General features: G+C 57.7%; 58 protein-coding genes, 1 pseudogene and 1 riboswitch (2 of these 60 only partly in view). Of the genes and pseudogenes, 18 read left to right on the top strand and 41 right to left on the bottom strand.

Features of this window, described 5'->3' with window-relative positions; all coding sequences use genetic code 11:
• Positions 1–199, top strand: partial view of a cyclodeaminase/cyclohydrolase family protein gene (locus OS242_RS07455; RefSeq protein WP_267151051.1) — the 3' portion only. The gene continues 431 nt to the left of window position 1, outside the view; 199 of the gene's 630 nt are visible here — the last part of the coding sequence; the start codon falls outside the window, past its left edge; the stop codon is at positions 197–199.
• A 43-nt stretch (positions 200–242) separates the two neighbouring features.
• Here OS242_RS07455 and OS242_RS07460 read toward each other — a convergent pair whose 3' ends face one another.
• From OS242_RS07460 to OS242_RS07470, 3 genes are all read right to left on the bottom strand, one after another.
• On the bottom strand, positions 243–1064 hold the full coding sequence (locus tag OS242_RS07460; protein WP_267151052.1) for a hypothetical protein: 822 nt from the start codon (positions 1062–1064) through the stop codon (positions 243–245).
• A 127-nt stretch (positions 1065–1191) separates the two neighbouring features.
• On the bottom strand, positions 1192–1407 hold the full coding sequence (locus tag OS242_RS07465) for a hypothetical protein (RefSeq protein WP_267151053.1): 216 nt from the start codon (positions 1405–1407) through the stop codon (positions 1192–1194).
• Between the two features lie 59 nt (positions 1408–1466).
• Positions 1467–1790, bottom strand: coding sequence for a DUF4870 domain-containing protein (locus OS242_RS07470; protein ID WP_267151054.1), 324 nt, complete (start codon positions 1788–1790; stop codon positions 1467–1469).
• A gap of 136 nt (positions 1791–1926) precedes the next feature.
• Between OS242_RS07470 and OS242_RS07475 the strand changes: the two genes are divergently transcribed.
• From OS242_RS07475 to OS242_RS07485, 3 genes are read left to right on the top strand one after another with little or no spacing between them, the layout of a single operon-like run.
• Positions 1927–2601: an oxidoreductase gene (locus OS242_RS07475; RefSeq protein WP_267151055.1), complete on the top strand. Its 675-nt coding sequence runs from the start codon at positions 1927–1929 to the stop codon at positions 2599–2601.
• Between the two features lie 42 nt (positions 2602–2643).
• A complete protein-coding gene (locus OS242_RS07480; RefSeq protein WP_267151056.1) occupies positions 2644–2922 on the top strand; it encodes a hypothetical protein in 279 nt (92 codons plus the stop codon).
• On the top strand, positions 2919–3734 hold the full coding sequence (locus tag OS242_RS07485) for an HAD hydrolase family protein (protein WP_267151057.1): 816 nt from the start codon (positions 2919–2921) through the stop codon (positions 3732–3734). Before OS242_RS07480 ends, OS242_RS07485 begins: the two co-directional genes overlap by 4 nt.
• Here OS242_RS07485 and OS242_RS07490 read toward each other — a convergent pair.
• The 6 genes from OS242_RS07490 to OS242_RS07515 all read right to left on the bottom strand — a co-directional run bounded on the left by OS242_RS07490 (position 3731) and on the right by OS242_RS07515 (position 8780).
• The gene (locus OS242_RS07490) at positions 3731–5566 is read right to left on the bottom strand and encodes an ATP-binding protein (RefSeq protein ID WP_267151058.1); all 1836 of its coding nucleotides are present in this window, start codon (positions 5564–5566) and stop codon (positions 3731–3733) included. The genes OS242_RS07485 and OS242_RS07490 overlap by 4 nt on opposite strands.
• Before the next feature lie 111 nt (positions 5567–5677).
• Positions 5678–6865, bottom strand: a complete 1188-nt coding sequence (locus OS242_RS07495) for a 5'-3' exonuclease (RefSeq protein ID WP_267151059.1) — start codon at positions 6863–6865, stop codon at positions 5678–5680.
• A gap of 21 nt (positions 6866–6886) precedes the next feature.
• Entirely contained in the window at positions 6887–7198 is a 312-nt protein-coding gene (locus OS242_RS07500; protein ID WP_267151060.1) for a hypothetical protein, read from the bottom strand.
• 139 nt (positions 7199–7337) lie between these two features.
• Complete coding sequence (locus OS242_RS07505) at positions 7338–7721, bottom strand: hypothetical protein (RefSeq protein ID WP_267151061.1); 384 nt, start codon at positions 7719–7721, stop codon at positions 7338–7340.
• 20 nt (positions 7722–7741) lie between these two features.
• Complete coding sequence (locus OS242_RS07510) at positions 7742–8056, bottom strand: hypothetical protein (protein WP_267151062.1); 315 nt, start codon at positions 8054–8056, stop codon at positions 7742–7744.
• Between the two features lie 190 nt (positions 8057–8246).
• A complete protein-coding gene (locus tag OS242_RS07515; RefSeq protein WP_407702099.1) occupies positions 8247–8780 on the bottom strand; it encodes an acyl-CoA thioesterase in 534 nt (177 codons plus the stop codon).
• A gap of 194 nt (positions 8781–8974) precedes the next feature.
• Here OS242_RS07515 and OS242_RS07520 point away from each other — a divergent pair, with 194 nt between their 5' ends.
• Positions 8975–10528, top strand: a complete 1554-nt coding sequence (locus OS242_RS07520; protein ID WP_267151063.1) for an N-acetylmuramoyl-L-alanine amidase — start codon at positions 8975–8977, stop codon at positions 10526–10528.
• Positions 10529–10629: 101 nt separating this feature from the next.
• A complete protein-coding gene (locus OS242_RS07525; RefSeq protein ID WP_267151064.1) occupies positions 10630–12180 on the top strand; it encodes an N-acetylmuramoyl-L-alanine amidase in 1551 nt (516 codons plus the stop codon).
• Between the two features lie 44 nt (positions 12181–12224).
• Here OS242_RS07525 and OS242_RS07530 read toward each other — a convergent pair whose 3' ends face one another.
• The gene (locus OS242_RS07530) at positions 12225–12617 is read right to left on the bottom strand and encodes a VOC family protein (protein ID WP_267151065.1); all 393 of its coding nucleotides are present in this window, start codon (positions 12615–12617) and stop codon (positions 12225–12227) included.
• 95 nt (positions 12618–12712) lie between these two features.
• On the opposite strand from OS242_RS07530, the gene OS242_RS07535 reads away from it, so the two are divergent.
• Positions 12713–13585 (top strand): metal-dependent hydrolase, encoded by an 873-nt coding sequence (locus OS242_RS07535; RefSeq protein WP_267151066.1) that lies wholly within the window; start codon positions 12713–12715, stop codon positions 13583–13585.
• Positions 13586–13662: 77 nt separating this feature from the next.
• Here the strand turns inward: OS242_RS07535 and OS242_RS07540 are convergent, their stop codons facing one another.
• The 4 genes from OS242_RS07540 to OS242_RS07560 form a co-directional block, all read right to left on the bottom strand.
• Positions 13663–14421 carry a DUF3050 domain-containing protein gene (locus tag OS242_RS07540; RefSeq protein ID WP_267151067.1) on the bottom strand — a complete coding sequence of 253 codons (759 nt, stop codon included), beginning with the start codon at positions 14419–14421 and terminating at the stop codon, positions 13663–13665.
• A gap of 149 nt (positions 14422–14570) precedes the next feature.
• Positions 14571–18323, bottom strand: a complete 3753-nt coding sequence (locus OS242_RS07545) for a FlgD immunoglobulin-like domain containing protein (protein ID WP_323372919.1) — start codon at positions 18321–18323, stop codon at positions 14571–14573.
• Positions 18316–19224, bottom strand: coding sequence for a copper amine oxidase N-terminal domain-containing protein (locus OS242_RS07555; RefSeq protein WP_267151068.1), 909 nt, complete (start codon positions 19222–19224; stop codon positions 18316–18318). Before OS242_RS07555 ends, OS242_RS07545 begins: the two co-directional genes overlap by 8 nt.
• 118 nt (positions 19225–19342) lie before the next feature.
• The gene (locus tag OS242_RS07560; protein WP_267151406.1) at positions 19343–20188 is read right to left on the bottom strand and encodes an alpha/beta fold hydrolase; all 846 of its coding nucleotides are present in this window, start codon (positions 20186–20188) and stop codon (positions 19343–19345) included.
• 150 nt (positions 20189–20338) lie between these two features.
• Between OS242_RS07560 and OS242_RS07565 the strand changes: the two genes are divergently transcribed.
• Both OS242_RS07565 and OS242_RS07570 read left to right on the top strand, forming a co-directional pair.
• Positions 20339–21310, top strand: coding sequence for a L,D-transpeptidase (locus tag OS242_RS07565; RefSeq protein WP_267151069.1), 972 nt, complete (start codon positions 20339–20341; stop codon positions 21308–21310).
• A gap of 106 nt (positions 21311–21416) precedes the next feature.
• A complete protein-coding gene (locus tag OS242_RS07570) occupies positions 21417–22637 on the top strand; it encodes an MFS transporter (protein ID WP_267151070.1) in 1221 nt (406 codons plus the stop codon).
• A 35-nt stretch (positions 22638–22672) separates the two neighbouring features.
• Here the strand turns inward: OS242_RS07570 and OS242_RS07575 are convergent, their stop codons facing one another.
• The 3 genes from OS242_RS07575 to OS242_RS07585 form a co-directional block, all read right to left on the bottom strand.
• A complete protein-coding gene (locus OS242_RS07575) occupies positions 22673–23053 on the bottom strand; it encodes a DUF2500 domain-containing protein (protein ID WP_267151071.1) in 381 nt (126 codons plus the stop codon).
• A 62-nt stretch (positions 23054–23115) separates the two neighbouring features.
• Positions 23116–23793: a GNAT family N-acetyltransferase gene (locus OS242_RS07580; protein WP_267151072.1), complete on the bottom strand. Its 678-nt coding sequence runs from the start codon at positions 23791–23793 to the stop codon at positions 23116–23118.
• Between the two features lie 2 nt (positions 23794–23795).
• Complete coding sequence (locus OS242_RS07585; RefSeq protein ID WP_267151073.1) at positions 23796–24509, bottom strand: polysaccharide deacetylase family protein; 714 nt, start codon at positions 24507–24509, stop codon at positions 23796–23798.
• Positions 24510–24689: 180 nt separating this feature from the next.
• On the opposite strand from OS242_RS07585, the gene nagB reads away from it, so the two are divergent.
• Together nagB and OS242_RS07595 are read left to right on the top strand one after the other, a co-directional pair.
• Complete coding sequence (gene nagB, locus OS242_RS07590) at positions 24690–25418, top strand: glucosamine-6-phosphate deaminase (protein ID WP_267151074.1); 729 nt, start codon at positions 24690–24692, stop codon at positions 25416–25418.
• Positions 25419–25447: 29 nt separating this feature from the next.
• Positions 25448–26475, top strand: a pseudogene (locus tag OS242_RS07595) (zinc-binding alcohol dehydrogenase family protein).
• Positions 26476–26634: 159 nt separating this feature from the next.
• On the opposite strand, the gene OS242_RS07600 reads toward OS242_RS07595, so the two are convergent.
• The 4 genes from OS242_RS07600 to OS242_RS07615 form a co-directional block, all read right to left on the bottom strand.
• Positions 26635–27534 carry an effector binding domain-containing protein gene (locus tag OS242_RS07600; protein WP_267151075.1) on the bottom strand — a complete coding sequence of 300 codons (900 nt, stop codon included), beginning with the start codon at positions 27532–27534 and terminating at the stop codon, positions 26635–26637.
• Positions 27535–27764: 230 nt separating this feature from the next.
• Complete coding sequence (locus OS242_RS07605; RefSeq protein WP_267151076.1) at positions 27765–28244, bottom strand: hypothetical protein; 480 nt, start codon at positions 28242–28244, stop codon at positions 27765–27767.
• A 127-nt stretch (positions 28245–28371) separates the two neighbouring features.
• Positions 28372–28719: a hypothetical protein gene (locus OS242_RS07610; protein ID WP_267151077.1), complete on the bottom strand. Its 348-nt coding sequence runs from the start codon at positions 28717–28719 to the stop codon at positions 28372–28374.
• A gap of 116 nt (positions 28720–28835) precedes the next feature.
• Positions 28836–29897, bottom strand: a complete 1062-nt coding sequence (locus OS242_RS07615) for a sulfite oxidase (protein WP_267151078.1) — start codon at positions 29895–29897, stop codon at positions 28836–28838.
• A 208-nt stretch (positions 29898–30105) separates the two neighbouring features.
• On the opposite strand from OS242_RS07615, the gene OS242_RS07620 reads away from it, so the two are divergent.
• A complete protein-coding gene (locus OS242_RS07620) occupies positions 30106–30798 on the top strand; it encodes an aspartate/glutamate racemase family protein (RefSeq protein WP_267151079.1) in 693 nt (230 codons plus the stop codon).
• A gap of 39 nt (positions 30799–30837) precedes the next feature.
• Here the strand turns inward: OS242_RS07620 and OS242_RS07625 are convergent, their stop codons facing one another.
• Complete coding sequence (locus OS242_RS07625; RefSeq protein ID WP_267151080.1) at positions 30838–32247, bottom strand: aminotransferase-like domain-containing protein; 1410 nt, start codon at positions 32245–32247, stop codon at positions 30838–30840.
• A gap of 91 nt (positions 32248–32338) precedes the next feature.
• Positions 32339–32815 carry a DUF2975 domain-containing protein gene (locus OS242_RS07630; RefSeq protein ID WP_267151081.1) on the bottom strand — a complete coding sequence of 159 codons (477 nt, stop codon included), beginning with the start codon at positions 32813–32815 and terminating at the stop codon, positions 32339–32341.
• Between the two features lie 131 nt (positions 32816–32946).
• Between OS242_RS07630 and OS242_RS07635 the strand changes: the two genes are divergently transcribed.
• Both OS242_RS07635 and OS242_RS07640 read left to right on the top strand, forming a co-directional pair.
• Entirely contained in the window at positions 32947–33234 is a 288-nt protein-coding gene (locus OS242_RS07635) for a hypothetical protein (RefSeq protein WP_267151082.1), read from the top strand.
• Positions 33235–33254: 20 nt separating this feature from the next.
• Positions 33255–33575 carry a hypothetical protein gene (locus OS242_RS07640; RefSeq protein WP_267151083.1) on the top strand — a complete coding sequence of 107 codons (321 nt, stop codon included), beginning with the start codon at positions 33255–33257 and terminating at the stop codon, positions 33573–33575.
• Positions 33576–33770: 195 nt separating this feature from the next.
• On the opposite strand, the gene OS242_RS07645 is transcribed toward OS242_RS07640, so the two are convergent.
• Positions 33771–34697, bottom strand: coding sequence for a DMT family transporter (locus OS242_RS07645; RefSeq protein WP_267151084.1), 927 nt, complete (start codon positions 34695–34697; stop codon positions 33771–33773).
• A 106-nt stretch (positions 34698–34803) separates the two neighbouring features.
• Between OS242_RS07645 and OS242_RS07650 the strand changes: the two genes are divergently transcribed.
• Complete coding sequence (locus OS242_RS07650; protein ID WP_267151085.1) at positions 34804–36294, top strand: aminotransferase-like domain-containing protein; 1491 nt, start codon at positions 34804–34806, stop codon at positions 36292–36294.
• 72 nt (positions 36295–36366) lie between these two features.
• Here the strand turns inward: OS242_RS07650 and OS242_RS07655 are convergent, their stop codons facing one another.
• From OS242_RS07655 to OS242_RS07690, 8 genes are all read right to left on the bottom strand, one after another.
• Positions 36367–36909 carry a 1,2-dihydroxy-3-keto-5-methylthiopentene dioxygenase gene (locus tag OS242_RS07655; RefSeq protein ID WP_267151086.1) on the bottom strand — a complete coding sequence of 181 codons (543 nt, stop codon included), beginning with the start codon at positions 36907–36909 and terminating at the stop codon, positions 36367–36369.
• Positions 36910–36923: 14 nt separating this feature from the next.
• Positions 36924–37610 carry a methylthioribulose 1-phosphate dehydratase gene (mtnB, locus tag OS242_RS07660; protein WP_267151087.1) on the bottom strand — a complete coding sequence of 229 codons (687 nt, stop codon included), beginning with the start codon at positions 37608–37610 and terminating at the stop codon, positions 36924–36926.
• The gene (locus OS242_RS07665) at positions 37607–38293 is read right to left on the bottom strand and encodes a 2-hydroxy-3-keto-5-methylthiopentenyl-1-phosphate phosphatase (protein WP_267151088.1); all 687 of its coding nucleotides are present in this window, start codon (positions 38291–38293) and stop codon (positions 37607–37609) included. The genes mtnB and OS242_RS07665 overlap by 4 nt, the downstream gene beginning before the upstream one ends.
• A gap of 36 nt (positions 38294–38329) precedes the next feature.
• The gene (locus tag OS242_RS07670; RefSeq protein WP_267151089.1) at positions 38330–39559 is read right to left on the bottom strand and encodes a 2,3-diketo-5-methylthiopentyl-1-phosphate enolase; all 1230 of its coding nucleotides are present in this window, start codon (positions 39557–39559) and stop codon (positions 38330–38332) included.
• 121 nt (positions 39560–39680) lie between these two features.
• Positions 39681–39812: riboswitch (SAM riboswitch) on the bottom strand.
• Between the two features lie 94 nt (positions 39813–39906).
• Entirely contained in the window at positions 39907–41067 is a 1161-nt protein-coding gene (locus OS242_RS07675) for a pyridoxal phosphate-dependent aminotransferase (protein ID WP_267151090.1), read from the bottom strand.
• Between the two features lie 88 nt (positions 41068–41155).
• On the bottom strand, positions 41156–41707 hold the full coding sequence (locus OS242_RS07680; RefSeq protein ID WP_267151091.1) for a PCYCGC motif-containing (lipo)protein: 552 nt from the start codon (positions 41705–41707) through the stop codon (positions 41156–41158).
• A 41-nt stretch (positions 41708–41748) separates the two neighbouring features.
• Positions 41749–44166 (bottom strand): heavy metal translocating P-type ATPase, encoded by a 2418-nt coding sequence (locus OS242_RS07685; protein WP_267151092.1) that lies wholly within the window; start codon positions 44164–44166, stop codon positions 41749–41751.
• Positions 44167–44199: 33 nt separating this feature from the next.
• Positions 44200–44547, bottom strand: a complete 348-nt coding sequence (locus OS242_RS07690; protein WP_267151093.1) for an ArsR/SmtB family transcription factor — start codon at positions 44545–44547, stop codon at positions 44200–44202.
• Positions 44548–44703: 156 nt separating this feature from the next.
• Here OS242_RS07690 and OS242_RS07695 point away from each other — a divergent pair, with 156 nt between their 5' ends.
• A complete protein-coding gene (locus tag OS242_RS07695) occupies positions 44704–44925 on the top strand; it encodes a hypothetical protein (protein ID WP_267151094.1) in 222 nt (73 codons plus the stop codon).
• A 119-nt stretch (positions 44926–45044) separates the two neighbouring features.
• On the top strand, positions 45045–45365 hold the full coding sequence (locus tag OS242_RS07700) for a hypothetical protein (RefSeq protein WP_267151095.1): 321 nt from the start codon (positions 45045–45047) through the stop codon (positions 45363–45365).
• A 52-nt stretch (positions 45366–45417) separates the two neighbouring features.
• Here the strand turns inward: OS242_RS07700 and chrA are convergent, their stop codons facing one another.
• The 6 genes from chrA to OS242_RS07730 form a co-directional block, all read right to left on the bottom strand.
• Positions 45418–46608: a chromate efflux transporter gene (chrA, locus tag OS242_RS07705; protein ID WP_267151096.1), complete on the bottom strand. Its 1191-nt coding sequence runs from the start codon at positions 46606–46608 to the stop codon at positions 45418–45420.
• Positions 46609–46730: 122 nt separating this feature from the next.
• Positions 46731–48314, bottom strand: a complete 1584-nt coding sequence (locus tag OS242_RS07710) for a multicopper oxidase family protein (RefSeq protein WP_267151097.1) — start codon at positions 48312–48314, stop codon at positions 46731–46733.
• Positions 48315–48387: 73 nt separating this feature from the next.
• Positions 48388–49767, bottom strand: a complete 1380-nt coding sequence (locus OS242_RS07715) for a sensor histidine kinase (protein ID WP_267151098.1) — start codon at positions 49765–49767, stop codon at positions 48388–48390.
• Complete coding sequence (locus tag OS242_RS07720; RefSeq protein ID WP_267151099.1) at positions 49764–50438, bottom strand: response regulator transcription factor; 675 nt, start codon at positions 50436–50438, stop codon at positions 49764–49766. The genes OS242_RS07715 and OS242_RS07720 overlap by 4 nt, the downstream gene beginning before the upstream one ends.
• On the bottom strand, positions 50435–51016 hold the full coding sequence (locus tag OS242_RS07725) for a TlpA family protein disulfide reductase (RefSeq protein ID WP_267151100.1): 582 nt from the start codon (positions 51014–51016) through the stop codon (positions 50435–50437). Before OS242_RS07725 ends, OS242_RS07720 begins: the two co-directional genes overlap by 4 nt.
• 15 nt (positions 51017–51031) lie before the next feature.
• On the bottom strand, positions 51032–51754 hold the full coding sequence (locus OS242_RS07730; protein WP_267151101.1) for a cytochrome c biogenesis CcdA family protein: 723 nt from the start codon (positions 51752–51754) through the stop codon (positions 51032–51034).
• A gap of 152 nt (positions 51755–51906) precedes the next feature.
• Here OS242_RS07730 and OS242_RS07735 point away from each other — a divergent pair, with 152 nt between their 5' ends.
• On the top strand, positions 51907–53181 hold the full coding sequence (locus OS242_RS07735) for an MDR family MFS transporter (protein WP_267151102.1): 1275 nt from the start codon (positions 51907–51909) through the stop codon (positions 53179–53181).
• 26 nt (positions 53182–53207) lie between these two features.
• On the opposite strand, the gene OS242_RS07740 is transcribed toward OS242_RS07735, so the two are convergent.
• From OS242_RS07740 to OS242_RS07750, 3 genes are all read right to left on the bottom strand, one after another.
• Positions 53208–54446, bottom strand: coding sequence for an ATP-grasp domain-containing protein (locus OS242_RS07740; RefSeq protein ID WP_267151103.1), 1239 nt, complete (start codon positions 54444–54446; stop codon positions 53208–53210).
• A 16-nt stretch (positions 54447–54462) separates the two neighbouring features.
• Entirely contained in the window at positions 54463–55692 is a 1230-nt protein-coding gene (locus OS242_RS07745; RefSeq protein ID WP_267151104.1) for an ATP-grasp domain-containing protein, read from the bottom strand.
• A gap of 79 nt (positions 55693–55771) precedes the next feature.
• Positions 55772–56101, bottom strand: the final stretch of a protein-coding gene (locus OS242_RS07750; RefSeq protein ID WP_267151105.1) for an iron-containing redox enzyme family protein. Its footprint extends 375 nt past the window's final position; the window shows 330 of its 705 coding nt (coding positions 376–705); the start codon falls outside the window, past its right edge; the stop codon is at positions 55772–55774.

Raw genomic sequence — 56101 nt, forward strand, 5'->3', positions numbered from 1 at the left:
CTCCGACCTCGGCATCGCCGCACTGCTAGCCGAAGCGGCCGGGCAATCAGCGATCCTGACGATGGACATCAACCTACCGTATCTGAAGGACGAAGCGGCACGAGAGACATTTACCCGCGACCGCAACGCCTTTTTGGAAGAAAACGCCCGCCTCAAAGATGAGATCGTCGCGATCACCCGTCGTCGGCTGGGCTACTAAAAAAACCACCTCTCGCGAGGTGGTTTTTTTTCTGTCTCTGCTCTTACACATTCAGGTACGAGAGGGCCGCACTCGCCATCTCCGGGTCGAATGAGTCGACCGAAGTGCCGATCGCCATCATCAGGAAGAGGAACGCCACGTACGCCGCGATCAGGACGAAGAACATCAGCGCATAGATGATGAACGGACCAAAGAACGCCTGTGCCACCGACACGTTGTCGTAGATCTTGCGGATCGCGATCACGCGCACGATCACTTGGTAGATGTACATGCCAAACGACACAAGGTTTGACACGCCGCTCCACACGAGCATCCCGATCATCGCCGGCAACATCTCGTCGGGCATTTCGTCTGTGCCTTCCATCTCGCTCATCATCGCCGCTTCGAAAAATGCTCCCATGTCAAAGAACAGCGGCACAAGCAGCGACAAGAGCAGCGTCGGGAACATCATGATCCACAGCGTATACGGCTGTACCAGTCGGAGCAAGCGGGCTTTTTCCCCGCGATTTTCTGTCTCGCGCATCTGGCGGGACGCGACGATCCACAGCCCCACCTGCACGAACCATGAGAAGAAAAACCGGCTGAGCAGGATAAAGACGGCCGTCGCCAAGATCGCCACCACAAAGACCCCGATCATCACCCAGGACATGATCTCCGCATCGGTCGATCCAAAGCCCCCCGGCATCAGTTCAAACGCGTCGGTGAGCGAGCGGGAGAAGAAGATGCCAAACAGGAACAAAAGCAGCGCATGCAAACCGATCAGCAGGAACGTAGCCCCCCAGGACTGACCGTTATTGCGCTCTGCAAGCAACCGGTCGAGTGTCCGCTGCGGACGGAAAAAGATCGAAAACACGTGTTTCAACATAAGCAGGCCCCAACCTTCCACCATTTGGATAAATTCAGTTCAAGTATAGCATGTAAACAAGCTGTTGAAGCAACAAAAAATCACGTAAAAAGGAGGCCCGTTTTGCGGCCTCCTTCCTTGTGCTGACCTACGCGCTTTGCAGCATCGGCACGACCGAGCGCAGCGTGTCATCGTCAAGCCTCGTGGCGAGGCCGAGAAACAGCTTTTTCGCCTCTGTGTCGCCGAGTTTGGCATACATCGATTTGGAGAGCCCCATCTGAGCGAGCAGCCCATTGAGTTTCATGCGCGGCGTCGTCTCCAGTTCGCTCCAGACTTCATCGAGGATCGATTGACGAGTCTCCATGGGAACACCCCTTTCGCACAAGGTACCTATAGAGTGCCCTCGACCGGCGAATTCTTTCCTCAGTCGACCCAACCGCCGGACACCGGATAGCGGTAAAACTCATTGTCCAGCGTGCGAATCACGGCGATGATCGTAAAGATGATGCCAAACAGACCCACAGCCGGAGCCAGCAAGAACCCGATCAGCACCACCATTAAGATCGTAGCGACAAACCCGGCCCCGATCAGGAACAGATGGAACACCAACGCCTGTTTGGCATGATGCTTCACAAACGGGTCGTCACTTTTCACAGCCAGCAGGATAATCGGAATGATCAACGGCAGGAAAAACGCCGACACATGAGCCAGCACCGCCATCCAACGATTTTCAGTCGAAAAACTCATCTCGTCTCCCCCTTTTCTTTGCTTATCATTACGTACAGAGGGCGCGAACGTTTCATCCTATTTTTAGAAACGGAAAGAAAGAACGTGTACAATGCAAGTAGATAGCTATCCTGCCGAGGAGCGTGAACATCTTCCCATGTCTACCACCCACAAGAAAACCGCCCTGCTCGCCGGAGCGACCGGCTTGGTCGGGAGCGAAGCGTTGCGGCTGTTGCTGGCATCCGGCGACTACGCGAAGGTCGTCGCCTTCGTCCGCCGCCCCATTCAACAACTCTCGCATCCGAAACTGGAGCAGGTCATCGTCGACTTTGACGACCTTGCCCCGCATGCGCATCATTTCCAAAATGCCGACGTCTACTGCTGCCTCGGCACCACGATCAAGATCGCCAAGACTCGCGAGGCGTTTCGGAAAGTAGACTTCGACTACCCGCTCCGCCTTGCCGAACTGGCCAAACAAAACGGAGCCCGCCAGTATCTGATCATCACCGCGCTCGGCTCCGATGCCAACTCATCCGTGTTCTACAACCGCGTCAAAGGCGAGGTCGAGCTTGCCCTCCGCGCGCTCGACCTGCCCGCTCTGCGCATCTTCCGGCCGTCTCTCCTGCTCGGCGAGCGCACTGAGTTCCGCTTGGGCGAAAAGGTCGCGTCCTGGTTCTCCTTCGCCATCGTCGGCCCGCTGAAAAAATACCGCCCGATCCACGCCCGCACCGTCGCCCGCGCCCTGTTGCACGTCGCCCTGCACGACACTTCGACCGGGACCCGCGTGTATGAATCGAACGAGATGGAAAAACTCGCAACCGCCCCCATATAAATCGGTCAGTTGTGGTATCATGTAGGGCGAGGTGAACACCACATGGCCACTCTGTCCTACAACGCGACGATCCACATCCACCCCCGCGGGCAACGGGCGATTCAGGTCGCGACCGCCTGCGTTGAATTTATCAACCGACAATTGGTGCTGACCGACATCCGCACCCCCGACGGCATGTGCTGGGAAGGCCCGGTCGAACCGGACGACCTCGGACGCATGCTCGTCACCGACTATCTGATCATCCTCGAAGGCGGACGCACCTACCGCGTCTCCTCGACCGAAATGTCCGACCGCTGGTATGTAAGGATGGTGAAAGAATGACCCGCATCGTCTTTTTTGACATCGACGGCACATTGCGCCTCGACGGCGCGTTTCCCGATACGGCTCAGCAGGCGATCCGTCTGCTCAAAGAAAACAACATCACGCCGGTCATCGCCACCGGCCGCTGCGAGCACGAAGTCAAAGCGTGGCGCGAGGAACTGGACATCGAATGGGCTCTGACCTGCAACGGCGCCCACATCGGTCAGAACGGCCGGACGATGCCGGGCAGCATCGCCTTTGACCCGGACGTGATCGACCGCTGGCTGCGCATCGCGGACGGCCGCCACACCTTCCTGCTCTACGGGGCGGAACGGATGTATGCGACCCGCCTCGACTGCCCGCATCTCGCGCAGGCCAGACAGGAGATCGGCGGATTTGACGATCCGTACCCGGCCAAGGCGGGCGACTCCCTGCCCCCGATCTACCAAGTGATCGTCTTCTGCGACGAGACGGCCGAACGCCTCTACAGCGAAGGCCACCCCGAGCCGCTCTACGTCCACCGCTGGCGGGAGTGGGCGATCGACATCAACCCGCACGACGTGAACAAAGCGGCCGGCGTCTTGAAACTGCTCGACCTGCTCGACATCCCGGTCGCCGAGTCTGCCGCGTTTGGCGACGGCAAAAACGACATGGAGATGATCACCGCCGTGGGCACCGGCATCGCGATGGGCAACTCCTGCCCGGAACTGCTCGCCTGCGCCCCGCACACGACGCTGCGGATCGAGGAGCACGGCATCCTGCACGGCGTCAAACACCTGATCCTCGGTCATCCGCTCCCAGACGAAAAAACGACCACCGGCAGCCCTCGCTAGGCTCGGTGGTCGTTTTTTGTTTGCAGCGGGATCGAGATGACAAACGTCGTGCCCGCCCCCTCTGCGGAACGTACCTGCAGCGCGCCGCCGTGTCCTTCCACAATGCGGTGCGAGATCGGCAGCCCAAGTCCCGTCCCGTGGTCTTTCGTCGTATAAAACGGTTCAAAGATATGACACAGATCCTCCGCCGGAATGCCCGGCCCTTCATCGACCACGAAAAACTGCACGCGCTGCCCGTCCGGATCATCTTGCACCCGCAGCGTCAACCGACCGCCCTGGGGCGTGACGTCGAATGCGTTTTTGCACAGATTTAAAAACACCTGCTTCATCTGCTGCACATCCAGGAACAGAGCGGGCAACACATCCGGCGCTTCCACATGCAGCAGCACGCCCCGCAGATGCGCCTCCGACTCGACCAGCCGCACCACGTCGGCGACAAAGCTTCGCGTGTCCACCGACGACCGCAGCGGCGCTTGCGGACGGGACACCATCAGGAAATCGGACAGAATCGTATTGGCCCTGTCGATCTCCGGCAACAACAGCGTTTTCGTCAGGTCGAGGAAATACTCATCTTTCACTCCGCCGTCCGCATACAACTGCAAAAATCCGTCCACCGTCGTCAACGGATTGCGAATCTCATGGGCGATCCCCGCCGCAAACTGCCCGATCAATGCAAATTTTTCATTGCGATCCACCGCCTCGCGCATCTGCACCAACTCGGTCTGATCGTCGAAGATCAAAATATAGCCCACCGTCATCCCCTGCGCGTTTTTGATCGGGTTGCCCGACACGCGCAGCAACAACCGCCGACCGGCGATCCGACCGGCATATTCGATCTCGCGAATCGGCGTCCCCCGCTCCATCAACGGGATCAACGGCGGATATTCACCCGTTAACTCGTTGCGACCCTCGACATACTTCTCAGTCAGATCCCCCATATACTGGCCGAGCACATCTTCCGCACGCAAACCGAGGATCTCTTCCGCCTTGTGATTAAATCCGGTGACGGTGCCCTCCCGGTTGAGGATCAACAGCCCGCTGTTCATCGAGTTGAGCACAAAGGAAAACTGCTTTTGCAGGTTGAGCAGACGCTCCTTTTCACTGACCGACTGGAAACAGACGGAGACCACCCCGTTGATCGATCCTTCCGGATCGGCGAGCGGGATCAGATGTTTGTCGTTCATCATCAGACCTTCCTCCGTGGAGAACGACTCGATGCGGATCTTGACCCGTTCGCCCGCGCACACCCGCTCCCAGGCTCCGATCGGGTCCTCGTGATCGTTGTACTCCCCCGCCAGTTCGGCGCGGGTTTTGCCGATCACCATCTCATTGGTGGTGCCGCTCTGTTCATGGCAGTTCTTGTTGGCATACAAACAGCGGCCCTCGGTGTCATAGACCACCACCGAGATCGGCAACGCTTCCAGCACCTGATTGCGCTGCCACTCGTAGTGGCGGGCCTGCTGCTCCGAACGGCATTGATGGTACCCTTCCAGCATGCGGTTGGTGTACCGGTGGATCGCTGCGGTCAACAACACCGGATCGTCACCCCGCTCCTGTCGCGACACCAACTGCCTGTGGATCGCGCGAGACAACTTGAGCAAACGTTCCAGCGGTACTTGCCGCTTTGCCATCCGATAGCCAAACTCATACACCCATCGACCGGACGCGTCAGATGCATCAACATCATCCATCGCATCCGGGTCACTGTTGCGCATCGTCTCCTCAAGATGCGCGACCAACAGCTTTACACAGGCAGTCAGCTCATCCCGCTCTTCTTCATGCAAATATTCACTTATCTCAGCCCACACATTTTGGACCATCATATCCACCATTTCGGCTCACCTCGAACAGTTTCACTTCTTGTACCTATTGGCTATCGGGAGCTACAATCCTCTAACCCGCTAAAGTAAAAAATCCGACCTCGCCGGAGGTCGGATCTTGATCTAAGACTGGGTGTTTGGTTGCTTCGGACGACGTCTGCGTCTGCGGCGACGGGGCGAGCGTTTGGTCTCGCCTTCCTCGCCCGCTGCCGCTCCTTCCGCATTCGACGGCTCGACCGCAGCTGCCGGTGCGTTCACCGCTGCCTCGCCGCCGGTCGCCGTCTCGTCCCGCTTCGCCTTTGGCTTGCGCGAACGCTTGCGGCGCTTTTTCGCCGGCTTCGGTGCCTCGTCAGACACGGCCTCCTCGCTCGGCTCAAGATCAGACTCAGCCAGAGACGCCTCTTCGACATCGTCCAGCAGATCGTCTTCCTCTGCATCCCGCGCCTCCACCGCCTTGCCGCGCGGTCCTCGGGACGTTTTGCGAGGCGGTTCGAGCTCCATCCACGTCGAGACTTTCAGGTCGTCCCAGCGCAGATAGAAGCGCAGATCACAGCGGATCGCCGCCAAGAGCAGATTGTTGCGGACGTGATCGCGATTTTTCAGGATCAGGGCTTCCGTCTTGTTGGTGCCCTTCTCCAGATCCAAAAACTCGCTCAGTTCCGGATATCTCTCGATCACCTTGAGCGCATGCGGACGACGCAGCCCGGACACGCCTTTGATGTTGTCGGTGCGGTCGCCGAGCAACGCTTTGAGCGCGGGCAGTTGCTCCGGGTCCACTTGAAACATCGACTTCATGTTGCGCATCGTCACCCACTGACCGGTGAAGATCCCGCTGTTGACCAGATAGAGTTGCGTCTTTTGCGTGATCAACTGTGCAAGGTCCATGTCGCCGGAGACCAGCGTCACGCGCTGGCAACGGTTCATCTCTTCGGCCCGCTGTGCGATCGTGCCGATCAGGTCGTCACCTTCGTAGTCGGTCGCATAGTAGAACGGAATGCCCTCTTCCCGGAAGCGTTTGTAGATCTCCTGCTTCAGCGGGTGGACTTCCTTCGGGCGCTCCTTGCGGTTCGCCTTGTAGATCGGCGAGAGGCGATGCCGAAAGTTTTGACCGTCGTTGTCGAAGATCACCGACATGTGGGACGGTCGGAACCGGCGTACCAATTTTTTGATCGTCGTCGTGTACTGCGCGCACGCTTTGGCGACGATCCGGTCGGTCGCCTCTTCATAGTCCCCCCGCTTCTTCGCCTTGGCGATGTGGCGGTAGAGGACCGAATACATGATATGATTGCCGTCAATCAGCAGGAGTTGCAAATGTAGTAGCCTCCACTTCTCTTACAGCTCGTCCTCGATCTCTTCCAAGATCATCAGCAGGTCGCGGCGCAGCACATGGCCCGCCTCTTCCACGCTCATCCGTTGCAACGGCGTCACGTGCCCGTCCTGCTGCACCTGCAGCGCTGCCTCGCCCGTTTGCTCGATCAGCACTTGAAACCGCACATCTTCGCTCAGATGTTTATATTCGACGATCAGCCATCCCCCACCTGCCAACGGTTGCGGGTCCTGCGGCGAGCGCGTGCGCTCAAAGCCGGCCATCCGCTCCGGGAACGGGGTGTGCTGCATCGTCTGGAGCAACTGTTCGTGATTCATCTCTTGACAACTCCTTCCGGCGCAGTCGTTCACTCTCCATTATGCGCTTTTCGGGCCGCTTTGAAAATATTTCCGGGCAAAAAAAGACGGGGCAGTTGCGGCGACCGCTGCGGGTCGCCTCGCCTCCCCCGTCTGCTTGCTATTCTTTTTCCCGATTGGTGTGCTCATCGGCAAGGCCGTATCCGTCCTCTTCACCTTCCACCGGGGGCTTGTCTGTCAGTCCCGGCTCGATCTTCGCCCAGATGTTCAGGTCGTTGATCACGCTGGCGATGGCAAAGTATTCCTCGTACAACTCACACACGCGATCCCAGTCGTCCTCTTCGGAGATCGCCTGGTGTTTGGCGTTGATCTCGTCTTCCAGCTCTTTGATCCGGTCCGGGATCCGGGCTTTGATCCGCTCCCATTCCTCGATCATCTCGGCTTGCTCGTGCAACGGGTACATCCACCAGTCGCGGTCGGTCTCCGGCAGCCGGATGCCGAGCCGCTCATTGAAAACGAAGCGAAAGCCTCTCTCTGCTGTCATCACGGCTTCCCTCCCGTTTTTTAGAAATGTGCCTTTGCCATATCCTCGTACGCACTGCGCGACAGGATGTTCAGGTCGCACACGATGCTGGCGAGGTCCATCATCTCCGTGTTCAGATCGTGCATCTCATCGGCCGTCTCGACCGTGTACATCGCTTCCAATTTTTCCATCATCTTCGCTTCCAGCTCTGCAACGCGGTCGGTCATGTTGGCGCAGATCAAGATCCATTTGCTCCAGACCTGTTTGCGTTCCTCTGCGCTCAGTTTCGACAGATCATACTCTTGGCGAAGCAGGTAAACGCCCATCCGTGTATCAAAAGTAAAAGCCTCGTGCATCTGGCTCTCCTTCTTTCTATTAAAGAATTCTCTCCGTACAATTCTAATAGTTGATAGGTCAAGGGTCAACGGTATCTCTTACCGCAGGGCGGGAAATCGCCTACAGGCATCCTCAACAGCGGCGACGAGATCACAAAAAGAGCCTTGGGCAGCAGACCCAAGGCTCTTTTTGTGTGATGCGAGGACATTTCTATCGATCCCACGGTTTGCGCGACTCGAACAGTTCGGCGATCGCGCGGCTCTGCTGACGGCGCAGACGGCGGGCATCGGCCCGCTCCGGCGCGCTGTCATACAGGCGTTGCTCCTCCTCTGTCTCCGGGATGACGCCCGGCACGAGGATCGGTTTGTTGTCCGGATCGAGCGCGACAAACGTCAGGAACGACGTGGCGCAAATCGCGCGCTTGCCGGTCAGCAGATCCTCGGCTACGACCTTGACGAACACCTCCATCGAGGTCTTGTGGGTCCACGTGACAAACGATTCGAGGCAGATCGAATCGCCTTCGCGGATCGGGTTCAGGAAGTCGACCGAGTCGGTCGAGGCGGTGACCACGCGCTGACGGCAGTGACGCATCGCCGAGATCGCGGCGATATCGTCGATGTAGGCCATGACCTTGCCGCCAAACATTGTGTGGTGGTTGTTTGTATCGGGCGGCAACACGATGCTCGCCTTAACAGCCCGCGATTCACGGACACTTTTTTTCGGCAGTGGCATTTGTTCGGACATAGACGTCCCTCACTCTCGAGTTTGGAAATTCTTTCTTCATTATAACGGATTCCCGCGCCTTTGCATGCATTCCGCTCATAGACGCACTATCAAAAAGATTCAGACGGGTAAGCGATTTCACACTTTTTATTAATGTTTCAATCGGTTATTATAGTATTACGGACTAAAATAATAGAAAAACGGAGGACATCCCCATGAAAAAACAAGCTTGGCAAGCAGCGATCTTGACCGCAGCGCTCGTGTTTACCGTCACCCCGGCTGTGCCGTTCGCCGCTCTGGCTCAAGACCCGGCCTTGGCGACACAGGCGACTGAAATCAACTTGAACGCCGCGTTCGCACAGGCGGCCGAGGAGTTCAGCGTGCCGCAGGAACTGCTGATGGCGATCTCCTACAGCGAGACCCGCTGGCAAGACCACGCCGACGAGCCGTCGAAAAACAACGGCTACGGCCTGATGCACCTTGTCGACAACAACACGCAAAACAACCTCGTCGAAGCGGCCAAAGGTCTCCGTCTGACCAAAAAAGAGCTGATGACCTCTCCTCTGCAGAACATCCGCGGCGGCGCGTATCTGCTGGCTCAGTATCAAAAAGACCTGGACAAGCCGCTCACCGCCGACCTCAACGATTGGTATGAGGCGGTCGGGCTGTATTTTGAATCGACCGACAAAAACGCGACCGTCCTGTTCGCCGACGCGGTCTTCGCGCTGCTCAAAGACGGCGTCTCCCTGACCACTCCGCAAGGGCAGTCGCTGTCGATCCCGGCCAACCCGAGCATCGAGCCGAACAAAGGCCGCTATGAAGGCGTGACCGATCTGGTCAGCATCCAGTCGACCGACTACGGTCCCGCTCTGTGGAACGCTGCCTACTCCGGCAATTATCAAGTCGCATCCCGTCCGGGCAGCGACCCGATCAACAAAGTGATCATCCATGACATCGAAGGGTCCTACTCCTCGGCGATCAACTGGTTCAAAAACCCGGACGCCAACGTCTCGGCACACTATGTCATCCGCTCCAGCGACGGTCAGATCACGCAGATGGTCCGCGAAAAAGACATCGCGTGGCATGCCCGCACCTTCAACACCAACTCGATCGGCATCGAACACGAAGGCTATGCCAACCAAACCGGCTGGTACACCGACTCGATGTACCGCGCGTCCGCTGCCCTCGTCAAAGCGATCTGTGAAAAATACGGCATCGCGATGACCCGCGACAACATCCTTGCCCACTCGGAGCTCTACGGCAACGACCACACCGACCCGGGCAAGTACTGGGATTGGCAATACTTCATGACGCTCGTCACCGGCGTCAACAAAAACTACCGCGTCATCCAAGTGGACGACAGCAACTACGAAAACAACTTCTTTTCCAAATACGGCACCGCCTCGTACTGGAGATCGGCGACAGGCGTCGGCCTGCACAATCAGATGACCTACACCAACGGCCAAGGCACCACCTCGGTCACCGACAACTACGCGATCTACCGGCCGAACATCCCGGTCGCAGGCACCTACGAGGTGAAAGTGTTCATCCCGGAAAACAACGCCGCCACCACCAACGCCCGCTACCACATCTATTACAACGGCGGCTCCGTGACCAAGATCGTCGACCAATCGATCTACAACAACGCCTGGGTGTCGCTCGGCACCTACTCGTTCGCATCCGGCACCACCGGCTATGTCAAGCTGGCCGACAACACCACCGACAAAGTGGCAATCGGCTTTGACGCGATCAAGTTCATGGCTCGTTAACAGCAAGAAAGTTCAAAAATAAAAAATAATAGACATTTATCAAACTGCCATTATAGAATAGGGTCAAATAACTCACACACCAAATTTGGAGGTCATCTGCCGTGCAAAAACGACTTTGGCAAACTGCTGTGCTGACCGCTTTGACCCTGTCTGTTTCCACTTCTGTACCGTTCGCAGCGCTCGCCGAAAACCCGGCATCCCTCACCGCAGACGCGAAGACGACCGATCTGAACGCTGCATTTGCGCAGGCAGCTGCTGAATTTGGCGTTCCGCAGTCCCTGTTGATGGCGATCTCCTACAGTGAGACCCGCTGGCAAGAACATGGGGACGAGCCGTCGAAAAACAACGGCTTTGGCCTGATGCACCTCGTTGACAATCACAAGCAAAAAGGCTTGGAGACCGCTGCCAAAGGTCTCGGCCTTTCCAAAAACGACCTGAAAAAATCCCCGCTGCACAACATCCGCGGCGGTGCCTACCTGCTGGCGAAACACCAGCAAGAGCTGCACAAACCGCTTTCGGACGACGTGGCCGACTGGTACGAGGCGACCGCCCGCTACTTTGACTCCAAGGACAAAGCGGCGACCGTCCTGTTTGCCGACGCGGTCTATGCGATCCTCAAAAACGGTGCCGCTCTGACCACGCCGGAAGGGCAGACGCTGGAGGTCGCGCCGACAGCCGCCCTCGTGCCGCTCAAAGGTGAGTACGCAGGCGTGTCGTCCGATGTGAGCATCCAGTCGGCCGACTACGGGCCGGCGCTGTGGAACCCGGCCTACTCGGGCAACTACGCGGTCGCGTCCCGCCCGACCAGCAATCCGATCACCTCGGTGATCATCCATGACATCGAAGGTTCGTACGCATCGGCGATCAACTGGTTCAAAGACCCGGCGGCAGGGGTGTCGGCGCACTACGTCATCCGCTCCAGCGACGGCCAGATCACCCAGATGGTGGCAGAAAAGGACATCGCGTGGCATGCCCGCTCCTACAACTCAACCTCAATCGGCATCGAGCACGAAGGCTATGCCAACCAAACCGGCTGGTACACTGACTCGATGTACCGGGCGTCCGCCGCTCTCGTGCGCAACATCGGGCAGAAATACGGTATCCCGCTAACCCGCGACAACATCCTCGCGCACTCCGAACTGTGGGGCAACACCCACACCGATCCGGGCAAGTACTGGGATTGGAACTATTACATGCAACTCGTGAACCAGAACATGACGAAAAACTACGCCGTCGTCAACATGGACGACAGCAACTTCGAAAACGGCTCTTTCACCAAATACGGCCCGGCTGAATACTGGCGTCCGATCACCGGCTACGGCATCCACAACCAGATGACGTACACCAACGGCAACATGTACACCATCGCCAACTACGGCATCTACAAGCCGAACATCCCGACGGCCGGCTCCTACGAGATCAAAGTGTTCATCCCGTCCAACTACGCAGGCACAGCCGGAGCCCGCTACGTGATCACCCATGCGGGCGGCACCACCACCAAAGTGATCGCGCAAAAAGACTATTCCAACGAGTGGGTCTCGCTAGGCACCTACACGTTTGCAGCCGGCACCGCCGGACAAGTCAAGCTCGGAGACGACACCGGTGACAAAGCGTCCATCGCCTTTGACGGCATCCGTTTCATCGCCCGCTAACCTCCCAAAAAAAGACCTCCTGCAGGGGCAGGAGGTCTTTTCGCTTATTTCCGGGTCGATTCGAACAGTTCGATCCACTCGCCGTCCGGGCCTCGGAAGAACATATAACGCGAGCCGTTCGGGAGCGTGGTGATCTCCTCGTCGATAAAGGATACGTTCAGACCGCGCAGCCGCTCGATCTCCGGCTCCAACTCGTCCACCGTCAAGGCGATATGATGCACTTTGCCTTCAGTCGGCAGATCCGGGTTGTAGCCTTCGATCAATTCCAGTTCGGTCTCGTTGTGATTTTTGAAGCCGAGAAACGCGAGGCGAATCACGCCGTTTGTATGATCCAGCGTACCTTTCAGTTCCATCCCGATCACCTTGGTGTAAAACTCGATGGACGACTCCAGATCGCGTACTTGGATGCCGACGTGTTCGATTTTTTTGATTGCCATTTGCTCTCCTCCTGGAGGAAATTTGGTTTCCCTTCCAGTATACACCTAGTACACGGAGATCAGTTCTTGCGATCAGAAAGGGAACTCTACACGACATGGATACTGTCACTCACACTCTGTTTGGCGTGATTCTCTACCGCGCCATCCCCAAGACCGGGATGGACAAGCCGATGACCCGCGCTCTGTTGCTGACTTCGTTGGTCGGCAGCCAGATCCCCGACATCGACGTCGTCTCGCAATGGTGGGACTCCAGCGGTCAATATCTGATGTGGCATCGCGGGATCACGCACTCGATCTTCCTCGCCCCGGTGTGGGCGTTGTTGATCTCGCTGGTCTGTCTGCTGCTGTTTAAAACCAAAGACTGGCGGCTGTTCTGGATCGGATTGCTCGCCGTCTTCATCCATGACACCAGCGACATCTTCAACGCTTGGGGCACCGGTTATCTGGAGCCGTTCACCCAGCAGCGATTGACGTTCGGCACGGTCCCGATCGTCGATCTGGTGTTCTGGGTGCTGATCCTCGGCGGATTTGTCGTGACAAGATGGAAGCGGCACCTGCCGACCCACCGCGTGTTCCAAGGCGTCTGGGCCCTGATCGCCCTGCACATCGCCGTGCAGTCGATCCAAGGCTACGCGATCTACGACAGCGCCAAAGAGCGCTACGAGCAGGTGGCACTGGCCGCCGACTTCGTGCCGTGGAGCTATCAGGTGATTGGCAAAGCGGGCGACACGGTGGAGATCTCGCAGGCGACCACCGCGTTTGGCGAGCTGAAATTGCTGCATCGCCTGCCGACGGCGACGCAGGCCGACCTCACCGACCTGTTCGCGCAAAATCCGGCAGCCCGCACGCTCCAGCAGTGGGCCCCGCTCGTCGTCATCGTCGACGAACCGGGCCGGACCGGCCTCTACGACCCGCGATTCTATCGCAACGGTCAGTCGTTCCTGTTCGAGTACATCGACAAGAAATAGGACACAAAAAGGCGCCCTCAACCGGCCAGATGCCGGAGGGCGTCTTTTTCTGCTTCTCTGCGAATCAAACGTGTTGCTTAGACCAGTTGCTTGTAAATGCCGTCCCAGAGCTTGATCCGCGACTCCAGGCACTCCCCGGCGACCCGTTGCGCCTCCGCCAGCTTGACCTCGTTTTCTGCGCACAGCGCGTCGAGCAATTGCTTGGCCAGGGGGCCGTGACGGTCGTTGTCCAACTCAATATGACGTTCCAGATAGTAGACGAGACGTCCCGTCTTCCCGTCTTTGCCCTGTTCAAAGTCTTTGACCAGCCCGGAGAACATGTCCGGGATGATGTGCTCGCGGCCATAGAAAAACGCCGCTGCGACTTCATGCGGCTTGCCCTCCAGCACGACCTGCATCGTCTGGGAGACAAAGTCGCGGATGAAAGCCGGGATGTCGTTCGCCATCAACGCTTGCTCGATGTCCTGACCGGCACGCAGCCGTTCGATCAGACCGAGCACCGGCGCCGTGTCCGCTCCGACCTCCTCCATCGCTTGCACATACAATTCGAAGTGCGAGATGTACCCGCCGTCACCGTCCTCGTCCGATTCCTCACCGAGCACGATCTCGTTGATGAAGCGGGCAAAATAGGGGGACTTGTCCGGCAGCCACGGCAACGTGGTGACCGTGACGAGTTGCTGCATCCGCTTGAGCAGGCTCATGAAGTCCCACACCGCAAACGCATGATATTGCATAAAGACCAACGCTCGTTCCGCCGAGTGCACCTCCTTGTAGATCGGGTGATCCAACAGGCGGTCACGAATCGCTTGCAACGGTTCCACACTTCCAACAGTCATGAGAAATCCTCCTCTGAACGCGTCATTATTTTTGGTTGACTATTTAGTCAATGAAAAGCCCTGAGAAAACCGCGTCCCTCTCGACGCGGTTTCGCTCTGACTTTTATTATACTCTTACTTTATTAAAATTCAAGATGCGATTGTGATTCTTACTGAACGGTCACAACTTCCGTCTGGACCGTCGAGTTGCCGACGCTGTCTACGGCCGTCACGCGCACCGTATACGTGCCGGCCGTGACGAGCACGTTGGAACTGTTCTTGCCGTTCCACAGCACCGCGTTGCTCCCAGCCGTCTGGGCGAGATTGGAGGAGATCGTGCGGATCACAGTGTTGCTGCCGTTGAGGACCGCCACAGTTACCTTTGCGTTTTCACCCAGCGTATAGCGGATCTCCGTTGTGTTGGTGCCAAGCGGGGTGAACGGGTTCTCGCTGATCATCAGTTCGGTGACCGCAGGAGGCGTCACATCGACGAAGATCGTGCCGCTCACCTCCGAAGTTTTGCCAAATGAGTCCGTTGCCGCGATGCGGTAGGTATAGGTGCCGCTGCCAACGATCACGCCGCTCTCGTCCTTGCCGTTCCAGGTCAGCGACTTGCTGCCGGCAAGGGTCTGCGCGTCATACAATTTCTTCACCGGTTGCCCCGCTTCGTCGTACACGACCACCGAGACAACAGCGTTCTCAGACAGCGTATAGCGGATCGTGTTCGTCGTCGTACCGGTCGGGCGGAACGGATCCGGCGAGTCGCTGACCGCCGTCAATTGCGGTGCGCGCCCTTCCACCGTCACGCCTGCGCTCACCGGTGCAGCCACCCATCCGGTGAGGTCGGTCGCTGTGACCTTGATCGTATAGACCCCGTCGCCCATCAGCACGCCGGAGCTGTTTTTGCCGTCCCAGGTCAGCGTTTGCGAGCCGCTTTGCAGAGCACTCGAGACCAGTGTTTTCACCAGTGTGTTGGAACTGTTGTATACGCCGACGGTCACTTTTGCCTGCTCCGAGAGCGTATAGGCGATCTCGGCCGTACCTCCTGCTGTCGTGTCGATCGGCTCGGCCGTCACCGCAAACGGGCTGATCACAGGCGTCGTCTTGTCGGTCGTGATCGTGCCGGTCGCAGGCAAGGCCACTTTGCCCGCTGTGTCAACCGCCGTGATCTGGTAGGTGTAGGTGCCGTCGTCCACCAGTGCACCTGCATCATCCTTGCCGTTCCAAGTCACCGACTTGCTCCCTGCCGTCTGTTGACCCGCGTACAAGTGCCGAACCGGCTGCCCGGACGCGTCCAGGATCTCCACGTTGACCTGTGCCGCTTCGGACAACGTGTAGGAGATCGTGCTGGTCGACGTACCCGTCACTTTGAACGGATCGACCGTGTCTTTGACATTGGTGATCGTCGGCAGTTTTCCTTCCACTATGAACGTGCCGGTGTTGAGTACAGAAGCCCATCCGGCCGCATCGGTCGCCGTGATCTTGTACGTGTACTTGTCATCACCGACCAAGACGCCAGAGGCGTTCTTGCCGTCCCATTGCAAAGTCTGTGCGCCTGCTGTTTGCGCAAGGGAGGCCGCCAAGGATTTGACCTGAGTGCCTGCGCTGTTGTACACGGTCGCGGTCACTTTCGCATCTTCAGACAACATGTACGACAGCGTGGCATGGTTTGTGCCGTCCGGAGCAAACGGGTTCGGCGTCAGGAGCGCCTCCCCCACGACCGGTGCGGTTTTGTCAGCATAGATCGTGCCTTCCACCTCAGACACCGGACGGTTGAGGTTGTCCAGCGCTTCAATGCGGTAGGTGTAGAGACCTTCGGCGACCAGTTGTCCTGCGGCGTCCTTGCCGTCCCACGTTACCGAGTGCGTACCAGAAACGCGGGAGCCGTCGCTCAGAGTTCGTACCGGTTGGCCCGCTGCGTCCTGCACCGTCACTTTGGTTTGCATCGGCTCGTTAAGCGTAAATTTGATCGTATTTTTCGTCGTGCCCGTTACCTTAAACGGATCGGCCGAATCCGAAACGTTGGTGATTGCCGCCTTGGTGGTGTCCGCATACAACTGGCCGGACTGTTCAACACCCAAGTTGCTCGCACTGTCATCGTAGGTGACCTTGTATTTGTACCAGCCTTCTTTGATCAGCTTTTGATTGTTATCCAATCCGTTCCACTCGATCTGGTGAACACCCGCATCCAACATCTTGCCCCCCGGCTGAGCCACATGGACATCGTTTAGATCATAGATCTGAAACTGTACCCAGGATCGCTCCGACAGAGAAAAGACAAACGCCGCCTGTTCTTGACCCGGCACAAACGGATTCGGCTGCACTTCTTGAACGGTGAGCTCCGGCGCGACATAGTCGGCCTCTGCGGTGACTTCAATCGGCCGGATCTCCTGTCCTGTAAGCGTCGTCCCGAAGAGACGCATCGTATATACCCCTTGAGGCACTGTCGCTCCGTGATCATCTTTGGCATCCCAGTAGATCCAAGGGTCGCCGCTGCCAGACACCGCTTTCGTCGGAATCGTGCGAATTAACTGTCCCTCGGCATTGTAGACTTCCATCCCCACATTAGCGCTCTCTGAAAGTTGAAAGTCGACCGAAGTCCCGCTCGTGTTAAACCGTTTTTTCCAATAATCGATCGTCAAGTAGGCCTTCAACACTTCAATCGTGCCCGACTTCTGCACCGTCCCCTTGGAACCGGTCGCTTCCAGCACGTACGTGTACGTGCCAGGAGGCATCAAGCCGGCGGCGAGATAGCGTCCGTCCCACTCGACGGAATGCGGACCGGCTGGCAGGTCTTGACTGGACAGAACCGTGCGCAGGACCGTACCGATCTCATCCACGACCTTTACTGACACGTTGGCCGGCTCGCCGAGCGTGAAGTTGATCCGAGCCTTTTGCAGGCCGTCTGGGAACAGCGGGTCGTTTTCATCCCCATCCAAGGTAAGCAACGGAGCCGGATACGAATCGTAGGCGAGCGTCACCGCCGCTTCCGCATCGACCATCCCGTACCCGGTGTATATGTCAAAACCTTCCACACCCCTGTCTTGCGCGGTCATTTGCAAATGCCGCTCCACTTGATCCGGTGTCAAGTCTGGCTGTACGCTGAGCAGCAAGGCCGAGATCCCGCCTACAAGCGCGGCCGACATCGCCGTCGAGTTTCCGTAGTCCTGTCCGCCGTTATTCGAAAGGGTGTAGAGAGACAAAGCCGGCGCAACCACATCGACATAGGAGCCATAGTCCGAGTTTTGCCACCAAGCGCCGCCCGTACGCTCCGTTCCGCCGACCGCAATGACGTGATCGTAAGCAGCAGGATAGGTGGGACGACCTTCAGGACCTTCGCCAAACCCACCGTCACCCGTCGCTGCCACGACGACGACGCCTTTTGAATGCGCATACTCAACCGCATCGCGTAGCACTGCAAAGTCGGTGAGCGTCATCTGATCGCTGACGATGATCTTCGCGCCGTGATCGACCGCCCAGCGAAGTCCTTCCGCCACCTTTTCCGTCGATACGTACGGGTCTTCCACCTTGACCGGCATGATCTTGACGTCCGCTGTTCCTGCGATGCCGACCCCGTTGTTTCGCGCCGCACCAATTAATCCGGCCATCATCGTGCCGCGGCCGTTCGTATCTTCCGCAACGCTGGTACCGTCCAACGCATTGTACCCTGACACCAGCACTCCCTGCAGATCTGGGTGGTCGCTGTCGACACCCGTAGAGAGTACTGCGACAGTCAACTGTGAATTGCCTGTCGTATACGCCCATGCCTGCGGGATCTTCGCATAGCCCAACTTTTCCGCTTGGTTGCTGTAATACGGATCGTTCGGCGTTTCCGCCAACGCTGTTCCGTTCCCGATACCTGCCACGCTCAATCCCATCACGACAGCCAACAGGCTGCCTGTCCATCTGCTCCGTTTACGCATTCCCCGTTTTTCCTCCCTTAGTGCTGCGCTCTTCCATCTCCTCGATTATCAGATCGAAGTACTGCACTTGCATCGTGTGCGTGTCGCACTGATAATCATAGAAATCACTCGTCACCGTCAGCGCCCGGCTCGTGTTCATCTGCCGCTCCGACATCGTGCCGCCCCGCTCGTCCATCAGCAGATAGGCCCGCTCCAGCAGCGACAACATCTCCACGGCAAATCGCTTCGCCGTCGGCTCTTCCGGTAGCGGCACCGCTTTCACGGCGTCGAGATCGTCCTTCATCTCCTGTTGGTTGCGCTCCGACAGCTCGGCAAATTCCTCCTGCGAGATCCCACGCTCCACATACTGCTGCAACAGTTGATCGGACTTCGCAAAATGTTCCATCATCTCTCCCGCCGGACGTTGGATCGCCCGGCGATAGAAGGTCGCCGCCGTCACCGCCTCCGGGGAGCGCTGAGAAAAGAACGCCGACCCGCTCATCGGGTCCCAGCCCGCATACACCCCGAGCGCGTGGCCGACAAATCGCAAGGGCACCATCGTGCGACCACCGACCTTCACCGGGGCTGTATCCAGATAGATGTCTCGCCCGTTTACATGAGCCGCCGACGCCCGCAAAAACAGCGCGACGCTCGTGCCGTCCTTCGTCGCGGTCGCCGTCTCCGTCGCCGTGTCCCACGCCACGGTCGCCCCCAGCGCTTCAAACACCGCGCGGAAAGGCACCAGCGTCCAACCGTCCTTCACCACGGCCGGCTGCTGCAGATCGAGCAATTGGTCATTGACATACACATGCACATGATCATCCGTTCCTTTGGGGTAGCGCGACTCCGCCTCAGCCGTTCCCGTCCACATGGCACTAAACAAAAAACAGACAAAAAACAGGCTCTTCAACCTTCGCTTCAATTCCCGTCACCCCTGTGCTCAATGTGTATTTAATTTTAACTAAAAACACCCTTGAATTGCAAGCTTTTACCATAAAATAAAAACCTTCCGCAGTCGCGAAAGGTCTCTGTTCACTTCCTTATCTGTTCTCCAAAACAAAACGGCGCACATGATCGGCCGTCTCCTTCGGATGCGTCACCATCATCGCGTGCAACGAGTCGGGCACGGTCGCCGCTTGCCCGTCTCGCACCGATGCAAGGTAGGCTGCCAGCGCCTTTTCATAAAAAGCATCCCGGCCTGCCGGTCGGGATGCGCTGTCTGCCAGCAGCACCAGCACAGGCGCGGTGAACGCGGCGGTCAGCGCAGGCAGGTCAACCGTCGCATACTCGGTCAGATACGCGACAAACGCTTCATGCGGCAACGCCAGATAGACGCGGCCATCTTCCTTCTGCGTCACTTCACGGCGAGTCTGCTCGCGGACAAACTCATCGGCGTACGGTCCATACCCTTGCATCACACCTTCAATCATCTCGTCCATCGTCGCCGTCGAGTACGGCGGACGGACTTGCATCGCTTGCAGATCATATCCCGGCAGATCGGTCAGCCGGAAAAATCCGCCGTCGAGCAGCACCAGCCCTGCCGTCCGCTCCGGGTATCTCGCCGCGAACATCTGCACCGGCACCGAAGCAAACGAGCCGCCGACCAGCGTCGCCCGCTCGATCTGCTCCGCCTCCAGCACCGCCCGCAGATCTTCGACGAGCCGGTCAAACGTATACGGACCGACCTGCGAGGACTCGCCGTGTCCGCGTTGATCGAGCGTGATCAAATGAAACGAATCGGTCAAAAACGGCACCATTCGGTCATACGACTCTTTTGTCGAAGCGAGCCCGTGAATCAACACCACCACCGGTGCTCCTTCTCGCGGATACACCTTGTAAGCCAACGTGCTGTCGTCAACCTTCAAATCTTTCGCCTCAGATTCCATGTTCAACTCCCCTTTCTCCCTACAAATACCCAATCTGTCAGCCGATTCCTTCTATCCCAAAACAGGACTCTCGACCTATTCAGTTTTTAACGGATATCACCGATATAAGTAACAACTAAAACGCACGGAACAGTCTGGGGGAACATCCGGATGAAGAGGTATCTGGACTATTACGAGAGCTACCTGAGAAAACATCCGCACGACGCCGACATGCGCTTCGACTACGCCCGCTCCCTCGAACAGGACGGGCGGTTGTCAGAGGCGATCATCCACTACACACAAGCTGCGCGGTCGGGCAATCCGGCCGCGCTGGTTGCGTTGAAGCGGCTGAGCCTCGTCGAGCGTCCGGACGTACCCGCCGATGCCCCGCCCGCCAAACGCCGGTCGCGAGGCCGCCTGCTTTTGCTGTTGTTGCTCTTCCTCCTGTTCCCTGATCCGCTGTCGGACGCCGGCGGTAACGGGTCGCCGCTGTTTCCTTCCCACGCTGAGGAATTGCGGCCGGTGACCCAAACCGGCGAACTGCCGCTCATCGTGACCAGCAACGCCGTCGCCCGCTACCGGGAAGCAAAAGGCGCATCGCCCGCCTCCCTCGGAGCGCTCGTGCAGAGCACCCCGGAAAACTGGCTGAGCTACCTGCCGAGCGGCTCGCCCAAGGCGTGTCCCTGCCTCCCGGATGACAACCTACTCGAACTGCACTACTACCCCGCCGTCAACCAACTCGCCCTCGCCCGCACGGACGGCGAAGTGCTCGCCGTCTACCCGGTGGCATCCGGCATGCCGATCCCCTTTCCACACAGCAAGGTCCAAAAGCGCGTCGTCAACCCGAACGGCGGCACAGGCGGCGTCGGCACGCGCGGTTTGGAACTCGCCGACAACTACGCCATCCACGGCACCAACCGGCCGGAGTTGATCGGCCAGCGCGACATCACCCGGGGCTGCCTGCGGATGCGCAACGAAGACATCGAACAACTCTACCCCTACGTCGCACTCGGCACCCCTTTTCTGATCAAAGCAGGCACACCCGCCCCGCCCACTTTCCAAAACGGTCTGCCCCCGCTCGGCGGTCCGGGTCTGCTCGCCGCCGAAGAAACGCCCGGCACCGTCTACAACTGGAAAGAGTAACCTCGCCTCTCCCTTGCAGGAGAGGTATTTTCCTCTATACACGGCTCTTGAGAAACTCTATACTACCTAGATGAACATTCTCTGAACGGAAAGGAGCCCTCCCCTCATGCGGTCCACTCGCTTCACGTTGACGACCCTGTTTTTTGTGGTCGCCATCTCCGGGATGAGTCAGGGCCTGACCATTCCTTTGCTGTCTGTGATCTTGGAAGAGCGCGGCGTCTCCACCCTTCACAACGGGCTCAACGCGACGGCGCTCTACATCGGCATCCTGCTCGTCTCGCCGTGGATGGAGATCCCGTTGCGGCGGCTCGGCTACCGCAACACCGTCTACGCCGGGCTGATCCTGCTCACGGCGGCGACCGTGCTGTTTCCCTTCTTCCAAAGTTTTGCACTCTGGTTCATCCTGCGCATGGTGGTCGGGATCGGCGACGTCGCGCTCAACTATGCCAGCCAGATGTGGGTGACCGATATCACCCCGGAAGCGCGTCGCGGCCGCAATCTGTCCTTGTACGGTCTGTCGTTTGGCATCGGATTTGGCATCGGGCCACTCGGCGTCTATCTGCTGCCTTTCGGTCTGTGGGTGCCGTTTGCGACGATCTGCCTGTTTTACGCCGTCGCCTTCGCGATGTTGCTCCGCCTGCCGAACACCCGCCCGGAACCGATCGCGGAAACGGCCTCCCCCTCCGAATCGCCGGAAGCCTCGCAGGCGGCCGAACTCCCGTCGAAACCGCAACATCGCTATCTCACCGTCATCCGCCTCGCGTGGATGGCGCTGCTGCCGTCGCTGCTCTACGGACTGATCGAGACCTCGCTCAACGGCTCGTTCCCGATCTACGCCCTGCGCCTCGGTCTCGATACGGAGTGGGCTCCGATCCTCGCCTCCTTCACCGTCGGCGGCCTGTTGCTGCAACTGCCGCTCGGAGCCTACAGCGACCGCAACGGCCGCAAGCGCGTGATGATGGCCTGCGCCGCCGTCGCGGCCGTCGCGTTTGCCATCGTTCCGCTGGCAGGTCCCTCCGTCTGGATGCTGATGTTGCTCTTCGCCACGGCGGGCGCGTTCGTCGGTTCATTCTACTCGCTCGGCCTCGCCTACATGGCCGACATCCTGCCGAAAAGCTTGGTGCCGGTCGCCGGCATCGTCGCCTCGATGAACTTCAGCGCGGCGGCGATCCTCGCTCCGGCCCTGAACGGATTGCTGTTCGACATCCTGTCGCCGGCTGTGATGTTCATCCTGCTGTCCTTGTCGCTCGGTGCATTCACAGTCAGCGGATTTTTCTTCCGCCCGTCGGTGCGCAGCGCGACGTCCGCGTCAGGACTTGCGAAATAAAGAAAAAGAGCCTGGGTCGCTGCCCGGCTCTTTTTTTAGATCTGCCGTTCAAATCCTTGAAAACGCGTGCCTTGATAGGTGAGCGTGCCGCGATCCGACTCGACCAACAGTCCATACAGCCGGGCGGGCACTTGCAGTTCCACCCGCTCGCCGTCCTGTTCCCGTTCGAACGTCACATAATACCACGTCGACGCGCTGGTCTCTCCGCCGCCTCCGGACACGTGTCCCCGTTTGGCCACCACGCGTGCAAAGACCGTCTTGACCGGCGATGCGTTGTTTTTCGCCCAGACCGACACCCCGCGGAAAATCACCGTACCGAAGATCAGCACGACCGCAACCGTCACAAGTCCGGCTGCGAACACCCACCATACCGGCGGTCCGCCAAATCCGCCCATGCCGCCAAACTCCGGTTCCATCCTCTCGCCCCCTGCTCATCTGTTCTGATAGCCACAGTATAACAACAATTCCATTATTTGGTCTACCCTTCCTCTCGCTGAGGCCGCACCTCCACCTGTGCCTCGCAGACGGACAACACCTCGTGTGCAATCCCGTTCGCCTTGCCGTATTTGTTCCGATACATCGAGCGGATCACATCGCGGATCTCCCGTTCCGTCCCCGCCCAGTGCCCGGGAAAACGTTTCATCAACAGATGCAGCGGCACCGCCGACTCGCGCTCCGGCGTCAAGGGCGGCTGCACATACGTCACGCCTGCCGGACACTCATATCCGTGGCGGGCGAAAAACCGCAACCGCCGCTGACAGTCGGCCCGTTCCGCCGACGTGTGCGCCTCCTCTTCCCGCTCCGTCTCCAGCACCACACCGCGGAGGGCACGGCCCGCTTTTCTCGCGTCCTCCTCCAGCGCCGATTCCACATAAGCCAACGTCTGCGCCCCGATCCCACGGCTTTGCATTAGCGAATTCACCAGCAGATAGACGACAAATCCGACCTGCACATCCTCCAGAAAATGGGCCGTCGCCATCGCCGCGACCTGCCCGTCCCACACCCCGACCCAAAAATGAAATCCCGTCTCCGCCGACCAACTCCGCACGAAAACGTCGGCCGGTTCGCGAACTGCCACAGGAAACGCCCGCTCGTACAACGCCAAAGCCGGCTCCCAATAAGGGGAAGCCGGACTCATCAACTCGTGCCACTGCATCCTCATTTCAACTCCAACAGTTCAGACATCGTTTTAAATTCGTATCCTTGACTCCGCAACGTCTCGACCACGCCTTGGATCGCCGCCCGCGACGTCTCCCGCGACTCGTACCACGGATGCAACAGAATGATCGAACCCGGCTGCACCTGCTGTGCGACATGTGCCACGATCCCGTCGCTCGTCGCCGCGACATCCGGGTCGCTGTCCGGCTCCACATCCCACATCACCGTCGTGCGGTCTTCTTGCGACAAAATCCACGGCAGGGCGATCAACTTCTTCCCGTTCGGCGGTCGGAACGTGATCTCGCCTTGATACCCGGCCGCCCGGATCAACTCGTCGGTTCGCTCGATCTCCTCGCGAAGAAACGAAGGGGATTTGAACACCATCCGCCGGTGCGAGTATGAATGATTGCCCAGTTCGTGCCCTGCAGCCACCAGTTTTTTTGCCGCGTCCGGGAGTTGTTCGATCTCTCGCCCCGTCAGATAAAACGTCGCCTTGACCTCCGCCTCCGCCAACGCCGCGATCACTTCGTCCACATGATCGGTCGGTCCGTCGTCAAACGTCAGCGCGACCGCCTTCTGTTTGATTTCCACGCGCGGCACCAACTCGCCCATCACCTGATAGGTCCGCGAGGCGGTCAGTTCATACAAGCCATACAGCGCGGCCAGCAACACCAAGAAGGCGATCGGCACCGCGATCCCGATTTTCTTCTTCATTCATCCGCACCCCCTCTCCCAAGCGATCATACCAAACTCCCCACCGCAAATGGAATCACAGCAGACTGACAAATGACTGACTCGTGCCAATTCTTAACTTCTGTAGTATTCTACAAGAGAACAACATGTACGGACCGACCTCAAAGCGCAAGCATTCCCTGTTTGGAGGAGGAGCTAGGCATGCAGATTCAAGTAACAACCACCCCGGATGAACTGGCGATTCTGGCCGCCGACCGCATCGAAGAACTGGTGCGGACCAAACCCGATTGCGTGCTCGGCTTTGCCACCGGTAGCACGCCGCTGTCCACATACCAAGAGCTGATCCACCGCTACCAAGAGGGTCGGATCGACTTTTCCAAAGTCCGCACTTTCAACCTCGACGAATACTGGGGTCTGCCCCCGACACATCCGCAAAGCTACCATTCGTTTATGCAGGAACATGTCTTCCAACATCTCAACATCCCGGCCGACCAGATCCATCTGCCGCAGGGTCACGGCATCGACGAAGAGACCGCCTGCCGCGACTATGAGCGGGAGATCCGGCGCGCAGGCGGGATCGACCTGCAAGTGCTCGGGATCGGCACCAACGGTCACATCGGGTTTAACGAACCGGCCAAGGAACTGCGGCTGGACACTCATCTGGTCACACTGACCCAAGCGACCGTACTCGCCAACTCACGATTTTTCAGCTCGCCGTCCGAAGTGCCGCGCCGTGCGATCACGATGGGCGTGCGCACGATCCTCTCGTCGCGCCGCTTGCTCCTGCTCGCGACCGGCCCGCAAAAAGCGGCGATCCTCCAGCAGTTGTTCCAGCGCGGCATCTCCACCGAACTGCCCGCCTCGCTGCTGCACCTCCACCCGGATGCCACGATCTTGGCCGATCAGGACGCAGCCGCTCTCCTTGCATAAGAAATAATCTGGAAAGGACCGTGATCGCCATGACCACCATGAAAGCTGTCGGACTGTACCGCTACCTCCCCATCGAACAGGAGGACAGCCTCGTCGATCTGATCGTCGACAAACCGGCTCCCACAGGCCGCGACCTGCTCGTGCAAGTCAAAGCGGTCTCCGTCAACCCTGTGGACACCAAAGTCCGCTCACCGAAAAAACAAGTCGAAACCACACCGAAAATCCTCGGCTACGACGTCGCAGGCATCGTCGTGGAGGCAGGCCCGAAGAGCACGCTGTTTAACCGGGCGACGAGGTCTACTACGCTGGCAGCATCGCCCGTCAAGGCGGCAACAGCGAGTACCACCTCGTCGATGAACGCATCGTCGGCCGCAAACCGGCGAGCCTCGACTTTGCCGAAGCGGCAGCGCTTCCGTTGACTTCGATCACCGCTTGGGAAGCGCTCTTTGACCGCATGGGCATCTCCCAAGACCCGTTGGTCAACCAAGGCAAGGCCTTGCTGATCATCGGCGCGGCCGGCGGCGTCGGCTCCATCGCAATCCAATTGGCGAAACTCGCAGGCCTCACCGTCATCGGCACCGCGTCCCGCCCGAAGACGATCGACTGGGTTCAATCACTGGGAGCCGATCACATCATTGACCACCGCCAAGAGCTGGCTCCGCAGATGCAGGCGTTGGGCTATGCGGCCGTTCCATATATTTTCTGCCTCAACGCGCTCGACCAGCACTGGGCGGGCATCAGCGAGATCATCGCCCCGACGAGCACCGTCTGCGCCATCGACGATCCGAAAGTCCCGCTCGACCTGCGCCTGCTCAAACGCAAAAGCGCCACCTTTGTGTGGGAGTTCATGTTCACACGCCCCGTCTATGAAACGGACGACATGATCGAACAGCACCGCCTCCTGAACCAAGTGGCCGCCTACGTCGAACAAGGCCGGGTCAAAACCACCATGACCACCCGCCTCACACCGATCAACGCTGCCACGCTCCGCCAAGCGCATGCCCAATTGGAGAGCAACGCCACGATTGGTAAACTGGTCATCGAATCCTTTGAGTAAACGAATCGAAAGCAACAAAGACACCGGCTCCCGCTGCCTGCTGGACAGTGAGACGCTCTCGTTGGAACCGGTCAAGCTCCGTTCGTATCGACGTGATCACGACGAAATAATAAAAAAAGACCCAAGCGGGTCTTTTTTTCTATCTCTGCACGCGACAGACTATGCTTCCACTTCTTTTTTCTGAATCGGCAGGTAGATGTCCATCTGCCGCTCATCGCCGCTCGCACAGCGGTCGTCGTACCATTCAAACTCGGCCGAAGCGCCATGCACATAGCCCGACTCCGGGAACCAGTCCTGATACGCCTTGCCCCATGTGGTTTGAATGGACGAAGAAAACTCCGCTGCGATCGCTTTTGGCGTGGTGAACACCGCGTAGGTCGCCTCCGGGATCGTCACGCAGACCATGCCCTCCGGCAACCCGTCGAACGTGTCGACCTCATAGCCGATCACATATTTGAAATCGCCCGTCGCCGGCTGGAAGTCGGTGCAGATCCCCAGTTCCACATCGGGACGCAGTTTGTTCGGGATGTGCTTGCCGAGCCCTTCGCTCAGATACCGTTGCCAAAACGCCGGGATGTCGAGATGGTTGCGTCCTTCGTTCACGTTCGTTTCGAGCGCATAGCCGATCACTTTAAAGCTCGGTTTGGTAACAAGTTTCGGTTGCACGTGATGTCCTCCTCGGTTTCCAGTTGCAGATAGATCGGGCAGAATGATCCTCGGTTGCAACGCCAGCGAAAGCCCGGCGCGCCGATACGCATCGGGCGTCACCTGAAACTGCCTCTTAAAAGCGCGTGCGAACGTCTCATGAGATTGGAATCCATACTCCAGCGCCACATCGACCACCCGCCGCTTCGACTCCCGCAACGCCAATGCGGCCTGCGAGAGCCGCCGTTTGCGAATGTAGTCCATCACCGGGACGCCGACCATCCACTGGAACATCCGGTGATAGTGAAACTCCGAAAAACAAGCCAGCCCTGCCAGCTCGCAAAGCGAGATCGTCTCGTTCAGATGCTCCTCGATATAGTCGATGGTCGCCTGGATCTTCTCTCGATAGTTCATGTCTCATTCCCGCCCTTCTATCCACATCGTACCAGTTTTAAGAAGGGAAATCTTGACGTTTTTTGCGAAGTTGCATCTGAAAATAGAAAAAGGAACCCGTTTGACGGGGTTCCTTTTTCTGATCCTAGTTACGCTTAGAGGTTAAACGTATCTAACGAAGATATTACTAGCAATAGGTCCATTTGTCAAATCTTTTTTCCTCTAAAGGAGAATGTGCAGGTAAAAAAAACCTACACCCCCTGCAACATCCCGCCCGCCTCGGAAAACACCGCCACTTCCAACCGCTCGACCCGCCGCCGATCCTGTTGCGCCACCACCGCAACCTGCTCCACCTCATGCAACACCCGCGTCATCGTGCCTTCCAAACTGCCGACACGGACATTGAGCTCGGCCACGTTTTCTTGGAGTACCGCGACGTTCTCTTGGAGTACGGCCACGTCCTCTTTCAACACGGCCACGTCCTCTTTCAACACGGCCACGTCCTCTTTCAACACAGCCACGTCCTCTTTCAACACAGCCACGTCCTCTTTCAACACAGCCACGTCCTCTTTCAACTCGGCCACGTCTTGTTTCACAAGGGCCAGATCCGCTTCCACGGCATCGAACCGCCTGTTCATGTTTGCCTCTAGATCGCTGAACCGCTTGTCCCAGCGTTCTTCCGCCGCTCCAAACATTTTGCCGATCGCAAAGACCATCTCTTCGTTCGTCATGTCTGCTCCCCCCTCCGCGTTCTGAACTTTACTTCTTAGTCTCAGTCTAGCAGAGGGGATTTGCTATTAACAACGATAAATCCATGCTTATAGTTCCTCTTTCTGAAAATACGTCTGTACCATCACCTCATCTATTTCCACTTCCACCGACTATCTCATCGAATATACCAGGTCGCTCGATCTCCATCCCCATCACGATCTGTAAAAGAGTCGATGCCGACACGAGCATTCGCTCGACCATCGATTCCAACTTTGCAGTTGTACCCTCACTCAGTTCGACTTCGATTTCATGATCCGGTTGTTCCGCGGGAAAATAAAAAGACAATCCACTCGCAGACCGGAGCATAACCTCCAATTTTTGAAGCACCTCCTCGACAAGCATGTCGAGTACCTCTGAGACGGACAACCCTTTGTCTCTCGCCATCTCTTCCAGTTTTGCGACATGATCCGTTGCCATCCGAATCTTGTAGATCATTTGCTTCTCCTCCTTTTGTCACCTCACTCTGTTATTTTCTCCCATACCCAGGAACCATCCTCCCTCAGGATCGGACGCTCCAAAAAGAAAATGAGTGAGGATGCCCAGCATCCCTATCACTCGATTTGAATCCGAGTCCTGTAAATTGCGTGATGCCCGTATCCTTTGCGATTCCAAAAAGGTTCGAGCGGTTGTGTATGACCTGCAGCATCCGTGGCTCTTGACCAAATCTCATACTGTCCTGGTTGTTCAGCATGCCACGTATAAGTCCATCTGACCCATGCGTAAGGTCGCGATGGATCGGGTGTCAGGCTGGCCGCACTCCATGATTTGCCTTGATTCAAACTCAGTTCGACCTGCTCGACAGCCCCTGTGCCGGACCATGCAATCCCTTCCACTACATAAACACCGACCGGCAATACGGACAGATCCATTGGCATCTGGATGATCGAATTTACGTGTTTTGTCGTCACCGGATGCTTTCCCCCATCGTGATGAATCGATGGGTAATACTGATAGTCTTTCGTTTGGAAGGGCCCTTGAAAAGCATGGTCGATCACCTCGATGTCTTGCAGCCATTTGACGGAAGCCATTCCATACCAATGAGGGACGATCAAACGAAGGGGGTATCCATTCCGATACGGAATCGCTTGACCATTGCATTGGTAGGCGACCAAAACATCCGGATGAAGCGCCTCTTTCACAGACAGACTTCTCGCAAATGGGATGACTCCCTTTACGCCCGGATGATGTCCACGATCCGCACCGATAAACACCACCTCTTGTGAACCCGCTTGTAAACCGGCCAGATGCAGAATGTCAGCAAGCGGAACTCCCGTCCACTCAGATTGGGAGATCGCCCCGTCTTCCCATTGTTCGCCAAAGACCTCGGGGCTGAACTTCTTACGTTTATTGCCCGAGCATTCCAGAGCGACTGTCACCGATTTCGCTTTCCAAGCCGAGAGCTGTTCCGCACGCAATTCCAACGGTCTTAACACTGTCCCCCTCACAGATAAAAGAAAAGGATTCGGCAACTCTGGATACGGGAAATGATTCCGGCGAAAATGATAAGATTCAGGCGTGAGGACACTGCGTAGAAAGTGAATGGGTGTTTCTTGATTCTCAGGGATCAACGACCGAGTGGTGAGATTGGGCAACAGCCTGTTTGAATCCGGCATATGACACCTCCGTTGGGCACTGTACTTCTACCCTTACCCTTTATTCGACATCCCACGGTTTGATTCGTATCGCGGAGTGGCTTTGCTGGTGATTCTGGACCCGTTCCACACAACCGCAAACTCCATGTGGCTTTTTTGAAAGACTCGTTTGGCTCTTTCAGCGTGCACGCATCTCTCGGTATGATAAAAGAAAAACGGGGGTTGCACCATGAAGACAATCGGTTTGTTGGGCGGTATGAGTTGGGAGTCTACAGCCCTCTATTATCAGTTGATCAATCAGTTGGTCCGTGAGAAACTGGGCGGTTTGCACTCAGCGAAGGTCGTGATGCACAGCTTTAATTTTGAGGAGATCGTCGCCTGTCAAAAAGCGGGCGAGTGGCAGAAGGCGGCCGATATGCTGCTGGATGCGGCTCGCAAGTTGGAAGCAAGCGGCGCGGACATGCTCTTGATCTGCACCAATACGATGCACACGCTGGCTCCGCAGATTCAAGCCGGCCTGAACATCCAGCTCCTGCACATCGCCGATGTCACCGCCGAAGCGTTGCGAGAAAAAGGCGTGCGCCAAGCAGCATTGCTCGGCACCCTGTACACGATGGAACAAAACTTTTACCGAGAGCGTCTGAAAGCGCATGGCGTGGACATGATCGTGCCTGGTGCAGCGGAGCGGCAGGATGTGCACGACATCATCTTTGACGAACTCTGCCAAGGTGTCATCAAGGAATCGTCCCGCACCCGGTACCGCGAGATCATGACGCAGTTGGCCGAGGAGCAGGGGGCGGAAGGCATCATTTTGGGTTGCACGGAAATTCCGCTGCTGGTGCGGGAGGAAGATGCCCGCGTGCCGCTGTTTGACACCACGTATCTGCACGCCCGAAAAGCGGTGGAGATGGCACTGAACTAACGAAAAAGACCGATGCCACGAAGGCGTCGGTCTTTTCTTCTATAAAAGTGAGGCCAAAATACGCATCCCTTTTTCGATGCCCGCTTCCGTTTCGTAGCTGTAACAAAGGCGAATGTACGGCTGCTCCGTCTCACGGGGCAGGAACAGGTCGCCGGTGGCAAAGACGACATTCTGCCGGATCGCTTCCTGCAGCAGCTCTTTCGGGCTGACCTGTTCAGGCAAGGACACCCAGTCATAGAAACCGCCGCTCGGCTTCGCATACGAAACGCCTTTTGCGACCAGAGCGCTCAGATGCTTGTCCATGACAGCTGCTTGGCGCTGATAGCGACGGCGCGCTTCTTCGAGGTGCGCGGGAAACGCACCTTTTTGCAAATACGACCACAGAGCGTGTTGGACGAACGTATTGGTCGAGATCGACAGTTCTTTCGAACGGGTCAACCGCTCCATAAACGGACGGTTCGCCGTTACCCAGCCTAAACGAAGGCCCGGGAAGAGCACTTTGGAAAAGGTGTTGATGTAAATGACGTTCCCTTGACGATCCAGAGCTTTCAGCGGCGGCGGCGGTTCCTGATCGAAATGCAGATGACGGTAGGCGTCATCTTCGACGATTGGAATGCCGTGCTTTTCACTCAATGCGAGCAGTTGCCGACGGCGTGCTTCAGACAAAGTGGTGCCGGTCGGGTTGTGAAACGTGGGCACGGTATAGATAAAACGCGGGCGGGAGCGGGACAGGATGCCTTCCAGCACGTCGACGCGCATGCCTTCTCCATCCATCGGGATCGGAATCAGATGCAGACCGAGCGATTGGAACAGGTGCAACGCGCCAAAGTACGTCGGCATCTCCACCGCAATCGAATCGCCGGGATTGGCTAAAATAGCCGTCGTCATCTGCAGCGCTTCCTGGGACCCGCTGGTGATCATCACTTGTGCCGGCGAGGTAACCTGCTCGCAGCCCATCCACTCGGCGATCCACCCTCGCAGTTCCAGATGACCCTGCACCGGGAACAGATAGTCCGCCTCGGACGTCTCCAAAATATGCAACGGGTCGATCCCCTTCGCAAATTCCGCCTTGAGCCGCGTGTGAGGGCCACCCTCGCCGAACGCGAAGTTCAACGCCGACCGTGTACCTACCAACGCATGCAGCTCCGTCATCAGCGACGGAGCGCAGAGATTGGCCCCGCCGGACAGCCGATCTTTCCAGTCGAGCGGAGGCAGCGCGGACGGCGGCGGAAGCGGCTGCACATAGCGCCCGCTGCCGACGCGGGAGAAGATCAGCCCTTCCGCCTCAAGATCAGCATACGCATGCACGACCGTGTTTCGCGAAACTCTCCACTCGTCCGCCAGATGCCGCTCCGGCGGCAGTTTGCTGCCGATCGGCCAATCCCCGCTCAAGATCTGATAGCGCAGTCGATGGTAGACCGTTTGATAAAGTGCTTTGCGCCGCGCCATACCCTTCCTCCGTTTCGCTAGGCTTCTCTCTTCTCTTTATAATGTTTTGTCCTCCGATTGAAAAGAGCCAATTGGCCCCGGGCTGGCAACCTCAGACCGTTAGATCGTGTTCTGATTTTATATCGATGGCATTTTTCAACAGCTTTTGTAGAACAGCAGCAAAGACTCCAATCACAATGGAAGCAGAAATTATGATCAACCCAATGACGATAATCCCAGGGGCGTCTTCTCCCCTTGCGATGAGAACGAAGAAAGGCATACCTGGCACAAACAAGATGCTGATGATGATCGCACAGTTTTTAATATTCTTTAAAGCCCTTACAGACAGCTCTGAGAACGCTGTGTTCTTGTCGATGTATCTTAAAAGTTTTAAAGTCTGATACAAGGCAATGAAATACGCGATCGCCGCTGCGTACTCACCGAGCATAACGGGTACTTGCAGATAAGGCATCCCTAGATAATGTGCTGTTGCTTCACGAGCGATCTCCGGCATAAAGTAACACAAAGCCAAAATCGGCAGGGCAAGAAGTAAAACAACGACCTTTAAAAAGAGTGTTTCTGGTTTCATACAAAGCACCTCGCTTCTGTTGTTGTTGCTTTGAGTCTAACATGATTTTTATCGTTTTGCAATAAATGATTATCGTTTTTCGGCATTTCGAGAAATAGACAAAACCTCCCGCTCTTTCACATCGGGAGGTTTTGTCTCATCTTACAATTACTGGCTTTGCAACTCGCTCTCATCATACACCGCTACCAAACAAGAGCAAGTTCAAGGCAGGATTTTACATCAAGCAAGGAATAGATCAGACTTTGAAAAGCCCAGATATGTATATGAGAGAAAATACAAATGGCCGGGATGGATTTGTATTTTATAAGGACTTTAGTAATGATATAGGAAAAAGCAACGGAAAAGATGTCAATCGATTACGAGTTGCAACCGATGCGTCCGGTAATGTGTTAACTGCCTTCCCGGAAAAAAGTAAGTAGTAGAAACAAAGGAGGATATTATGGCCGTTACATTTGTTTTGGCTAACAGCGTGGAAGAAAGTGTCGAGGGTCGCCCATTTGTTCAGTTTGAAGAGGAGCTTCATACCGTCCTCTATCAAAACCGTGAATATCTTGGTGACAAGGGTCAGTTGCTGGTGAATCTTGACCCGTATAACCACAAGGTGCTTACTCGGGAAGAGATCGTGCAAATGACTGAGCTGTGCCAGATGATCCCACAGTTTTTTGAAGGGGAACTCGTGGACACGTTTACAACTGAGTTTTCCAAGCTTTGTGCACAGGCTCTTGCGACTCATACCGCGATTGTTGCACTGGGTGATTAAGAGAATAAGAAACAGCCTTTGAGCCGGTGTGAAGTCTCGGCTCAAAGGCTGTTTTTTCTTGCTCGACGTTCTTTAATTCAAAACTTTGCTACGCTTGGCTTCTGCAACTCACTCTCATCATACACCGCGACCCGGCCGTCTTTGCATTCAAAGATGCGGATCGCCTTGACCTTGCGCAGATCGGAGATCAACATCTTATCGATCACCCTTGATCGTGTCGGTTTGCAAGCGTTTGGAATTTCCCCCTAAACCTTCCCGATTCAACAGGACCACGCTGGAAATCACCGTCACCGCCCCGAGCCCCATCGCGAAGGTGATTTTTTCGTTCATGTACAGCGCCCCTACACACATCGCAATCACAGGTGAAACAAACGTCCATGTGGTAGGAAAGACGGTGTTCGTCACACGAAGCAACCAATAAAAAATCGAATAGCCAACTACGGAACCAATCACGATCAAATAGATCAGAGCCCCGAAAGCTGCTGGGGAATACGCACTGGGAGTCACCTGCTCAAAGCAGAGAGAGAGCAACAGCAAAAAGAAACCGCCTGCCGTCATCTGCAAACCGTTGCTCGTCATCGTCGGCACAGAGCGTGTATGTTTTTGAAATCGAGTCAGTGCAAAAGCGTATAAAAACTTCACGAACAAAATCAATCCGATCCCCAGATCAGCCAGTTCCTGTTCTCCGGTTGACGTCTCATGACTGGTACCTGTTGCGATCAAGTACGTGCCAAAAAAGCCAAGCACAATTCCAATCATCAGATGCAAACTTCTTTTTTGTTGACCTGTCCACATGGCCAGCAAGGATGTAAAAATCGGGCTCGTGCCTGCCAGTATCGCAACTGTTCCAGAAGGCAAATACTGTGCTGCCCAATACACTGCCGCAAACTGTATCCCTGTCAACCCCACCCCTCCAAGGGCGATCTCTTTCACTTGTTGTCTGGTAAGTTGCTTGAGTGTTTTCGCTCCCCTGAGCAAGAACAACATCATCACCCCTGCGAGGAAAAATCTCGAGCCCGCAAAGAAAAAAGGCGGCATTCCTCCCTCAAGCCCAATCTTGATCGTCAGAAAAGTCGTCCCGAAAATCAAACACATCGTCATGTACGCGATCATCATCTTCATTTGCTCCCATCCTGCATGTCTTCGATTCACCTCGATCAAAACATATCGTTGCTAGAACAGTAAACGACATGCTATAACAGTTGGCAGGAAGGAGTGCGGGGCGGAGATGAATATTTTGTTAGATCGTACATCAAGTGTTTCACTGTCCGAACAAATTCAATTGGCCCTCGCTGATCGCATCCGTTCAGGCTTGTATCAAGCAGGCGACCGTCTCCCTTCTGTGCGGAACTTGAGCCGTGAGGTTGGAGTTAGTTTGATGACAGCAGTTCTTGCTTACGAGAAGCTAGAAGCAACCGGATATGCACAGCGGCATCACGGCAAAGGCACGTTCGTCAGAATTCCAAGTTCGGAAAAAGACGAGATTTTAAAGGAAACCACCCCAAAGCCATCATACGATTGGCAGCTGGCGATTCCCGATTATGCAGGAAGGTCGATGTTCCGGCATATAGGGGCTGTCAATCGCCAAGATGTGAAATACCCCCTGCACAGGATCAAACTGCATACTGAGGAACTCTTACCGATTCAACAATTGCAAAGAGCACTTCACCGTGCTTCATCCGATCTATCGTCGATTGGCGATTATGCACCGGCCGCAGGAGACGAAGCGTTGCGCAGCACGCTTGCTTCCTTTCTCCAAGAGAAGGGCTGTGCTCTCACAGCATCCGACCTGTTGATGACCACAGGAAGCCAGCAAGCCATCGATCTCGTTGCCCGAACGTTTTTGGGACCCGGGGATCTTGTCGCAGTCGAATCTCCTACATTCCCCGGTGCTTTGGACGCGTTTCGCTCGCGTGGTGCCACCCTGATTTCCATTCCTGCAGACCATACAGGCATGAGGCTCGACATGCTTCAGCAGTTGTGCGACATGCATCCTCCAAAAATGATCTACACACTGCCCACAGGTCAAAACCCCACAGGCAGCGTCCTGTCGATTCAAAAACGCCTGACTTTGCTGGAAATCGCCCAGAGCTATAACACTCTGATTGTAGAAGATGATCCTTGGCCGGAACTGTACTTCGAGGATGCGCCGCCGCGTTCCCTTTTCAGCATGGATCGAACCGGACATGTGATCTATTTGCATGGATTTAGCAAATCGATCTCACCAGGACTTCGTCTGTCAGCAATCGCTGCAAGAGGTTCCGTGTACCAACGCTTGCTCCATGTGAAAGCAGTGACCGATTTATGCACCCCTTTATTGAACCAGCGCATTTTGCTGCACCTGTTGGAACAGAACATGAATGAACATTTCCACAAAGTCCGTGGCCAATTAAAAAAGAGACGTGATAAGGTCCATCAACTTTTGAAGCGTCATGCCTCTTCCGATTGGACCTGGACTCCCCCGGCTGCCGGCCCTTTTTTTTGGTTGACATCGACAGCCGGCGTGAACACAGACGCCTTGTTTGCCACGGCCGAACTCCAAGGAGTTTTGTTCTTCCCAGGCTCCTTCTTCTACTCAGGAAGTCCCGAGAGAAACAGTCTGCGAATCGGCTTTGCTGCCCTGCCAGAAGCGCAAATCGACGAGGCGATGCTGACGCTTTGCCAGCTTTTGCGGAATGCCGTTCCAAATAAAAAAGAAGCCTCTCGACTCGATTCCTAAGTCTGAGAGGCTTCTCCTATAGAGGGTACTATTTCCGTGAAGTTCGTTGTATCGACTTCCCTGAATCATCGCTTACGCTTGGCTTTGCAACTCACTCTCGTCATACACCGCGACCCAGCCGTCTTTGCTCTCAAAGATGCGGATCGCCTTCACCTTGCGCAGGTCGGTCAGCGTGAACCAGTGGCGGGTATTCGCCGGAACGGAGATCAGATCGCCCGGGTAGAGCACAACGTCAAAGTACACGCCGTCCTTCGGGCCTTTGATCGTAAACACGCCTTCGCCGTCGACGATGAAGCGGACTTCGTCTTCGGTGTGGTGATGCTCGTCTTGGAACTTCACCAGCAGCTCTTCGATGTTCGGGGTCGCCTTCGACAGCACGACGATGTCGGACGACTTATAGCCGCGCTTTGCCGAGAGAGCGTCGATCTCCGGTTTGAACACGTTCAGGATCGCTTCGGAACGCTCAGGGGTGACTTCGTAGTTTTCTTGCAGGTCGCCTTGGAGTTTGGTGATGTCCCAGTTTTCGTAGACGATGCCTTGCGTTTCCAAGTATTTCGAAATCTCTTCCCCGTTCTCGATGCGTTCGTTGGTTTCGACGAAACGGATGACAGCCATCAGAAACTCCTCCTCTATGCGTGCTGCGCTGCCGGTGCGGATGCGAGGGCAGCGGTCAGCGGGTTGACTTGGCGTTGGTAGGTCAGCCACAGGAAGTGGTACTGGAACATAAACTCGAACGCTTGCACGTGGCGTTTCGCCGCGTGGACGTCTTCGCCCCAGGCGTAGATGCCGTGTTTGCGGATCAGGACGCCCGGCACTCGCGGGTCGAGGCGTTTGCCGATCTCGGCCGCGAGCTTCGGGATATCGGCGAAGTTTTCGACGATCGGGATGTCGATGGACGCGCCTTCTTCCCAGATGTTCAGGCCTTTGATCAGCTCCATGTCGGAGATGGTCACTTTGCCGTCCGCCGCGTAGATCTCGGAGAGCAGGTTGTTGTACAAGGTGTGGACGTGCAGGACAGAACCTGCGCCGCCGCCGATCTTTTTATACACTTCCGCGTGGACCAACGTCTCGGCGGACGGTTTGAGCAGGGTCGATTCGATCGGCTTGGAGTCGCCGTCGACGAACAGGATGTCATTGATCTGGAGGTTCTCCTTGTCGCGCCCGCTGGCGGTGACACCGAAGAGGAGCGGTTCATGGCTCAATTTGATCGAAAGGTTTCCCGATGTGGCCGGGAACCACCCTTTGGCAGCAAAGTTTTGGGAGACGTCAACCAGTCCTTGTGCGATACGATAGCGTTCTTCTTGCAAAAATGTCATTGCGGAGAACCTCCTTTTTGGGTGAGTTCTGCATCGAGTTGCTTCAGCACTTCGATGCAGTCGTAAAACGTCGCAAAGGCAGCGTGGCGCAGTCCTAACTCCTCGCATTTGCGCAGGAGGAAAGCGCGAGCGATCACAAAGTCCGCTTGCTTCGCCGCAGCGAGGTCGGTGATCGAGTCGCCGATGACGATCTTGAACAGGTCTTCGTCCGGGAAGCGGCGCAGCACGGACGGTTTGCACATGCCGCAGCCGTTGTCGCAGTGCTGGTCGCAGGCGTGCGGCCACAGGATATGGATCTGCTCGCCGGAGAAGTCGCTGGCGTTGCAGTAGATCGGATTTTCGATGTCAAAAGCGCGCAGGATCGGGATGACGAAAAAGTCGATGCCGCCGCTGGTCACCCAGAAATCGATGCCCTCTTTCTTGCAATATTCCAGAAACTCCGGGAACCCGTCGCGGATCGCCGCCACCTCCTGTGCGTAGGCGGCGACGTCGTCGCGCAGGTCGGCCCGGACGCCGTTGAACAATTGTCCGACTCCGCTCTGGATGGTGATCTCTTGACCGAGGATCTGGTCGCGGATCGTCTCCCAACCGGGAGCCCCGAACTTTTCCATGATCGTGATGATCATGTCGCGTTCGGTGATCGTGCCGTCAAAGTCACAGAAGATGGCGATGCGTTTGCTCATGGGTCCGTGTGTCTCCTTGTCGTTGTATGTGTGTGATTATTTGCCCGAGGGGTTGCCCCACAGATCGAGCGAGGTCTTGAGCTCCGGCGAATTCGACGCCGCTTCAGTCAAAGTCTTGCCGTTCACGACCGCGTCGATCGCAGCGACGAACGCGCGTCCGCCCGCTGCCGAGCCTTGCGGGTGGCCGTGGATGCCGCCGCCTGCGTTGATGATCTGGTCGTTGCCGAGGTCTTCGTACAGGAACGGGACGAGCCCCGGGTGGATCCCGGCCGACGGGACCGGGAAGGCGCGGTGCAAGGTGCCTTGCTCGCCGCGCAGAGCTTCGGCGATCTTCAGGGTCTCCGCCCGCTCCAGCGCGACCGAGCCGTACGCCGACGGGTAGAGGCCAAAGTCGGCGCCTGCGATCCGCATCAATTTCCCGAGCAATACCGGGGCCGCGACGCCGTATTGCGCCGACGGGTACATCGCGCCGGCGAGGGCCGGGTGCGCCATGATCGGCACGGTGATCTGCGGGTCGGCTGCCAGTCGATGCAGCACGTCGTAGCCGTAGGTCAGCACGTTCAGGAGCAGGGCGTTCGCTCCGGCGTCGACCGCACGGCGCGCTTTGTCGAAGATCTCGGTGACGGGACCGGTCAAGTTGGCCGCGTAGAGCGTGAATTTTCCGGTTTCTTGCTGTGCGCGTTCGGCTGCCAGTCGGCAGGCTTCGATGCGCTTTTCAAACGGTGCGTACGTTTCGTCGAAAAAGATCTCGTCGTCCTTGACGAGGTCGACGCCGCCGAGTGCTTGCTGGTAAAAATGTTCCGCGATGGTCGCGGTGTCGTAGCCGATCACCGATTTGAAAATGCTCATCAGCAGCGGGCGATCATAGGCGTTCAGTGCGTTGCGGATGCCGTCGATGCCGTACTTGGGACCTGGAAAGCGGGAAGCAAACTCGGTCGGCAGGTCGATGTCGACGAGGCGGATCTGACCGTCCATCGACAGTTTGCCAAACACCGAGGTGAGCAACGCCGGGATGTCCGGGGTGAAGTTGATCGTCGGGTAGGCGACGGTGAGCCGCGCCTGCGCCAGTCCGTCGCGGTCTGTGCCGATCTCTTCGGCGGCGACCACGTGGCCTAGGTGTTTTTGCATGGCAGCCTGCCGGGCTTCCGGCAGGTCGGTCCATGATCCGACGGTCAGTCCAACCGCGATCCCGTTCGCTTTTTTCTGCCAGTCGGTGCCCGGTTTGCCGTGGGCCAAATAGGTGACGTGTACAAATTCCTGAGTCATCTGCGACCGCTCCTTTTTCCTGCTACTGTGTGCCAAATCGGTCCAAACTATCAAAAAAGCCTCTTTCTCAACAGAGAAAGAGGCTAGGCATACATGACGAATCAAATAGCGTCAACCGCGCCTCTTATCTCCCAGGATATATCCCCCTGTAGGAGTTAGCACCGTGTACACATCCGCGCGAAAAAAGACGAAAAATCGTGTATCGGTTGCCGGGCATCATCGGGCCAGTCCCTCCGCCTGCTCTTGATAAGAGTAAATCGTTTCCCCGAAAGGAAACGCTATGAAGTTGGTAACAGAAGTTCTTGCAACAGAATACAACCTCACAACTTTGATGTCAACCCATTTTTTTAAATGGAAGTCATTCTCTCCACCGCTTCCTGCATCCGGGCTTCCGTGTTGAGCAGTCCGACGCGGACATACCCTTCGCCGTGCGGGCCAAATCCGTTGCCGGGCGCGACCATGACGTGCGCTTTTTCCAGCAGCAGGTCGGCGAAGTCCATCGACTTCATGCCGCCCGGCACCGGCACCCAAGTAAAGAAAGAGCCCTTCGGATTGAGCACGTCATATCCGGCCTTTTGCAGCCCGCCGACAAACACGTCGCGACGGCGCTGATATGTCGCCACCAGATCGCGGACGCAGTCTTGTGAAGAGGTCAGAGCGGTGACGGCGGCGCGCTGAATGAAGGCCGGCACCGAGCAGTAGTAGTGGTCTTGGATCAGGTTGATCGCAGCGACGACGTCTGCGTTGCCGAGGGCAAATCCGACGCGCCACCCCGCCATGTTGTAGGTCTTGGAGAGCGTGTAAAACTCGATGCCGACTTCCTTCGCACCGGGCGTCTGCAGGAAGGAGGCCGGCTTTTCCCCGTCAAAACCGATCGCGCCGTACGCAAAGTCGGACGCGACGACGATGCCGTGCTTTTCGGCAAAGCGAACGGTGTCAGCGTAAAATTCATGCGTGGCGGTCGCCGAAGTCGGGTTGTTCGGGTAGTTGAGGAACATCAATTTTGCCTTGGCGAGCCTGTCCTGCGGGATCTGCGAATAATCGGGCAGAAAACCGTTTTCCCGAACCAGCGGCATCATGTGCATCTGTGCGCCGGCCAGCGCGATGCCCGACCAGTAGTCCGGGTAGCCCGGGTCCGGCACCAGCGCGACGTCGCCGGGGTTGAGCAGGCACATCGGCAGTTCGACGAGGCCGGTCTTGCCGCCGAAGAGGATGGCGACCTCCTTGGCCGGGTCGAGGTCGACGTCATACTCTTGCTTGTACCAGTGTGCGATCGCTTGTTTCAGCTCGATCAAGCCGGAGAACGGCGGGTATTTGTGCGTGACCGGGTCGCGCACCTCATGGCGCAGCGAGTCGACGATGTGCGGCGGAGTGGGCAGATCCGGGTTGCCTTGACCGAGGTTGATCACGTCATGCCCGGCGGCGATGGCGGCGTTGACTTTGGCGACGATGGAAGCAAAAAACTGAGTCGGCAACCCTTGCAGGCGGTCCGATTGATGTATATTCATGGGTTGAAAGTCCCCTTTCCTTTCGATTCGGTACTACTATACAACAAAAAAAGCCTGCTGGAAAAGCAGGCTTTTGTGACACCGTGGGTCAGCTCGGCATCGGAGTCGGGGTCGGCTTGGCATACCCCTCTTTGTATTTGTTGTCGATGTAGGTGCGGATTTCTTTGACGGTCTTGCCTTTTTCTTTCATCTCGGACGCTTCGACCGCGATGTCCATGCAGGTGTCGCAGCGGGTGCCGTGGTCATCCCAGACGACGGTACCGTCGCCTTTGACTTCCTTGATGAAGCAGTTCATGTTGTCTTTGTGACCGGCAGACACACCGCAGCCGCAGTAGCACGGCATGCTTTGCAGAAGTTCGTTGTTTTGCGCGGCTTTGACGTATGCAAATTTGATCTTTTGGTTGGCTTTGTCCAAGAAGGTCGGCAGTTGATCGACAGACGAGGTGATCTCCTGGATGTCGCCGTTTTGCAGGCGTACTTGTTTTTCGCCGAGAACCGGCTGTTTGGTGCTCGGAGAAGCGGATTGGGAGCTGTGATCGTGACCCGCAGCCGGGCTTTCTGCTTGCTGCGATCCGCAACCGGCGAGGATGGTGCTGGTCGCGATGATGCCGAGAACGGCGATGGATGTCCATTTTTTCATGTGCTGCGCCTCCTTTTTCTAGGCCTTGCTGGCTGATGCTCTTATTTGGCGCGAAGCAGCCTCATGCCGTTCGCGATGACTAGCAATGCGGTGCCGGTGTCGGCGAAGACGGCCATCCACAAATTGGAGAGGCCGAACACGGTCAGCAGCAGGAACACGGCCTTGACGAGCAAGGAAAACCAGATGTTCTGCTGAATCACGCGCAAGGCCGAGCGGCTCAGTCGCATGGTGAAAGGGAGCTGGGCGAGATCGTCCGACATCAACACGAGGTCGGCCGTCTCCAAAGCGGTGTCCGTTCCGGCGCCGCCCATGGCGATGCCGATGTCTGCGGTCGCCAAGGCGGGGGCGTCATTGATGCCGTCGCCGACCATGGCGACCGGGCCGACTTGTTGCTGGAGCGTGCGGATCTGCGCCAATTTTTGCTCGGGGAGCAGTTCGCCGAGCGCCGTGTCGACGCCGACTTGCGCGCCGATGGCGTCGGCTGTCCGCTGGTTGTCGCCGGTCAAAAGGACTGTGCGTTCGATGCCTGCCGCTCGCAAGTGCCGGATCGCCTCGACGCTCTCCGGACGGACGACGTCCGCGACGGAGAGCAGACCGATGATCGCACGGTCTGCTGCCAGCAGCATGACGGTGCGGCCGAGACGTTGTTCCGCCTCGACGCGATCGGCAGCCCATCTACTAGTATACCCCATGTCCGCAAACCATGTCGGTTTGCCGATGCGATACGTGATGCCGTCGGCGACTGCTTCCGCCCCTTTTCCGGCATGAGCTTGAAAATGCTCCACTTTTTGTAGCCGCTCACCCGGATGATGTGTCGCATGCGCCTCGAGGATCGCGCGTGCCAGCGGGTGCTCGGAACGGGACTCGACAGCGGCGGCGACGGCGAGCACGTCCCGCTCGGTGCGGCCTTCCAGCGCCTCGACGCGCACGACTTCCGGGCGGCCGACGGTGAGCGTGCCCGTCTTGTCAAAGGCGATGGCGCGGATGCGGCCTGCTTCTTCGAGGAAGGCGCCGCCTTTGATCAGCACGCCCCGTCGGGCCGCGTTGCCGATGGCGGCGACGATGGAGACCGGCGTCGAGATGACGAGCGCGCACGGGCAGGCGATGACGAGCAAAGCCAGCGCGCGGTAGATCCACTCCGACCAGTCTCCCGCGAACAACAGCGGCGGGATCAAAGCGATCAGCAAAGCGAGGATCACCACAGCCGGGGTGTAGACGGCGGCAAAGCGGTCGACAAACTGCTGCGACGGAGCGCGTTGCGCCTGCGCTTCTTCGACGAGGTGGATCATGCGGGCCAGCGTGGAGTCTTCGACGCGCTTGGTGACGTGAAATTCAAAGGAGCCCGTCTCGTTGATCGTGCCGGCAAAGACGTCGTCGCCCGTCACTTTGTAGACAGGGATCGATTCGCCGGTGACAGGGGCCTGATTGACGGTGGAACTGCCGGACGAGACGGTGCCGTCCATCGGGATGCGCTCGCCCGGTCGGACGATGACGATGTCGCCGATGCCGATCTGTTCCAATGGCAGCCGCTCTTCCCGGCCTTGACGGCGGACGAGCGCTTCTTTGGGGGCGAGGTCCATCAAGGAGCGGATCGAGCGACGGGTGCGCTCCATCGTCTGGGCCTGCAGCCAGTTGCCGACGGCGAACAGAAAGACGACGGTCGCGCCTTCCGACCATTCGCCGATCAAAGCCGCTCCGACGGCCGCCACGGTCATGAGAAAGTTCATGTCGAGAGTGAAGGAACGCAGCGCATACAGCCCGGCACGGGCAGCATAGAAGCCGCCGGTGAGAATGGCCAGCAGATACAAGAAAATGGCGGTCAGGCCGCCGGGCCCTGCGTACTCAGCGACGAATCCCGCGCCGAGCAGGACGCCGGAGACGGCGGTGAGGATCGTGCGTTTGTGACGGTCCCAGAAGGAGGCGGTCTGGCTGGCGGCTGCCGGGACGGCCGCGTCGGAGGTCGTCTCCAGCACGGTGCCGCGATAGCCGACCTGTTCGACAGCGCGGATCATCGCCGGAATGGCGGCGGTGTGGACGGCGGTCATTTTCGTCGTGTTGAAATTGACCTGCAACTCGCGCACGCCGTCCAGTTTGCCCACGACGCGCTCGACGGTGCGCGCACACTCCCCGCAGTCCATGCCGTCGATGTGAAAGACGGTGCGAGCCTCCCCCGGCATCAAGCGCAGATCGGCGGCCGATGCGGACGCAGCATCGTCCAAGACGAGCAACTCTTCTCCGACTGCACCGCAAGATGTCGCGTCGCAACAGGAAGCAGGACTCGCGGACTGTTCATCCACGACGCAGGTCGTATCCGTGCAACATGATGCGATACTCGCATCGTGTTCATCCCCGGCGCATGATGTGTCCGCGCAGCATGATCCCGTCAGCGGGAGTTCGTGATGGTCTTGGCGTTCCTCATCATGGTCATGGTCATGATGAGGGCCGTGTCGAGTTCCCATTTTGTCTCCCCCTCCTCGGTCTTGACAAGATGCTTATCGATGCGACACATGGTGCAACCCCGTCTCAAACAGGGTCTTGATGTGCTCATCGTCGATGTTGTAGTACGCGACGCGCCCTTCCTTGCGCCGTTTGATGATGCGGAGATTGCGCAGGTTGCGCAGTTGATGCGAGACGGCCGACTGGGTCATCTCCAACACCGCGGCGAGGTCGCACACGCACATTTCCGACTGCACCAGCGCATGCAAAATGCGCACTCGCGTCGGATCTCCCATCGCCTGAAAGATCGCCGCCACATCCCGGACCTGATCCTCCGCCAACTGTTTCTCCCGCACCCGGGCCACCGTCTCGTGATGGTTCACGTTGTAACAGACACGCTCCACATCGTTCACCCCCTTTTCATCATCATATATGAGCAACTGTTCATATGTTACCCCCAATCTATCGCACCATGTCCGCTCTTGTCAACGGACAACCATCCATACGTTTCGGACAGGTCGCACATACACTGCTAAGAGCAAACAGGAGGTGCCAGCAGCATGGCCAGCATCAATCCGGAAACGCAAGACACGCTGCAAACGCAGCACACAATGCGTGAACGCGCCCGGCAGTTGAAGGGCGAGATCGTGATCGGCCGCCTGACCGCCGTCAGCCAAACCACTCTGCGCGTACGCACGTACGGCAGCGTGGGGCGGCTGTTCCTCGTCATCCCGGTTCGGCTGCGCAACGTGCAGGACCTTTTCACCCACCCCTCCGCCTGACAGCCAGACATTCGACCATTTTCACACATTCGCGCCACATTTCAGCGAATGCGGAATGCTTGGCCCCCTCTTGTTTCGTACATTGATCAAGAAAACACGCACAGAGGAGGTGTATCAAGATGGCGATCACTCAAACTCATGCCCAGAGCTATCTCGGCAAACCGGTCGTCTGCCAATGCCGGGACGGACGCCGTCATGTCGGTGTCGTCCACCGCGTGACGAACGACGGGATCTACCTGCAACAAGGTACCGGCCTCGCATCGGCAGAAGGCAAAGAAGCTGCGTTCACCCACGCGGATCAAGCAGGAGACCTGCAGGCGGAAGCGGTGTTCTGGCCGCTTTTGTTCCTCCCCTTCTTCACGCTGGCAGCTCTCTCTCCTTGGTTTGGTCCTTGGGGATACGGCTACGGATATCGCGGTTACGGCCGCTACTGGTTGTAATCTCACAGCGAAAAAAGACCAACTCCCCGTTTGGCGGGGGTTGGTCTTTCTCTTATCCCAATAAAAATCCGATCAATCCGCCGCCGAGCACGAGCCACGCCGAGTTGATTTTCAACCGGAAGACGAGCAGCAGCGCGACGGCGGCCAGCCCGACGGTCAGCCCGTCGACCAGCGCGGTGTATCCGAGTTTCCACGAGACGAGCCCCATCAACGCCAGCGACGCGACGTTGACCCCGTCGAGAAATCCGGACATCCACGGCGAGCGGCGCAGTTTGGCGATCAGGCGATGAGTGAGCGCGACGAACACGAACGCGGGCAGGAAGATCGCCAGCGTCGCAAGCAACGCCCCCGGCACGCCGTCGATCAGGTAACCGATAAAGGTCGCGGTGGTAAACACCGGCCCTGGTGTGAACTGGCCGATGGCGACGCTGTCCAGCAACTGCTGCGCGGTGATCGCACCGGTGCGATCCACAAAGTCGGTCTGCAAGAACGCGAGCAGGACGTAGCCGCTCCCGTACAGCACCGAACCGATTTTCAAGAAGGTGAAAAACAGAGCAGACAGAGACATCGCCGACTGAGCGGCCTTTTCCGGCAGATCGGCCATATACAGACCAGGCAGCGGCAGAAAGAGGGACGCGGATGCGTTGCCGATCCGATGGCGGTTATAGATCAACATGACACCAAGACCTGCCAGAGCGAGCAACAGGATCTCGTTGAGCCCGAGCAGCGTCAGGACCACCACGGCAGCCCCGGCGATCCCGGTGGAGACGTTTTTCACCGCCGAGCGGCCGAGTCCCCACAAAGCCTGCAGGACGATGGCGAAGATGACCGGCTTGATCCCGTAGAGGATACTGCCGACGGCGGGCACCGTGCCGAACGCGGTGTACATGACGGCAAACAGCAGCACGATCAGCATCGCCGGCACGATGAAGCAACTGCCCGCGAGCAGCAGACCGAGCCACCCGGCGCGCTGGTAGCCGATGTGGATCGCCAGTTCGGTCGAGTTGGGTCCCGGGATCAGGTTGGACGCACCGAGCAGATCAAGAAACTGATCGCGGGACAGCCATTTGCGCTTTTTGACCAGTTCGTCGTCCATCATGGCGATGTGGGCAGCCGGGCCGCCGAACGCGATGGTGCCGAGCTTGAGAAAGACGGCTGCGACTTCCTTCTGCCGTGCGCGACGTTCGGCCGGGTCAAGGTCGCGGTAGGCGATCTCTTGATCCGGGGCATGGTGTTCGTTCATGAACAGGCCTCCTACTGGAAACGATGATGATTTCGCGAATATAATAGGCGATTTCCGATAAAATGTCTATGCAAATTAACAAAATAAAGCCGAGGTGTGCGCCACCTCGGCTTCTCTCTTTGTTATTCCGGATTGTTGCCCGCTGTCGGATCGGGCGTGAACGACGGTTTGTAGCCGTCATAGTTGACATGCGTCATCATCCCTGCCGCCGCGTGGTGCAGGTCGTGGCAGTGGAGCATCCAATTGCCGTCGTTGTCGGCGGTGAAGGCGATCTCGTACGTTTCACCCGGCCGCACGTTCAACGTGTCTTTGAGCAACGGCGCGCCGCTCACCGCTTTGCCGTCTTTGGACAGCACGCGGAAAAAGTGGCCGTGCAGATGCATCGGGTGATCGGACGTACCGGGGTTGGTCAGGGTAAATTTGACCTGCTGACCTTTCTTCACGTTCACTTGCTCGGTGTTTGGGAAGGTCTTGCCGTTGATCGTGTAGACCTCGTTGCCGTTGCTGTCTTTTTTCGAATCGAGGACGAAGTGCTTTTCAATATCGTAGATCGGCTGTGCGGCGGCCGCATCCCCTTTGCCGTAGCGGGAGATGTCGACGAGTGCCGGGTTGGCCTCGCCGTCCGCTTCGCGGTCGACCGCTTTCAGGTCGCCGGTGTAGACGACCGGGATCTTCAGCTCGCGGGCTGCTTCCGCTTCATCGTGATAGTCGATGGTGAACGGCGTGCCGTCGGCGACAAACTCGATGTCATAGCGTTCACCCGGCGCGATCTCAAACATCTCCGCGCCTTCGAGCAGCGGCGCGTCGGCGATCGCTTGGCCGTCGGTGTGGGTGATGCGATACGGTTGGCCTTGCAGGTGAACACGGTGGCGCATGAAGCCGGCGTTGATGAAGCGGAGTTTGACCGTCTCGCCCTTTGTGACTTCGAGACGGCCGATGTCAGAACCGGCCTTGCCGTTGACGGTGTAGACGTTGTACATCATCTTCATCATCGCATCATGAGTCATCTCGCCGCTCATGCCGCTCATGTCGTGGCCGCTGTGATCCATGCCGTCCCCTGTGTTGCTGTTGCCCCTATCATGCCCGCTGTGGTCGGTGGACGATTTACCCTTTTCGGCGGTCGCGCCAAACATTTGCGGGTTCCACTCATCGAGGACGAGCGTGTAGTCGCGGTCGTACGTGACCGTCGGCTGTTTCGGCTCGACGACCAGCGTGCCGTAGAGCCCGCGGTCGACCTGATTGGCGCCGTCTTGATGGGAGTGGTACCAATACGTGCCCGGCACAGTCGCCACAAACTCATACGTAAACGACTCGCCCGGCTTGACCGCGTTTTGCGTGACGCCCGGGATGCCGTCCATCGCGTTTGGCACCGGATAGCCGTGCCAGTGGATCGAGACCGGCTCGGACAGCGAGTTGTTCAGCACGACTTTGACGCGGTCGCCTTCCGTGACGCGGACTTGTCCGCCCGGCACGGTGCCGTTGTACGTCCAGGCCGGGACCTCCAAGCCTTCTTTCAAGACCCAGTTGCTTTCCTTTGCTTCCAAAACAAACTCTTTATACGCACCCTGCCCGTCCGTCTTGGCAGCAGCCGGGACGGTCATGGTCGCGGTCTGTTGCGCCTCCGGCTGCCAGAGCGCATAGCCGCCGAGCGTGGCACCGATCACGGCGAGGCCGCCGATCAGACCGATCCATACAGATCTGTTCATGTGGGGTCACCTCTCTCCAAAAATTTCTGATTGAGGTCATTGTACCCGCACAATGTGTAGATCTCGTGTAGCATCAAGAAAAAGGGAAAAAAATCCTGACTGTCGTGCCGACATCCGGTTCGCTTTCCACCGTCACCCGGCCGCCGTGACTGTCGACGATCCGCTTCACGATGGCAAGGCCAAGGCCCATGCCGCCCTTTTCCCGGTTGCGTGACTTTTCGACGCGGTAAAATCGCTCGAACAGATGGGGCAGATCATCCGGCGGGATGCCGATCCCCGTGTCGGTGACGAGCAGTTCGCACTCACGATCCCGATGGTGCAAGATCACCTGCACCTCGCCCCCCGGCTCCGTAAAGCGAATCGCGTTGTGAAGCAAATTGATCAACACCTGCTCCAGCCGGTCACGATCCCCGCAGATGCGAGTGGACTCGGTGATCGTTTGCAGTCTGATCTCCTTTTCATTGGCGACCGGTTGAATTTTCTCCACCGTCGACGCGATCACGTCGGCGAGGTCGACCGGAGCCGGCACATGACGGGGAACGGCCGCCTCCATCTCCGCCAGATCGGCGAGGTCGCCGACGAGCCGTTGCAACCGCTGCGTCTCCCGTACGATCAGTTGGAGATAGCGGGTCTGCTCCGCCTCGTCCTGCACCCAGCCCTGCTCCAGCACTTGGCTGTAGCCTTGGATGTAGGACAGAGGCGTGCGCAGTTCATGCGTGACATCGGCGAGAAATTCGTTCCGCTGCTCCTCATGATACTGAAGACGCACCGCCAGTTCGTTGATCGACTGGCCGAGCTGACCGATCTCATCGCGGGTGGTCACCTCCACACGTGCCTCATATTGATGGTCGGCCAGTTGTCCAGTCACATTTTTCATCCGCAGCAAAGGTAGAGCCATCCCGCGGGCAAACACGAGGATCAGCCCCAATGCCGCCAGCAGCACGAGGCTGCCGATCAAAAGCAACCGCTGATGAAAATCGGCCAGTGCCACATCGACCGGGAGCAACGAGGAAAACAGGAACAGTCCGCCGTGCACCTGTCCTTCCGTCCCAAAGATCGGGTATCCGACCGCATAGTACGGCTGTGCATATTCGATGCGCTGTTCAAACGCGACCTCCCGTCCTTGGAGCACGTCCCGCAGATAGGGTTCGACGTCCGGCTGGTCGACCATGCCTTGCGCCTCCGGTGTGGCGATCACCGCGGCACCCGACTCGTCGACGAGCAGATAGTGATGCACGGAGACCTCGCTCAACGCCCGGATGATGTGCTGCAGGTGTTGTTGCTGGTCGTCGTCCATCACCGAGCTCATCTTTTGCCCTTCTTCTTTTAGCTCATCGGCGATATGGGTGGTGTAAAGGTCGACCACCATCCGGTCGATGACCAGCGTCAGCGGGGTCATCACCGCCGCAAACAGCAAAATGAGGATCAGGACGATCTTGCCCGTGATCCTCATGCCTGTCCCGCCTCATATTTGTAACCAAATCCGCGCACGGTGGCGACTCGGCCCGGATCGGCCCCCGCCTCGCGCAGTTTCAGCCGGATATTTTTGATGTGCGTGTCGACCGCCCGCAGTTCGCCTGTGTAGTCATAGCCCCAGAGCAGCTCGACGATCTGTTCGCGGGTGAACACCTGCTGCGGCCGGTTGGCCAGCAGTTCGAGCAGTTCAAACTCCTTGGGCGTCAGATCGAGCCGTGCCCCGGCGATGCGGACTTCCTTGGCCAGCCTGTCGATCAAAAACTCATCCTCGCGCGGCGGTGAGTGGCGGCGGAGCAGAGCGGCGACGCGGGCGACCAGTTCGCGCATGTCGAACGGCTTGACCAGATAATCGCTCGCTCCGAGCTCCAACCCTTGCACGCGGTCGTCGACGCTGCCTCTGGCCGACAGGATCAACGTCGGCGGCATCCGCTCTTCGCCGCGCAACTCGCGCAACACGCGATAGCCGTCCATCTCCGGCATCATGATGTCGAGGATGAGCAGATCGACCGCGTCCCGCTCCAGCATCGCGCAGGCGACACGGCCGTTTTCTGCCTCCAGCGTCTCGTAGCCCTGCGCTTGCAAAGCGATCCGAAGCAGCGTACGCATGTCCGCCTCATCGTCGGCGATCAGGATGCGCTCGCGACTCATGACGGTTTGACGATGCGCGACAGCATGCCGTCCATCGCGGCTTTCGAGATCGCCCCTTTGCGGATCTCCATGATCACGCCGTTGCGGTCGATCGCGTAGGTGGTCGGAACGGTGAAGATCCGGTACTCCTGGCTCGGTTCGCCCGTCTTGTCGAGCAGCATCGGGAAAGTCAACCCCATGTCCTTGACGAACTGGCGAGCCTTCTCCTCGCTGTCCTGCATCGTCAGGTTGACGCCGTAAAAGACCGCCTGATCCTTGTACTGGTCGTAGATCGCCTGCAGATCGGGCATCTCCTGTTTGCACGGCCCGCACCACGAAGCCCAAAAGTTCAACACGAGCGGCTTGCCTTTCAACTCGGACAGTTTGACCGTGTTGCCGTCAAGGTCGGTCAGAGTAAAATCGGGAGCCGGATAGCCGACCTGAGCGGTCGGCTCCTGTTGCTCCGTGCCTTGCTGCGTCTCGGTCGCCGTGGTGCCGGAGCCGGCCTCTTGCCCGCCTGTGGTGCTGAAGTAGGCAGCCGCTCCCAGCACGGCAACAGTAAGCGCCGCACCGATCCAGATGTTTTTCGAAATGGCCATATCAGACTCTCCCTCCTAGAAACCTTGCCAGCCGCCGAACAGACCGGTCAGCCAGATCGTAATCGCCGTCATCGCGTTGGTCATCAACAGGATGCCCATCACGACCATGCCAAAGCCCCCGACCTTCTGCACGAGACCGGAGTATTTCACCAGCCAGCGCATCGAGGACAGCGTGTATGACATCACGAGGAACGGGATGGCAAACCCGAGCGAGTAGAACAACATCAGGCTCCAGCCGCTGAGCGGGTTGTTGGCGGCGAGCAGCAGCACCGACGCGAGGATCGGTCCCATGCACGGCGTCCAACCGGCCGCAAACGAGATGCCGACCAGCACCGCGCCAAGGTACCCGACCGGCTTTGACTTCAGGTGAAACTTGCTCTCTTTCATCAAGAAATCGAGCTTCAAAAAGCCCATCATAAACAGGCCCATCAGGATGATCAAGATCCCGCCGATCTGACGGATCAACGGACCGTAGTCGGCAAACAGACCGCCCAGCGTCCCGGCCGAGAAGCCGAGCACGACGAAGATGATCGAAAATCCGAGCACGAAGAAGAACGAGTAAGTCAGCGCTTTGCGTCGAATCGCGCCCCGGTTGTTCTGATCCTGCATCTGCTCATAGGACATGCCGGTGATAAACGAGAGGTAGGACGGGTAGAGCGGCAGCGTGCAGGGCGAAACAAACGACAACAGCCCTGCGAGAAACGCGATATAGAAATTCGGATTGGCTGTTTCAAACAATGGAAGGTCCTCCTGAGTGAAGTTTGCTCTTTAAACTTATCATACGGACAAACGGATGCAGACTCAAGGAGCGGTTTCTTTTTGACAGGACTGTGACCGTTCTCGGATAGCTGCGCGGCTACCGTGGCAACGTAAGGGCGAGGTGATCCCTGTTGCGAGCTTTCTGGCCTACATTAGCCCGACCGGTTTGGGTATTGCTCAACGGCGTTTTGTTTACACATCTGGGCACCTATATGCTCGTGCCCTATTTCTCCATCATCCTCGCGAAAGAAAAAGGACTTCCCCTCTCGCAGGTCGGCTTCGTGCTCGCGGCAGGTTCGGTGGCCTATCTGGCCGGCTCGCTGCTGGGCGGCGCGATCTCCGACCGGCTGGGGCGCAGGCGGACGATGGTCGGCGGTCTGATCGTTCGGAGCGGCGGCCTCCTGCTGTTCATCTGGGCCGGGTCCTTTCCCGCCCTGCTGGCGGCCAATCTGATCGCCGGGGCCGGCAGCGGATTTTACATGCCCTCGGCCAAAGCGGGCATCGCCACCTACGCCGCGCAGGGCGAGCGGACCACTGCCTTTTCCTGGCGCGGCATCGCCGCCAACATCGGCGTGACGCTGGGACCTTTGCTCGGGACGTTTCTGCTCACCCGCTCCAGCACGGTGCTGTTTGCCGGCACGGCGGTGATCTATCTGGCGTTGGCTGCGGCGCATCAGGTGCTGATCGCAGCGGACTGCACGGGCGAGAACTGTCCGGAGAGACAGCGCGGATCTTTTCGCGACCTGTTGACAGACCGGCCGTTTTTGCTGTTCAGCTTTGTCACGATCTTTGTCTGGGCGCTGTTTACACAGTTTGCGCTGTCTCTGCCGCTGCGAGCCGACCAGATCCATGCGGCGGAACGGATCGGCCTGATCTGGACGACGACCAGCGTCTTTGTCATCCTCCTGCAAAGCCCGCTCACCCGCTGGTTCACCAAACACCTGCATCCCTTGCAAGCGATGGCCCTCGGCACGGTAATCGTCGGCATCGCGCTCGGGTCGGTGGCCTTTTCCTCATCGTTTTGGCATCTGCTGGCGAGCGCGGTGTTGTTTAACTTCGGCCAGATGTTCATCATGCCGACCTCCGACGCCATCGTCTCCGATCTGTCCAAGCCGGAGCAGATCGGCAACTACTTCGGCGTTGCCGCGTTTGTTTTCGGTGCAGGCGAAGCGATCGGCAACATGGGCGGCGGTCAGTTGATGGAGTACGCCGTCGCCCGCCATGTGCTCTATCTGCCGTGGACCCTGTTCGCCGTGACCGGCGTGCTGGTCGGCCTGACCTACTACGCACTGACCTTTTGGGGACGGCTGGCTCTGCCGCTCAACCGGGTGCTCGGCGAACGAGTCAGTCCCGAACAGCCCGCCGCTCCGCTCCCGTCACCAAAAAACGGCAAGTCGCCTTCCTGAACCAAGAGGCGACCTGCCGTTTTTTCTTATGAAATTGCGCAGGCTTCCTCGACCGGTTTGGTCTCGACCAGCGCGTTGTCGATCGTCGCGTGAATGTCGCGGACCACGTCTTCCAGCGTATCCCCCGCAAACATGTAGCGGCCGTTGATGTCGAGATAGCCGCCTTTGCCGGTAAATTGCTGTCCGACCTTCGGCAGGATCTCGCCGATCATCGTCGGGATCTCGCCCATGAGGCTCTTCGCCGCCACGACTTCGCTCGCTTCGCCCATCGGCTGCGGAATCATCAGGAAGCCGCCGTATTTCGGCGCGTCCTCTTTCAGCGTGACGCCGGTGAACTGACCCGCGTCGATCTTCATCCACTGGGTCACCATGTCGATGCCATACATCTCTTTGTACAAATAGGTGATCTCGCCGCCGCCCACGCGGGCGCCGATCTCAAGGAACACCGGTTCAACCTCGTTTTTCATGATGATCTCCAAATGGAACGCGCTGTCGGTCAGTTCCAACGCCTGCAGCGTTTTCGCGGTGAAGTCTTCGAGCAGGTCGTTCACCGGACCGTGTTGGAGCGTGTAGGAGCCGAGCGGTTTGCCGTAGTTGAACTCCAGGCACGTGTTGATGTAGGCCGACACTTTCACAAACTGGAACTCGCCTTTGTAAACGAGGCCGTCCACGTGATAGATCGTGCCCTCGACAAACTCTTCGCACTCATAGTCGGTAAAATCGAGCGTCGGCAGCAACGAGCGGAGCGTCTCTTCATCGTCGACTTTGTGCACGCCTTGCGACGCGGCACCCGCTTTCGGCTTGAGGATCAGCGGGTAGCCGACTTCTGCGGCAAACGTCAACACGCCTTCCGCATCTTCGCAGTCGAGGAAGTGCGGCACACGCATCCCTTCACGCTTCATGCGGACTTTCATCGCGACTTTGTCGCGGTACATCGCCACTTGGTGCTCTTGGATGCCTTCGATGCCAAAGCGGGTGCGGATCGTCGCCGCTTGGATCAGGTCAAACTCGGAGCCTGCGATCAGACGGTCGATGCCGCCAAACTCATCGATGATCTCGCGGCACGCCGCATCGAGCACATCGATGTCTTCGATGTTTTCCACTTCGATCAGTTTCGCGATATCTTCCGGGCCTGCCGTCAGACCGAGCTTGCCGTCTGCGTTGACGATATAAAAGACGGTATTTTCCTTATGATCGACGATTTTTTCATAGTCGGCAAAATCGTCGGGCCAGCGATTCATGATCAAAATGCGTTTCCCGTTCATGAGAGTGCCCCCTGTTTTAGGTGAACTGCACGACGCGGTCCGCTTCGTCCAGCGTCGTTTTCAGTTCTTCATAATTTTCATTGGTGTAGATCATAAAGCCGAGTCGACCCGCGTAGGACGAGTTGTCCATGCCGCGACCCGGTTCCAACGTGATGTCCATCTCTTGGAAGCCCGGTCGCGACTTGAGATCGTCGAGGCCGTCAACCGCCGAATAACTGCGCAGTTCAGGACGGAAAAAGAACTTGATCCCGGCAAACAGATTGCGGTTTAACGTGATCGGCTTTTTCTGTTCCTCGATCTGTCCGAGGAACGAATCAAATGTAATTTTGTAAAGGTCGATGCCTTTGGCGTATTCGATGAGGTCGATGATGTGGTCGCCCGCGAGGCGAGCGGCCAGTTCCATCGCCACCGGTCCGTCTTCCGCGAGACGGATCTCGCAGTGGAAAGGTCCGACGGTGACGTTCAGAGCGCGCACCACATCGGCGACATAACGGTAGACCGTTTCTTCTATGTCAGGCCCCAGGTCGGCGCTGACGATGTGACCGACTTCAACAAAGTAGGGCTCCGGCGAGAGCAGCTTTTCAGTGATGGAGAGGAAGGTGACTTTGTCCCCCTCCGCATAGCCTTCGACGCTAAACTCCGGGCCGGAGATGTACTCTTCGATCAGCACATCTTTGCGCGACAGACGACCGAGGTCCGTGATATCCGTCTGGTTGATGGCTTGGTAGCCGGCGAGCAATTCTTCAAAAGTGGAGACTTTGCGGACGTTCATCGAGCCCGACAGGTCCACCGGTTTGATGACGCAAGGGTAACCGACATAATCGATGGCCGCTTGCAGTTCGTTCTTTGTGGAGACAAGACGAAAACGAGGGACGCGCACTCCTGCTGCGTGCAGGGCTTCGCGCATGATGTCTTTCTCGCGCAGGCTTCGCACCGTGTTCGGGTTGAGTCCGCGCAGACCCAGATCGGCGCTGATTTGCGCCGCGAGTGGAACGTAATATTCAAAGCCGGGGACGACAGCGTCGATCCCGTGAGCTTGATGATACTCCCGCGCCTTTTGAATAGCAGCCTGATCGTCATTTGTGTCCACGATGACAAGTTCGTCTGCGTACTGCAGATAGCGCTCTGGAATTTTGCGGTCGTCAGCGTCGTATGTCATCACGATCACTTTGTGACCGCACTCGTTGCCTTTCTGGATCAGAACGTATCCCGAAGACGAAGGTTCAACGATCAGCACTTTTTTCACAAGGTTTCCACTCCTTTGATTTGTATAGAGGGATGCGCCAGATAGCACATCCCCCTGATGATACGTGTGTTTGCAATTATTAAGCGCGAGCGCCGATGGTGTTGTCGTACAGCTCTTGGAAGTACATGCCGATCAGGTTGATGAAGTTCTTCAGGTACTGTTGAGCTTTTTCGCCGTCGCCTTCGACTTTCATCGCAGCAACGATGGTGCCGAACATCAGGCCGACATGGTCTTCATCATCATCCACGTCGAGGTGACCTTGCATGCCTTTGGTCTTCTCTTTGCCGTAGACTTCGCCGGCTTTTTGGGTGATGTTTTTGTTGTAGTTGTCGGAGTACCACTCAACGAACCAGTTCCAGACCATCGTCGGGATCGGGCCGTCTTGGTTGATGGAGTAGTAGATGTAGCC

It is taken from the genome of Tumebacillus lacus, from assembly GCF_026410385.1.
GTDB classification, from domain to species: Bacteria; Bacillota; Bacilli; order Tumebacillales; family Tumebacillaceae; genus Tumebacillus; species Tumebacillus lacus.

What these genes read in the sequence shown, in the direction of transcription:
- OS242_RS07460 (WP_267151052.1), bottom strand. Translation starts at nt 1,064, where the DNA reads ATGTTGAAACACGTGTTTTCGATCTTTTTCCGTCCGCAGCGGACACTC.
- OS242_RS07465 (WP_267151053.1), bottom strand. Translation starts at nt 1,407, where the DNA reads ATGGAGACTCGTCAATCGATCCTCGATGAAGTCTGGAGCGAACTGGAG.
- OS242_RS07470 (WP_267151054.1), bottom strand. Translation starts at nt 1,790, where the DNA reads ATGAGTTTTTCGACTGAAAATCGTTGGATGGCGGTGCTGGCTCATGTG.
- OS242_RS07475 (WP_267151055.1), top strand. Translation starts at nt 1,927, where the DNA reads ATGTCTACCACCCACAAGAAAACCGCCCTGCTCGCCGGAGCGACCGGC.
- OS242_RS07480 (WP_267151056.1), top strand. Translation starts at nt 2,644, where the DNA reads ATGGCCACTCTGTCCTACAACGCGACGATCCACATCCACCCCCGCGGG.
- OS242_RS07485 (WP_267151057.1), top strand. Translation starts at nt 2,919, where the DNA reads ATGACCCGCATCGTCTTTTTTGACATCGACGGCACATTGCGCCTCGAC.
- OS242_RS07490 (WP_267151058.1), bottom strand. Translation starts at nt 5,566, where the DNA reads ATGGTGGATATGATGGTCCAAAATGTGTGGGCTGAGATAAGTGAATAT.
- OS242_RS07500 (WP_267151060.1), bottom strand. Translation starts at nt 7,198, where the DNA reads ATGAATCACGAACAGTTGCTCCAGACGATGCAGCACACCCCGTTCCCG.
- OS242_RS07505 (WP_267151061.1), bottom strand. Translation starts at nt 7,721, where the DNA reads ATGACAGCAGAGAGAGGCTTTCGCTTCGTTTTCAATGAGCGGCTCGGC.
- OS242_RS07510 (WP_267151062.1), bottom strand. Translation starts at nt 8,056, where the DNA reads ATGCACGAGGCTTTTACTTTTGATACACGGATGGGCGTTTACCTGCTT.
- OS242_RS07515 (WP_407702099.1), bottom strand. Translation starts at nt 8,780, where the DNA reads ATGTCCGAACAAATGCCACTGCCGAAAAAAAGTGTCCGTGAATCGCGG.
- OS242_RS07520 (WP_267151063.1), top strand. Translation starts at nt 8,975, where the DNA reads ATGAAAAAACAAGCTTGGCAAGCAGCGATCTTGACCGCAGCGCTCGTG.
- OS242_RS07530 (WP_267151065.1), bottom strand. Translation starts at nt 12,617, where the DNA reads ATGGCAATCAAAAAAATCGAACACGTCGGCATCCAAGTACGCGATCTG.
- OS242_RS07535 (WP_267151066.1), top strand. Translation starts at nt 12,713, where the DNA reads ATGGATACTGTCACTCACACTCTGTTTGGCGTGATTCTCTACCGCGCC.
- OS242_RS07540 (WP_267151067.1), bottom strand. Translation starts at nt 14,421, where the DNA reads ATGACTGTTGGAAGTGTGGAACCGTTGCAAGCGATTCGTGACCGCCTG.
- OS242_RS07545 (WP_323372919.1), bottom strand. Translation starts at nt 18,323, where the DNA reads ATGCGTAAACGGAGCAGATGGACAGGCAGCCTGTTGGCTGTCGTGATG.
- OS242_RS07560 (WP_267151406.1), bottom strand. Translation starts at nt 20,188, where the DNA reads ATGGAATCTGAGGCGAAAGATTTGAAGGTTGACGACAGCACGTTGGCT.
- OS242_RS07565 (WP_267151069.1), top strand. Translation starts at nt 20,339, where the DNA reads ATGAAGAGGTATCTGGACTATTACGAGAGCTACCTGAGAAAACATCCG.
- OS242_RS07570 (WP_267151070.1), top strand. Translation starts at nt 21,417, where the DNA reads ATGCGGTCCACTCGCTTCACGTTGACGACCCTGTTTTTTGTGGTCGCC.
- OS242_RS07575 (WP_267151071.1), bottom strand. Translation starts at nt 23,053, where the DNA reads ATGGAACCGGAGTTTGGCGGCATGGGCGGATTTGGCGGACCGCCGGTA.
- OS242_RS07580 (WP_267151072.1), bottom strand. Translation starts at nt 23,793, where the DNA reads ATGCAGTGGCACGAGTTGATGAGTCCGGCTTCCCCTTATTGGGAGCCG.
- OS242_RS07585 (WP_267151073.1), bottom strand. Translation starts at nt 24,509, where the DNA reads ATGAAGAAGAAAATCGGGATCGCGGTGCCGATCGCCTTCTTGGTGTTG.
- nagB (WP_267151074.1), top strand. Translation starts at nt 24,690, where the DNA reads ATGCAGATTCAAGTAACAACCACCCCGGATGAACTGGCGATTCTGGCC.
- OS242_RS07600 (WP_267151075.1), bottom strand. Translation starts at nt 27,534, where the DNA reads ATGAACTATCGAGAGAAGATCCAGGCGACCATCGACTATATCGAGGAG.
- OS242_RS07605 (WP_267151076.1), bottom strand. Translation starts at nt 28,244, where the DNA reads ATGACGAACGAAGAGATGGTCTTTGCGATCGGCAAAATGTTTGGAGCG.
- OS242_RS07610 (WP_267151077.1), bottom strand. Translation starts at nt 28,719, where the DNA reads ATGATCTACAAGATTCGGATGGCAACGGATCATGTCGCAAAACTGGAA.
- OS242_RS07615 (WP_267151078.1), bottom strand. Translation starts at nt 29,897, where the DNA reads ATGCCGGATTCAAACAGGCTGTTGCCCAATCTCACCACTCGGTCGTTG.
- OS242_RS07620 (WP_267151079.1), top strand. Translation starts at nt 30,106, where the DNA reads ATGAAGACAATCGGTTTGTTGGGCGGTATGAGTTGGGAGTCTACAGCC.
- OS242_RS07625 (WP_267151080.1), bottom strand. Translation starts at nt 32,247, where the DNA reads ATGGCGCGGCGCAAAGCACTTTATCAAACGGTCTACCATCGACTGCGC.
- OS242_RS07630 (WP_267151081.1), bottom strand. Translation starts at nt 32,815, where the DNA reads ATGAAACCAGAAACACTCTTTTTAAAGGTCGTTGTTTTACTTCTTGCC.
- OS242_RS07640 (WP_267151083.1), top strand. Translation starts at nt 33,255, where the DNA reads ATGGCCGTTACATTTGTTTTGGCTAACAGCGTGGAAGAAAGTGTCGAG.
- OS242_RS07645 (WP_267151084.1), bottom strand. Translation starts at nt 34,697, where the DNA reads ATGAAGATGATGATCGCGTACATGACGATGTGTTTGATTTTCGGGACG.
- OS242_RS07650 (WP_267151085.1), top strand. Translation starts at nt 34,804, where the DNA reads ATGAATATTTTGTTAGATCGTACATCAAGTGTTTCACTGTCCGAACAA.
- OS242_RS07655 (WP_267151086.1), bottom strand. Translation starts at nt 36,909, where the DNA reads ATGGCTGTCATCCGTTTCGTCGAAACCAACGAACGCATCGAGAACGGG.
- mtnB (WP_267151087.1), bottom strand. Translation starts at nt 37,610, where the DNA reads ATGACATTTTTGCAAGAAGAACGCTATCGTATCGCACAAGGACTGGTT.
- OS242_RS07665 (WP_267151088.1), bottom strand. Translation starts at nt 38,293, where the DNA reads ATGAGCAAACGCATCGCCATCTTCTGTGACTTTGACGGCACGATCACC.
- OS242_RS07670 (WP_267151089.1), bottom strand. Translation starts at nt 39,559, where the DNA reads ATGACTCAGGAATTTGTACACGTCACCTATTTGGCCCACGGCAAACCG.
- OS242_RS07675 (WP_267151090.1), bottom strand. Translation starts at nt 41,067, where the DNA reads ATGAATATACATCAATCGGACCGCCTGCAAGGGTTGCCGACTCAGTTT.
- OS242_RS07680 (WP_267151091.1), bottom strand. Translation starts at nt 41,707, where the DNA reads ATGAAAAAATGGACATCCATCGCCGTTCTCGGCATCATCGCGACCAGC.
- OS242_RS07685 (WP_267151092.1), bottom strand. Translation starts at nt 44,166, where the DNA reads ATGGGAACTCGACACGGCCCTCATCATGACCATGACCATGATGAGGAA.
- OS242_RS07695 (WP_267151094.1), top strand. Translation starts at nt 44,704, where the DNA reads ATGGCCAGCATCAATCCGGAAACGCAAGACACGCTGCAAACGCAGCAC.
- OS242_RS07700 (WP_267151095.1), top strand. Translation starts at nt 45,045, where the DNA reads ATGGCGATCACTCAAACTCATGCCCAGAGCTATCTCGGCAAACCGGTC.
- chrA (WP_267151096.1), bottom strand. Translation starts at nt 46,608, where the DNA reads ATGAACGAACACCATGCCCCGGATCAAGAGATCGCCTACCGCGACCTT.
- OS242_RS07710 (WP_267151097.1), bottom strand. Translation starts at nt 48,314, where the DNA reads ATGAACAGATCTGTATGGATCGGTCTGATCGGCGGCCTCGCCGTGATC.
- OS242_RS07715 (WP_267151098.1), bottom strand. Translation starts at nt 49,767, where the DNA reads ATGAGGATCACGGGCAAGATCGTCCTGATCCTCATTTTGCTGTTTGCG.
- OS242_RS07720 (WP_267151099.1), bottom strand. Translation starts at nt 50,438, where the DNA reads ATGAGTCGCGAGCGCATCCTGATCGCCGACGATGAGGCGGACATGCGT.
- OS242_RS07725 (WP_267151100.1), bottom strand. Translation starts at nt 51,016, where the DNA reads ATGGCCATTTCGAAAAACATCTGGATCGGTGCGGCGCTTACTGTTGCC.
- OS242_RS07740 (WP_267151103.1), bottom strand. Translation starts at nt 54,446, where the DNA reads ATGAACGGGAAACGCATTTTGATCATGAATCGCTGGCCCGACGATTTT.